The 57,671-nt window shown below is 28.3% G+C and carries 40 protein-coding genes; 30 read left to right on the top strand and 10 right to left on the bottom strand.

All coding sequences use genetic code 11. From position 1 onward, the window contains the following. Nucleotides 1-56 precede the first annotated feature (56 nt). The 3 genes from I4V51_RS04675 to I4V51_RS04665 all read left to right on the top strand — a co-directional run bounded on the left by I4V51_RS04675 (nucleotide 57) and on the right by I4V51_RS04665 (nucleotide 8,774). Nucleotides 57-986: a helix-turn-helix domain-containing protein gene (locus tag I4V51_RS04675; protein WP_195987150.1), complete on the top strand. Its 930-nt coding sequence runs from the start codon at nucleotides 57-59 to the stop codon at nucleotides 984-986. Between the two features lie 35 nt (nucleotides 987-1,021). Beyond that, complete coding sequence (locus I4V51_RS04670; protein WP_195987149.1) at nucleotides 1,022-1,960, top strand: glycoside hydrolase family 43 protein; 939 nt, start codon at nucleotides 1,022-1,024, stop codon at nucleotides 1,958-1,960. Nucleotides 1,961-2,057: 97 nt separating this feature from the next. Further along, nucleotides 2,058-8,774, top strand: coding sequence for a DUF5695 domain-containing protein (locus I4V51_RS04665; RefSeq protein ID WP_243281398.1), 6,717 nt, complete (start codon nucleotides 2,058-2,060; stop codon nucleotides 8,772-8,774). A gap of 68 nt (nucleotides 8,775-8,842) precedes the next feature. Here I4V51_RS04665 and I4V51_RS04660 read toward each other — a convergent pair whose 3' ends face one another. Then, the gene (locus I4V51_RS04660; RefSeq protein WP_195987147.1) at nucleotides 8,843-10,600 is read right to left on the bottom strand and encodes an alkaline phosphatase family protein; all 1,758 of its coding nucleotides are present in this window, start codon (nucleotides 10,598-10,600) and stop codon (nucleotides 8,843-8,845) included. 226 nt (nucleotides 10,601-10,826) lie between these two features. Between I4V51_RS04660 and I4V51_RS04655 the strand changes: the two genes are divergently transcribed. The 5 genes from I4V51_RS04655 to I4V51_RS04635 all read left to right on the top strand — a co-directional run bounded on the left by I4V51_RS04655 (nucleotide 10,827) and on the right by I4V51_RS04635 (nucleotide 15,668). Continuing rightward, a complete protein-coding gene (locus I4V51_RS04655; RefSeq protein ID WP_195987146.1) occupies nucleotides 10,827-11,054 on the top strand; it encodes a YgjV family protein in 228 nt (75 codons plus the stop codon). 114 nt (nucleotides 11,055-11,168) lie between these two features. Next, nucleotides 11,169-12,005: a mechanosensitive ion channel domain-containing protein gene (locus tag I4V51_RS04650; protein WP_195987145.1), complete on the top strand. Its 837-nt coding sequence runs from the start codon at nucleotides 11,169-11,171 to the stop codon at nucleotides 12,003-12,005. Between the two features lie 177 nt (nucleotides 12,006-12,182). Further along, complete coding sequence (locus I4V51_RS04645; RefSeq protein ID WP_195987236.1) at nucleotides 12,183-13,751, top strand: DNA mismatch repair protein MutS; 1,569 nt, start codon at nucleotides 12,183-12,185, stop codon at nucleotides 13,749-13,751. A gap of 227 nt (nucleotides 13,752-13,978) precedes the next feature. Beyond that, complete coding sequence (locus tag I4V51_RS04640) at nucleotides 13,979-15,043, top strand: GDSL-type esterase/lipase family protein (RefSeq protein ID WP_195987144.1); 1,065 nt, start codon at nucleotides 13,979-13,981, stop codon at nucleotides 15,041-15,043. Nucleotides 15,044-15,158: 115 nt separating this feature from the next. Further along, a complete protein-coding gene (locus tag I4V51_RS04635) occupies nucleotides 15,159-15,668 on the top strand; it encodes a hypothetical protein (RefSeq protein WP_195987143.1) in 510 nt (169 codons plus the stop codon). Between the two features lie 62 nt (nucleotides 15,669-15,730). Here I4V51_RS04635 and I4V51_RS04630 read toward each other — a convergent pair whose 3' ends face one another. The 3 genes from I4V51_RS04630 to aspD form a co-directional block, all read right to left on the bottom strand. Beyond that, on the bottom strand, nucleotides 15,731-16,471 hold the full coding sequence (locus I4V51_RS04630; RefSeq protein WP_195987142.1) for an NAD-dependent protein deacylase: 741 nt from the start codon (nucleotides 16,469-16,471) through the stop codon (nucleotides 15,731-15,733). Between the two features lie 211 nt (nucleotides 16,472-16,682). Next, the gene (rbr, locus tag I4V51_RS04625) at nucleotides 16,683-17,273 is read right to left on the bottom strand and encodes a rubrerythrin (RefSeq protein ID WP_195987141.1); all 591 of its coding nucleotides are present in this window, start codon (nucleotides 17,271-17,273) and stop codon (nucleotides 16,683-16,685) included. 85 nt (nucleotides 17,274-17,358) lie between these two features. Further along, nucleotides 17,359-18,993 carry an aspartate 4-decarboxylase gene (gene aspD, locus I4V51_RS04620; protein ID WP_195987235.1) on the bottom strand — a complete coding sequence of 545 codons (1,635 nt, stop codon included), beginning with the start codon at nucleotides 18,991-18,993 and terminating at the stop codon, nucleotides 17,359-17,361. A 281-nt stretch (nucleotides 18,994-19,274) separates the two neighbouring features. Between aspD and I4V51_RS04615 the strand changes: the two genes are divergently transcribed. Then, nucleotides 19,275-20,177, top strand: coding sequence for an SPOR domain-containing protein (locus I4V51_RS04615; protein WP_195987140.1), 903 nt, complete (start codon nucleotides 19,275-19,277; stop codon nucleotides 20,175-20,177). Nucleotides 20,178-20,211: 34 nt separating this feature from the next. On the opposite strand, the gene I4V51_RS04610 is transcribed toward I4V51_RS04615, so the two are convergent. Further along, nucleotides 20,212-21,081 carry a methionyl aminopeptidase gene (locus tag I4V51_RS04610; protein WP_195987139.1) on the bottom strand — a complete coding sequence of 290 codons (870 nt, stop codon included), beginning with the start codon at nucleotides 21,079-21,081 and terminating at the stop codon, nucleotides 20,212-20,214. 148 nt (nucleotides 21,082-21,229) lie between these two features. Here I4V51_RS04610 and I4V51_RS04605 point away from each other — a divergent pair, with 148 nt between their 5' ends. The 10 genes from I4V51_RS04605 to I4V51_RS04560 all read left to right on the top strand — a co-directional run bounded on the left by I4V51_RS04605 (nucleotide 21,230) and on the right by I4V51_RS04560 (nucleotide 28,660). Beyond that, nucleotides 21,230-22,015, top strand: coding sequence for a YdcF family protein (locus I4V51_RS04605; RefSeq protein ID WP_195987138.1), 786 nt, complete (start codon nucleotides 21,230-21,232; stop codon nucleotides 22,013-22,015). Between the two features lie 195 nt (nucleotides 22,016-22,210). Next, complete coding sequence (locus tag I4V51_RS04600; RefSeq protein WP_195987137.1) at nucleotides 22,211-23,098, top strand: ABC transporter ATP-binding protein; 888 nt, start codon at nucleotides 22,211-22,213, stop codon at nucleotides 23,096-23,098. Nucleotide 23,099: 1 nt separating this feature from the next. Beyond that, the gene (locus I4V51_RS04595; RefSeq protein ID WP_195987136.1) at nucleotides 23,100-23,915 is read left to right on the top strand and encodes an ABC transporter permease subunit; all 816 of its coding nucleotides are present in this window, start codon (nucleotides 23,100-23,102) and stop codon (nucleotides 23,913-23,915) included. 151 nt (nucleotides 23,916-24,066) lie between these two features. Continuing rightward, nucleotides 24,067-24,924, top strand: a complete 858-nt coding sequence (locus I4V51_RS04590) for a nitroreductase family protein (protein ID WP_195987135.1) — start codon at nucleotides 24,067-24,069, stop codon at nucleotides 24,922-24,924. An 83-nt stretch (nucleotides 24,925-25,007) separates the two neighbouring features. Beyond that, nucleotides 25,008-25,337: a hypothetical protein gene (locus I4V51_RS04585; protein WP_195987134.1), complete on the top strand. Its 330-nt coding sequence runs from the start codon at nucleotides 25,008-25,010 to the stop codon at nucleotides 25,335-25,337. Between the two features lie 110 nt (nucleotides 25,338-25,447). Beyond that, nucleotides 25,448-25,639 carry a hypothetical protein gene (locus I4V51_RS04580; RefSeq protein WP_195987133.1) on the top strand — a complete coding sequence of 64 codons (192 nt, stop codon included), beginning with the start codon at nucleotides 25,448-25,450 and terminating at the stop codon, nucleotides 25,637-25,639. Between the two features lie 170 nt (nucleotides 25,640-25,809). Beyond that, a complete protein-coding gene (locus I4V51_RS04575) occupies nucleotides 25,810-26,682 on the top strand; it encodes a DUF4097 family beta strand repeat-containing protein (RefSeq protein ID WP_195987132.1) in 873 nt (290 codons plus the stop codon). A 33-nt stretch (nucleotides 26,683-26,715) separates the two neighbouring features. Then, on the top strand, nucleotides 26,716-27,162 hold the full coding sequence (locus I4V51_RS04570; RefSeq protein WP_195987131.1) for a GNAT family N-acetyltransferase: 447 nt from the start codon (nucleotides 26,716-26,718) through the stop codon (nucleotides 27,160-27,162). 29 nt (nucleotides 27,163-27,191) lie between these two features. Next, the gene (locus tag I4V51_RS04565; protein WP_195987130.1) at nucleotides 27,192-27,800 is read left to right on the top strand and encodes a YciC family protein; all 609 of its coding nucleotides are present in this window, start codon (nucleotides 27,192-27,194) and stop codon (nucleotides 27,798-27,800) included. 170 nt (nucleotides 27,801-27,970) lie between these two features. Continuing rightward, a complete protein-coding gene (locus I4V51_RS04560; protein ID WP_195987129.1) occupies nucleotides 27,971-28,660 on the top strand; it encodes a YesL family protein in 690 nt (229 codons plus the stop codon). Between the two features lie 479 nt (nucleotides 28,661-29,139). Here I4V51_RS04560 and I4V51_RS04550 read toward each other — a convergent pair whose 3' ends face one another. After that, on the bottom strand, nucleotides 29,140-29,508 hold the full coding sequence (locus I4V51_RS04550) for a glycoside hydrolase family 3 C-terminal domain-containing protein (protein WP_195987128.1): 369 nt from the start codon (nucleotides 29,506-29,508) through the stop codon (nucleotides 29,140-29,142). A gap of 632 nt (nucleotides 29,509-30,140) precedes the next feature. Here I4V51_RS04550 and I4V51_RS04540 point away from each other — a divergent pair. The 9 genes from I4V51_RS04540 to I4V51_RS04500 all read left to right on the top strand — a co-directional run bounded on the left by I4V51_RS04540 (nucleotide 30,141) and on the right by I4V51_RS04500 (nucleotide 44,925). Beyond that, complete coding sequence (locus tag I4V51_RS04540; RefSeq protein ID WP_195987127.1) at nucleotides 30,141-31,127, top strand: ABC transporter permease subunit; 987 nt, start codon at nucleotides 30,141-30,143, stop codon at nucleotides 31,125-31,127. 50 nt (nucleotides 31,128-31,177) lie between these two features. Further along, nucleotides 31,178-32,062, top strand: a complete 885-nt coding sequence (locus I4V51_RS04535; protein ID WP_195987126.1) for a carbohydrate ABC transporter permease — start codon at nucleotides 31,178-31,180, stop codon at nucleotides 32,060-32,062. Between the two features lie 80 nt (nucleotides 32,063-32,142). Then, complete coding sequence (locus tag I4V51_RS04530; RefSeq protein WP_195987125.1) at nucleotides 32,143-33,816, top strand: ABC transporter substrate-binding protein; 1,674 nt, start codon at nucleotides 32,143-32,145, stop codon at nucleotides 33,814-33,816. A 179-nt stretch (nucleotides 33,817-33,995) separates the two neighbouring features. Further along, on the top strand, nucleotides 33,996-34,166 hold the full coding sequence (locus I4V51_RS04525) for a Spo0E family sporulation regulatory protein-aspartic acid phosphatase (protein ID WP_195987124.1): 171 nt from the start codon (nucleotides 33,996-33,998) through the stop codon (nucleotides 34,164-34,166). Between the two features lie 200 nt (nucleotides 34,167-34,366). Next, on the top strand, nucleotides 34,367-36,709 hold the full coding sequence (gene yicI, locus I4V51_RS04520) for an alpha-xylosidase (protein ID WP_195987123.1): 2,343 nt from the start codon (nucleotides 34,367-34,369) through the stop codon (nucleotides 36,707-36,709). A gap of 145 nt (nucleotides 36,710-36,854) precedes the next feature. Then, nucleotides 36,855-38,984 carry a glycoside hydrolase family 3 C-terminal domain-containing protein gene (locus I4V51_RS04515; protein ID WP_195987122.1) on the top strand — a complete coding sequence of 710 codons (2,130 nt, stop codon included), beginning with the start codon at nucleotides 36,855-36,857 and terminating at the stop codon, nucleotides 38,982-38,984. 11 nt (nucleotides 38,985-38,995) lie between these two features. Then, the gene (locus I4V51_RS04510; RefSeq protein WP_195987121.1) at nucleotides 38,996-41,317 is read left to right on the top strand and encodes a glycoside hydrolase family 95 protein; all 2,322 of its coding nucleotides are present in this window, start codon (nucleotides 38,996-38,998) and stop codon (nucleotides 41,315-41,317) included. Between the two features lie 285 nt (nucleotides 41,318-41,602). Further along, nucleotides 41,603-43,393: a sensor histidine kinase gene (locus tag I4V51_RS04505; RefSeq protein WP_195987120.1), complete on the top strand. Its 1,791-nt coding sequence runs from the start codon at nucleotides 41,603-41,605 to the stop codon at nucleotides 43,391-43,393. Further along, a complete protein-coding gene (locus tag I4V51_RS04500) occupies nucleotides 43,387-44,925 on the top strand; it encodes a response regulator (RefSeq protein WP_195987119.1) in 1,539 nt (512 codons plus the stop codon). The genes I4V51_RS04505 and I4V51_RS04500 overlap by 7 nt, the downstream gene beginning before the upstream one ends. A 49-nt stretch (nucleotides 44,926-44,974) precedes the next feature. On the opposite strand, the gene I4V51_RS04495 is transcribed toward I4V51_RS04500, so the two are convergent. From I4V51_RS04495 to I4V51_RS04480, 4 genes are all read right to left on the bottom strand, one after another. Next, nucleotides 44,975-45,610 carry an ABC-2 transporter permease gene (locus tag I4V51_RS04495; protein WP_195987118.1) on the bottom strand — a complete coding sequence of 212 codons (636 nt, stop codon included), beginning with the start codon at nucleotides 45,608-45,610 and terminating at the stop codon, nucleotides 44,975-44,977. A gap of 3 nt (nucleotides 45,611-45,613) precedes the next feature. Beyond that, nucleotides 45,614-46,465, bottom strand: a complete 852-nt coding sequence (locus I4V51_RS04490; RefSeq protein WP_195987117.1) for an ABC transporter ATP-binding protein — start codon at nucleotides 46,463-46,465, stop codon at nucleotides 45,614-45,616. Between the two features lie 2 nt (nucleotides 46,466-46,467). Further along, complete coding sequence (locus tag I4V51_RS04485; RefSeq protein WP_195987116.1) at nucleotides 46,468-46,842, bottom strand: GntR family transcriptional regulator; 375 nt, start codon at nucleotides 46,840-46,842, stop codon at nucleotides 46,468-46,470. A gap of 121 nt (nucleotides 46,843-46,963) precedes the next feature. Then, entirely contained in the window at nucleotides 46,964-47,824 is an 861-nt protein-coding gene (locus I4V51_RS04480) for a S66 peptidase family protein (protein ID WP_195987115.1), read from the bottom strand. A gap of 314 nt (nucleotides 47,825-48,138) precedes the next feature. Here I4V51_RS04480 and I4V51_RS04475 point away from each other — a divergent pair, with 314 nt between their 5' ends. Both I4V51_RS04475 and I4V51_RS04470 read left to right on the top strand, forming a co-directional pair. Next, entirely contained in the window at nucleotides 48,139-53,172 is a 5,034-nt protein-coding gene (locus tag I4V51_RS04475; protein WP_195987114.1) for a sialidase domain-containing protein, read from the top strand. Between the two features lie 105 nt (nucleotides 53,173-53,277). Then, nucleotides 53,278-57,671 (top strand): alpha-L-fucosidase (locus I4V51_RS04470; RefSeq protein WP_195987113.1); only part of this gene is annotated, 4,394 nt, incomplete at its 3' end.

Raw genomic sequence — 57,671 nt, 5'->3', positions numbered from 1 at the left:
ATAGATTAATATTACTCAAATTAAAAAGTGGTATTTACAAGAAGGAGTGTCGCAGAATGTTAAAGGAAGTTGAACTAAGTTATAGTGATAAAAATGAGATGCTTAGCGTTATAAAAGCATTAGCAAATGAATCAAGAATAAATATTTTACAATTATTAGATAGAGGATGTTTAAATGTAAATGAAATCGCAGAAGCTTTAGATTTACCAGTATCAACAACTGCGTTAAATATAAAAATTTTAGAAGAAGCTGGGTTAGTACTTACAGAACTGCAACCTGGAATAAGAGGATCTATGAAAGTAAGTAGTAAGGCATGTAGTAATATTATTATTAATTTAAATGATAGTATAAATACTTTGCCAGAGAACTGTGTTTATATAGATATGCCTATTGGAAACTATAGTGATTGTAGCATATTGCCATCTTGTGGATTAGTTAGTGAAAAAGGAAGTATAGGGCGTTTTGATAAGCCAAGTAGTTTTTATTATCCGGAGAAAATTAATGCTCAGTTATTATGGTTTTATAATGGGTATATAGAGTATAAATTTCCATATGAGGGATTAAAAAATAAAAAGATAAATATGTTGGAAGTTTCAATAGAAATGTGTTCTGAAGCTCCACATTATAAAAATGATTGGCCATCAGATATAACTATGTGGATAAATGATATAGAAGTTGGAACATGGACTAGCCCTGGGGATTTTGGGGGAAGACGTGGTAGAAATAATCCACAATGGTGGCCTGATACAATTAATCAATATGGTTTGTTGAAATATTGGAGAGTAAATAGTACAGGAACTTATGTTGATGATTTAAAGTTATCAGATAAAACAATTGATGATTTTAATATTGAAACTAATGACTTTATAAGTGTTAAATTTGGTATAAAGGAAAATGCAAAAAACATAGGAGGAATAAGTATATTTGGAAAATCATTTGGAGATTATCCACAAGATATAATAATGAAAATAGAGTATTCGAAATAGCATAAAAGATTTGGGATAGGGTATGGAGGATTATTATGAAAGTTAAAGAATTGGTAAAACCTATTATATTACAAAGAGCAGATCCGTGGATATATAAACATAAAGATGGATATTATTATTTTACGGCTTCAGTACCTGAATACGATAGAATTGAAATAAGAAGATCAAAAACGATAAATGGATTAGCTGAAGAAGCTGGAGTAACTATTTGGAGAAAACATGAAGAAGGTATGTTAAGTGCAAATATATGGGCGCCAGAAATTCATTATATTGATGGAAAATGGTATATATATTTTGCAGCGGCTAGAACCAATGAAACAAATGAAGGTTTATTTGACCATAGAATTTTTGTTTTAGAAAATGAAGCAGAAAATCCGTTAGAAGGTAATTGGATTGAAAAGGGGCAGCTAAAAACTAATTGGGAGTCCTTTGCTTTAGATTCTACTACATTTGAACATAGAGGAATTAGGTATTTAGTTTGGGCACAAAAAGATCCTAATATTTATGGAAATTCTAACCTTTATATAGCAAAGATGAGTAATCCTTGGACAATAGAAGGAAAACAAGTTATGATTGCAGAGCCAGAATATGACTGGGAAAAGATTGGCTTTTTAGTTAATGAAGGACCAGCTGTAATAAATAGAAATGGGAAGATATTTATTTCTTATTCTGCTAGTGCTACAGATCATAATTATTGTATGGGAGTATTAATTGCTGATGAAAATAGTGATTTATTAAATAAGGATTCATGGCATAAATCAGAAAAACCAGTTTTAAAAACTGATAACGAAAAAGAAATATTTGGACCAGGACATAGTTGTTTTACTGTTTCAGAAGATGGAGAAACAGATATGTTAGTATATCATGCAAGAAACTATAAGGAAATAGTAGGAGATCCATTATATGATCCAAATAGGCATACATTTATAAAAAAATTAATGTATGATGAAGAAGGAAATTTAATATTTAGTTAAAAAGTGGATAATATAGGTAATTGTAAAGTTACCTATATTTCTTTAAATCTTTATAAAACGTTTAAGTTGGTTAAAAGGGGGAATTCAATTGAATTTAATGAAAAAATCAAATTCAAGACTAATGAGGTATAGGCGATTAATATCAATGGTAATAATATTTGCTTTGCTGATTAGTCTATTACCAACAGATTTTATAACTAAGAAGGTATCAGCAAAAACTAAAGCTGAAAAAAATGGAGATGTAATAAAACTATCTAATGAATTCTTTAATATTGAAATTGGAGAATATGGTCAAATTACTTCTTTAATGATTGTGGGAGATAAGTACCCAACTAATTATGTTATGAATGCAGAAAATAGTCCTAATCAAAATACTGATGATCATCAATGGATGGGAGAGTTAATGTTTAATACAAAGGTTGGTGATTCTACAGAATGGACAGAGTCTTGGACTAATTCATCTAATTCAGTTAGAGATATAAAGTTAGATGGAAATAAGGTTGTAATAACTTATGAGAATGCAACTGAAGATAAGGGTATAAAAGATTTTAAGTTAGTTGAAACATATTCACTAGTAGATGATAAGCTTCGTTGGGAGATTACAGTTACAAATACTAGAGATGAGAAAATAGAATTTGGCGATTTTGGATTGCCACTTGCTTTTAATGAAATATGGCCAGGCGGAGAAGAAATATATGAAACAAGAGTAGTTGATCACTCTTATGTAAGTAATGAATCATCATATATTTATATAACAAGACCAAGTGGACAAGGTCAATTTTTAGTAATGACTCCAGATGCAGATACAGAAGCAGGCTTTGAATATCAAGATCACTGGAGAATAGAAGAAAGAGGTCAAACTAATTGGGCTCAAGATCAAGCAGGTTGGGCTAATGGATTGAATGTTTTTTATATACATTCCAATGTAATAAAGAAAACTAATAGAGGATACTTAGAAAATACTTCTTTATTCTTAGAGGCAAATGAAAGTAAAACATATGCTTTTAACTTTTCAGTTGCACAAGATGAAGCAGATATGAAAACTACACTTTATGAAGAGGGATTAATTGATGCTGTTGCACTTCCAGGGATGATTTTCTCTACTGATATGCCAGCTAAAGTTGATTTACATTATAAAAATGATGTAGACCAAATAACAAAAATAGAAATAGAATGTCCTCATGAAACAGATTTACATTCAGGAGAAAAAACTTGTGAACATGAAGATATACCATGTACAAAAAATGTAGGAACATCTTTTGAATATTTAGAAAGTAAAACTGTTGACGGAGAACTTCATCATATATATGAAATAAGATTATCTTGTCTTGGACAAAATAATGTTCATATATACTATGAAGATGGAAAAGAGACAGTATTACAGTTCTATGCTATTGAACCTGTTGCAGATGCTTTAGAAACTCATGGAGACTTTATGGTTGAAAAAACTCAATGGGATGCCCCAGGAGAAATATATGATAAAGTATTTGATGATTGGATGATGGATACACAAAGTAAAAGAGGTGTCTTCAATGGATATTGGGGATGGGGAGATGACTGGGGATTAACTCATGGTGAATACTTAGCTGAAAAGAATGTATACCAACCAGTTGTTGAACAAATTATAGCTGTTGATGAGTATTTAGATACTGCAATTTGGAATGGATTAATGGCAGAGCATCAAGATGATTATTTAATACATGACTTCTTAATGCCAGAACCAAATACAACACCAACTTATAGAGGATATGCTTATCCACACATATATAACACTTATTTTTCAATGTATCAAATAGCAAGAAAGTATCCGGAAATGGTTGACTATATAGAATCTCCAGAAACTTATTTATTAAGGGCTTACAATATAATGAAAGCTTTATATGGAGATAGAGTTGCGTATAACTGGGAAACTGGTCTTATGGGAGAATTAACAACTCCAGCTATAATTGAAGCTTTAGAAGTAGAAGGGTTCTATGATGAAGCTAAAACTATAGAAGATATTATGGAAAAGAAATATAACAACTTTAAAAATACTAAGTATCCATATGGATCAGAGTATACTTACGATAATACTGGTGAAGAAGCTGTTTACACTTTAGCTAAGCTTCAAGGAAATACAGAAATGATGGAAAAAATAGATTGGAAGACAAGAGCTTGTCGTGGATTACAATCTGTTTGGTATCATTATGGTGTTCCAACAACAATATGTGGTGAAAATTGGTGGAACTTCCAATACACAGCTTCATTAGCAGGATACTGTATGGATGACTGGCTAAGACTTCAAGATAATGATATGACGCAAGAAGAAAAAGCTTATGCTGAAAGAATAAACTATGCTGGTAAAATTGCGAACTTAACAGCTATAAATTCAGGACAAATGTGCGGTGCTGAAGACAATATAGGTACAGTTTCTTGGACATACCAAGCTGAAAAAGGTAACTTAGGGGGACAAGGTACTGGTGGAGGAACTCTTCATAATGGTTGGAGACAAATGGCTGGTGAGGCTGATTTAGGTCTGTTTGGAGCATTACAAATTTTATCTTCGGATGTAACTGTGGATCCTGTATTTGGTTTATTCGGATATGGATGTGAAGCTACCGATAATGGCGAATATTACACTATAGTTCCTAAAGATGGTTTATTTATGAAATTAAACTTAATAGATGAAGAAATATATATTGAGTTTGATAATGATCAATATACTCAAGCTAAAGTAAATAAAGATGGAACAGGTGCTACTTTCAATATTAAAAACTTAAATAAAACTGCTCATAATTCTGCTATATCATTTACTGGTCTTAAGGCTGGTTCTTATGACTTATTAGTAAATGGAGAAGTAGCAGGACAATTTAATTGTATAGAGGGAAAAGATGCTGTTGTTAATGTACCAATGCCAGAAACTGATGCTGAAGTTACAATTGTTTTAGGAGAAACTCCTGAAAATACAGCTCCAGTTGTAGAAGCAGGTGAAGGAAGTGAAACTTTACGTTCTGAAGGCTTTACTTTAAAGGGAAATGCTACTGATGACGGTTATCCAAACTTAGAATTAACTTATGAATGGAAAATGGTTAGTGGACCAGAAGGTGGAGAAGCTAAATTAGAAAATAGTGATAAGTTAATAACAAAAGGAAAGGTAACTAAGGCTGGAGCTTATGAATTTGAATTAGTAGTAAGTGATGGTGAATTATCAAGTTCAGATAGAGTAACTATTATAGTTAAGGAAGATCCACCACTACCAGAGGTATTATTAGAATATACCTTTGATAGTATTGAAGAAGATACTGTAAAAGATACTTCAGGATCTAATAATGATGGGGATATAGTTGCAAGAAGAGAGATTATTGAAGGTAAGATTGGAAATGCTATAAAGTTTAATGGAAAAACTGGATATGTACAATTACCTAAGAATATTACTAAGAGAGTTGAAGATGTTACAATTTCAGCTTATGTAAATCTTAATGAAGCTCCGATATCAGGATCAAGATTATTTGAACTTGGTAATGTAGATGGTGAATGCTTATATCTATCATTTGTAGAGGGGGGTAAAGCACAATTAACTATTCCAGATTTAGATAATGGCAAAGATATTGTAATTAAATCAGACAAAAAATTTGTTTCAGGATATTGGAAAAATATAACTGTAACTATTAGCAATAGTACTGCATCATTATATGTTGATGGTGTATTAGAAGGTGAAAATACAAATATATCATTTAACTTAGCAGATTTAGAAACAACTCCTAAAAATTATATAGGAAAATCACAATTTGAAGGTGTTTCATTATTAAATGGAGCAATAGATGAATTCTACATTTTAACAAAGGCTCTTTCAGCAGAGGAAATAAAAGATAGATATGAAATAAAAGAAGATATAGTATTAGAAAAAGTTGAAGAAGTTAATGTTATGACTTATAAAACTGTTAAGCCAGAGCTTCCAGAAATGGTTAATGGAATTTTATCAAACGGAACTTATGGAGAGTCTGAAGTTATTTGGGATGAATTAACAAAGGATTTATACGCTACAACTGGTGAATTTAGAGTTTATGGAACTTTAGAAGGAACAGATCTAAAGGCTATAGCAAATATTGAAGTTATTTCAGCAGATGAAAATCCATATTTAGTAGCTAGATATAGCTTTGATGAAATTAATGAAAATAAAATTGAAGATTTATCTGGTAATGTACACACTGCAGTAATTAATGGAACTGATATTGAAAGTACATTAGTTGATGGAAAATCAAACAGTGGAGTGTTAATGAATAGAGACAATGGTAACTTTATTGCAGTTCAAAATGCAGGAACAGATTTTGCTTCACCAAATGTAACAATTTCTTATTGGTTAAATAGACAAACTGCATTAAGAGGAGAAGCTATTATTGCATGGGCAAAAGGAGATTGGAGTACAACAGGATGGTTTATTAATGCAACATCAGGATCACCAGTAGGTATGTGGATAGATGGAGGATCAACAGGATTTAAAGTAAATGCATCAGCTAGCGAATTCTTTGGTGAAGATGAGTGGGTTAATGTGGCTATAACATGGAATTCTAAAACACAAACAGGTAATATTTATAGAAATGGTGTAGCTCAAGAAATTGAAGTTGTGGGAAGTCCTAAAACTATAAGTAAACCAGTTACAGAGCAAGTGTTAATTAGTAAAAACTATTATGGAACTATTATGAATGAATTTGCTTTAGATGATTTTAGAGTTTATAGTACAGCTTTAGATAATAACTTTATAAAGGGTATATACGAACAAAAGTTAGTAGGATATATGACTGAAAGTATATGGACTAAGCCAGGTATCAAACCAGAATTACCAACTACTATTAAAGGTATTTTAGGTGATTATACTGAAATAGAAGTTGAAGTTAACTGGAATGAAATATCATCAGAGCTTTATGAAAATGAAGGTAAGTTTACTGTAGAAGGTATAGTTGAAGGTTCTAATATTAAAGCTATATGTGAAGTAGTAGTATCAGAAACAAAACCAGAAAATCCAGTAGTAGTTAGTTTTGCAGAAGTTATAGTAGAAACTGAAGCAGGTATTAAACCAGTATTACCTAAAAAGGTAACTGCTAAGCTTTCAGATAATACAATAGCTAGATATAATGTAGTTTGGGATGAAATAAGTGAAGATAAGTATGAAAATGATGGTGAGTTTACAGTTAATGGTTCAGTTGAAGGAACTGATGTTAAAGCAATTTGTAAGGTAGTTGTAAATGGTAAGGAAGAAGAAATTCCAGAAGTTGAACGTACAAATATAGCACCAGATGCGACTCCAACAGCAAAATATACAAATTCAGATTTAGGTGGAATAACTACTATAAATGATGGATTTGATCCAGTAAACTCTAGTGATAAGAGTCATGGATTATGGCATAACTGGGGTGAAGAAGGATTAGATGAATGGCTACAATATACTTGGGAAAGCCCAGTAACAATTGATGCTACAGACGTATATTACTTCACTGATGGTGGTGGAATAAATATGCCAGGTTCAGTAGATTTCCAATACCTTGCTGAAAATGGAGAATGGAAGTATGTTGAAGATGCAGTAGGTTTAGGTGGAGAAGCAGATCAATACAATAGAACAACATTTAAAGCTGTAACAACAACAGCATTAAGAATGAATTTATATCCAAGTAAATTAGGTTTAGGTGTTATTGAATGGAAGGTATATGCGGTTCCGGAGATAGAAGTTCCTACAATTATATCAATTTCTGAAGTTGATGTAGAAACAATAGCAGGAATAGAACCAGTATTACCAATTGTAGTGACTATAACTTATTCAGATGGTACAACTAGTGAAGTTAACGTTGTATGGAATAGTATTTCTTCAGATTTATATGAAAAAGTATCTGTATTTACAGTAGAAGGTACAGTTGCAGATTCAGATATAAGAGCTATATGTAATGTTACAGTAAGGGAAAATAAAGTAAGAGATGCAATAAGTTCAATAAATAATAATTATAGCCCAAGTATTGTAGAAAATAAATTAGTATTACCTAATGTTGAAGAGGGGCTTAATGTATCAATAAAAACTACTAATCCAGAAGGTATTATCGATGTTAATGGAAATATAACTACACCAGAAAATGATACTGAAGTATATGTAGTCTTTACTGTTTCAGATGGAAATATAACTATGGATACCGACTCTATAATAGTTAAAGTAAATGGTAAGCAAGGAATTCCAGATGAAAAGCTTCCTTTTGACAAGACAGATACCGAAACTGGAATAAGAGTAGAGGCTAAGGAAGGCGTTATTTCTAATGAAGCTGACCTTAAGGTAGAAAAAGTTGAATCAGGGTCTATTTATGATTATGTTTTAAATATTATTAAGGATATAGGTAATGTATTTATATCATATGATATTTTTGTAGAAGTAAATGGTGAAAAGGTACAACCAACTGGTGGAAAAGCTAAAGTTACAATTCCAATACCAGCAGATTATAATAAAGATAATTTACTTTTATATTTAATAAATTCCAAGGGTGAAAAAATAAGTATTGAATTTGTAGTAAAGGATAATAATATTATTTTTGAGAGTGATTTATTAGGTATATATTCTTTAGTAGATACTTCTAAAGGTGATGGAAAGCCAGATTTAGATGATGATAAAGAGGAAGAAACAGAAGATAAACCACAAGTTAATCCAGATAATAAACCAAATAATAATGGTTATAATTCAGGTAACAATAACCTACCGGTAACTGGTAATGAGATTTCAATTTATATATTAACATTTGCTATTTTAATAGTTGCTATTGGAGATATATTATTAATAAATAAAAAGAAAATTAGAAAATAGCTTACAGTTAACCTTCATTTTAAATAAAAAATGCAACTAAGAAATAATAAATCTTAGTTGCATTTTTTTTATTTAATATTATCATTATTTTTAATATTAGAACTATAATTTTCTCCTATAACTCTATCATAAGTAATTAAATCTAAAGATTCATTTCTAGAATCAGAACTTTGAATACTTGGTGAGTATAGTGGATATTCATTCATTAATTTCTGCATAGTTTCTATAAAATCTGTTTCTTTAGAATTAATTAAATCTAATAAAACAAAAGGTATATAAAATGCAGAAATAGTATTAATATTTGTATTAAAAATACTAGAATCATAATTATTCCATAGTATATATTTTTGATTGTAAATTAAATCAGCATTATTATCAGAAACTCCTAATCTATCATAAACATTATCATCAGGAGTAAAGAATGGGAAGTGATCACCTACAAAAACAAGTATTACATCTTCATTAAAATCTTTTAACCAATTTGTAAATTCTTTTAATTGATCACTAGTCTCTTTAACACCAGCTAAATAATAAGATAGTTGGTCTGCACCTTCAGCAGTTTCAGCATAGTATGGTTGGTGATTTTGCATAGTAGTTGCAAAGATATAACTTGGACTTTTATTTGCCTGTAAAACACTTTTAATTTGATTAAAAACACTTTTATCAGAAATATATCTTCTAAAGTTTTCAGTTTCAACTGTCATACTATCGTCAAAATATAGGTTATCAAATCCATATTCTGTATATAATGTATCCCTATCATAAAATGTTTTACTAAAGGGATGAATATATGCTGTATTATAACCAAGAGTTTTGAAGTAACTTGGAATAGTATCAATAAATTCTTGCTTTTTTAATAAGTTTTGTGGAACTGATGGTGTATTAATTGCATAGGTTGGTAAACCTGTTAACAATTCAAACTCAGTTCTTGTGGTATATCCTCCAAAGGTTGGAACTACACAGTTGCCAACATATCCTTCAGAACCAACTGAATCAAATCCTGAATAAATATCATTATTAATATTTAATGAATCAAAAACTCTAAAATCACTAAAGGATTCAGACATAATGAAAATAACATTAGGAGTATTTTCAGTGTTTTTTTCAGTATTATTATCTACATCATTATTAGATATTAGATTTTTTATAGAGTCATAACTATAATTTTCTGGTGGATTTACAATATCCATTAAGTTTTCAGATGTAGTCTTTGCTAAATAAGGCAGAAAACCTATATCACTAAATTGTTCGTTACTTTCTAGAATATTAGTAGCTGCAGGCGTTTCTATTTCAAAAACAGAAAAAATCTTAGCAGATATAGAAGTTGTTAAGAATATAGTTATTAACATACTTATAAATACGCAACTACAGATACGCTTTTTAAGTGAAAAGTCTAAAGTTAAATTGTTTTTATAAGTTAATAAAATATATACAACTAATATTACAAAGTTAAGAACTAGTGGATAAGTAATTTTTAATGAAGCAAATTTTCCTACATCACTTATATTTTTAGTCATTAGTAAATCACTAATTACTAAATGACTTCCGCTAGTTTTATATTTAAAATATTCAATACATGAGAGGATGTAAAATATACCTCCATGAATGGCCATAGATAAATAAGCTTTTTTAAATATAAGGAAAATTATAGTAAATAATATAGCGCAAATAATAATATTAAATAATAATATATTGGGTTTTTTCATTAAGAACTTTAATGTACCATTAAAATTCTGACATATATTATATTCTAATAAAACTGATAAAAATAATGGATATAATATAATTAATAAGTACTTAGGTATATTTTTAAAATTGAGTTTCATTATAAGATAATAACTCCTTTCTGGTAGATACCTTGAGAAATTACAAGTTTCAAATATATTATATACTTAAAATATTTTTTTTGAAATTAACTTAAGAGAATATTAAGAGAAATTTAATGGAATTAACAATAAAAATCCAATTCATATTACATAAATTTACTTTTTAAATTTAAGATATTTTGTACAAACTAATTTTAGTAAATAAAATTAGAATGGAGTGGTTACAATGTTTGGCATACCAGTAATTGAGTGGGTTGGATATGTAGCATCAATTATGATTGCTATATCCATAATTATGACTGATATAGTAAAGCTTAGAGTAATAAATTCAATAGGGTGCATATTATTTGCTATATATGGGTTTACAGTAAAAGCTTACCCAGTAGGAATAATAAATTCATTTATATTCTTTGTGAATAGTTATTATTTATATAAGTTTTATAAAGATAAATAAAAATAATTAGTAATTCATTACATGTGTCTCAAAGTTTTAACTTAAAGTTTACAAAAAATTAAATATGTATATAATAAAATAATGAATAAAATTAGGGAGGCGCTTTGTATAACTATGAATTTAGAACAAATTATAAACAAAATTATTAATTGGATAACTACAGAAGGAATAAAGTTAGTTATATGGTTATTTTTATTATGGATTGGTTGGAAACTTGCCAAAAAAGTAGTAAATATAATGAATAGAACTTTAGAAAAAAGAAATGTAGATGCTACAGTAAGGTCCTTTTTAGATACTTTTATGGAAGTTGTATTAAAAGGAATAGTAATTTTTATATTTTTAGATCAAGTAGGAATTAAAACTACAGGAATAGCAGCATTACTTGCATCAGCAGGGGTCGCTATAGGACTTGCGTTACAAGGCAGTTTATCTAATTTTGCTGGAGGCGTAATAATATTATTAATAAGACCATTTAATGTTGGAGATTATATTGAAGGGGCTGGACACGCAGGAACTATAGAGAGGATAGGAATGTTTTATACTCATATGGCAACTGTGGATAATAAACTTATACTTGTGCCAAATGGTAACTTAGCAAATGGAAGTATAGTTAACTATTCAGCAAAAGAATTAAGAAGAGTAGATTTAACTTTTGGTGTGGGATATGAGCAAGATGTTCTTAAAGTAAAGAGAGTATTAGCTAATATTGTTGATGATCATGATTTAATTTTGAAAACACCTGAATCATTTATAGCACTTTCTGCTCATGGAGATAGTGCTATTAATTTTGTAGTAAGAGCTTGGGTTAATAATAGTGATTATTGGAAAGTATATTTTGATTTGCTTGAATCAGTTAAAGTTAAATTTGATGAAGAGGAAATAAGTATACCTTATCCACAAATGGATTTACATATAAAAAAAGAAGCTTTAATGGAAAATAAAATAATGTAATTTAACTATATACCTCTAGTAAGTATAGATTATTTTTATACTTATAGGGGTATTTTAATTTTAAAAAAGAATATTATGATGCTTTTTGTGTAATAAGGGAAGATTATAGTGTATAATAATATGTAAATATTTATATTAAACCTAATATATAAAAAGAGGTGTGGCATGAAAAATATAATGGATTCGCTTTTGGGGCTTTATGATATGATGCAAAAGGATTTTGGAGAAGAGCGAAAAAAGAAAAGAAATTTTAAACATATTAGAGCATATTTTGATATGGAAGAGCATGATGGATATACAATAGATGATCAAACTTGGGATGACTTTAATATGGATGAAGTTTTTGCTAAGGTTGATAGGACTTATAGTAGTGCAGGGGAAGCTATTTTATATAAAATGCTTAGAAATCCACTTCATGATAAGAAAAAGTTAAATGAGAGAGATGAATTTGTTGAAACATTAAGAAAATCTACTGATTTAAGAACAAAATTGCAAATGATTTATTTTAAGTTAGGATATGATAGAAAAAATACGTTTTTAGATATGATAATAGAATCGTTAGAAGCAAATAAAACAAAATATTATTTATACCTTTTATTTGGTAGAGTTTTAATGTTTGGAACAATATTATTTTCTATAATATTAAAGGAGCCTATGTTACTTTTAGCTACATTTATATTGTTATGGGTAAATGTATTTATTAATGATAAGGAAAGAAAAAATGTTAAATCACAAGGATTACTTTATTTAAGAAATATTATAATTTCAGCAAAAAAAATACAAGAGGTAAAAGATCCAGTAATTGAAAGTTACAATGTTAAAATTAAAGAACTATTAAAGGAATTAAAGGGTATAGATAGTGCAACTAAGCCAATTCAACTTGCTAATACTGGCGGTGGTGTTTTTGAAATTTTAACTATTCCATTTTTATTAGAAGAAACTGCATTTTACAGAATTGCTAATTTATTAGAAGAAAAAAGAGAATATATTTTAGATTTATATTATTTAATTGGTGAAATAGAAAGTTATATATCAATAGCTTCTTATAAGGAAGAAATAAAAGGAAAGTATACTAAACCTAAGTTTGTAGATAAAGTAGGTATTAATATAGTTGATGGCGTACATCCTTTAATAAAAGATGCAGTACCTAATTCAATTAATTTTGAAAAGAGAGGAATTGTTTTAACAGGTACAAATATGGCAGGAAAATCTACATTCTTAAGAATGATAGGACTTAATATTATATTTGCTCAAACATTCAATTTTACTTTAACTAAAAAATATGAGGCATGTTTCTTTAATATAGTTTCTTCAATTAGTCCTAGTGATGATGTTACTTTAGGAAAGAGTTATTATATGGCAGAAGCTGAAGCATTACTTAGAATAATTAAAGCTTTAGATTTAGATTTACCAGTATTTTGTCCAATAGATGAAATATTTAGAGGTACTAATCCAATAGAAAGAATAGCATCTTCTGCAGAAATATTAAAATATATTAATAGTAAAGAGAGTATATCAATAGTTGCAACACATGATAGAGAACTTACAGATATTCTTAAAGAAAATTATGATTTCTTCTATTTTAGTGAAAAAGTAGATAGTAAGGGATTAAACTTTGATTATAAATTAAAAAGAGGAGTATCTAAAACACGTAATGCAATTAAGCTATTGGATCATATAGGATATCCAAGAGAAATAATTAAAAAGTCTTATAATAGAGCAGAAACTTTAGAAAAATATATGTAAAACTTAAGCTTCCATCAGAAATTATATTTAATTCTGATGGAAGCTTATTTTATTTTTCTATTGTTTAAATGTTTACATAAAAATAAAATGTAGAAATTTAAAGTATTTTTAAAAATATATAAATATTATGTAGATATTTTTATGGAAAAAAATACCTAAAGAAGCTATAAAATTAGTGAAAAAACTCCTATAATAAGTATAGGAGTTTGAATTGTGGAGGGTATATTGTGAAAAAAAAAGGTAAGTTTAAGGTTCTATTTGTTATAATAATAGGAATAATTTTATTGGTAATTCCCATAACTATACAGGCTAAAGGAGAAGTTTCTAAATCGGTTTTAGATAAATATGTTGTAATAGGTGATGAAATATCGTTAGAGTCTAATAATTATTATGAGGTTTCATATGTTTCATTAATTAAAGATTTCTTATATGCTTTAAATGATAATTTGGAATATATTAATTTAAGCAATGATGGAGCAACATCTTCACAATTACTAAATGTAGTAGATAGTAATAAAGAAAAGTTAAAAGATGCAGATTTAATTACAATTTCAATTGGTGGAAATAATATATTAAGTGCTGTATTAAAGAGCTTAAATATTGATGAAGTAAGTTTGCAGAATTATGATGAAAATAAGTTTGACTCTATAATAAGCGAGTACTTAAATAGTGAAGAAGTTAAAGCTAAAATTTTAGATGAGATAAGTATATTTTCAAAAGATTTTCCTAATATAATAAAGAAAATAAAAAAATTAGCTCCTAATGCTGATATATATGTGAATACAGTATATAATCCTATTAATAAAAAATGTGAAATTTATGAATTTTTTAATTCTCAAATAAATTTAATTAATGATGTTATTGTTAAAAATAATAGTAATAATGATTATAAAATTTTAGATTGTTATCAAATATTAAATAATGATGATGTATTGAATTTTAAGATTGAAAATGGTGTAGCTAAAATTTCACCTAATAAAGTTGGACATGCAATGATGGCCAATCAAGTAATTTCAGATTATGAAGAATATGTTAATCTAGAAGTAGACAAGATTACAGCTACTAGTAATAATATTACAGGTAAAACTATTCCTAATACTAATATTATTGTTGTATCTGAAAATGGTACAGTAGGAACAACGCAAGCAAAGGCTAATGGAGAGTTTGAAGTTAAAATATCACCAATGGTTTCTGGAACTAATATAGAAGTTTTGGTTTATGATAAAAAGATTTTTTCTATATTGTACAAATTTGAGAAATTAGTAGTTAAAAAGGATTTATTTACATCGTAGTTTTAACTATATAGAAAGGTATTGAACAATTATAATTTGGCTTAAAAAGGGTAATACTAAACTTGAAATACTTAGGAGTAATAATAAACTAAAGAAAACATTGGAGGAAAAAGTTATGAAGAAAAAAGTTGTATCATTATTAATATGTTCAGCATTAATGATGGTTGAAGGTGTTACTACTTATGCACAAACTTTAAGTACTAGTCCAGCAGAGGGTAATAAAACTACAATAGAAGCACCTTCAGAAAATAAGGAGCAAAAGAAGGAAAAGGAAACTTCACAAGCTCCAGAAGAAAAGAGTACAGAAGATAAGTGTAAAAAGACTTCTAAGGAATCATCAAAAGATGATATAGAAGACACTTCAAGTAATCCTTGCAAGAAAAAAGAAAAGAAAAAGGATAAAGAAGATAAGTGCGAAGATAAATGTAAGGATAAGTGCAAAGACAAATGTAAAGACAAATGTAAAGACAAATGTAAAGACGATGTAAAGAAGGAAGAGAAAAAAGAAGAAACTAAGTGTAAAGAAAGTAAAAAAGAAGAAATTAAAGAAGAAAATAAGTGTAAATGCAGAGATGAAGAAAAATCTGATAAAATAGAAAAATCTTCAGAAAAATCTGCTGAATAATATATTATTAAATTCTCCTAATCTAGGTATTAATAGACTAGGAGAATTTTTTTTTGAATTTCCTAGGGAATTAAGTTTACAGAATTACATAACACCTTTCCTATAGAATCATTAATTACTAAATTAGCTTTGTTATCAGCAGAAGTAGGACTCTTATTAATAAGTATTAGATTTTTACCATTGAAGTAATCTATAAGCCCAGCAGCAGGATATACAACTAAAGAAGTACCACCAATAATTAAAGTATCAGCATTAGCAATAGCATTAACAGCTCCTCTAATAGTAGCATCATCTAATCCTTCTTCATATAAAACTACATCAGGTTTAACAGTCCCACCACATTTAGTACAAGTAGGCACACCTTTTGATTCTAAAATAAATTTTTCATTGTAAAAAGCATGACATTTAACACAATAGTTCCTTAAAACAGAACCATGAAGTTCAAATACATTTTTACTACCAGCAGCTTGATGAAGTCCATCTATATTTTGAGTTATAATAGCTTTTAATTTACCCATTTCTTCAAGTTTAGCAAGAGCAATATGTGCAGCATTAGGTTTTGCTTTAGGATATATTAGTTTAGCTTTATAGAAGTTAAAAAATTCTTCTGGATATCTTATATAAAAACTATGAGATACTAATTGTTCAGGAGTAAATGTTATATTAAGTTTTTCATTAAATAATCCATTAGAGCTTCTAAAGTCAGGAATTCCAGATTCTGTAGAAACTCCTGCCCCACCGAAGAAAACTATATTATTACTATTCTTTATTATATCAGCAAGTTGTTTAATTTTATCATCCATTAAAAATCATCTCCAAATTATATTTATTAATTTTATTATGTCACAAATGATTTAAAAGTAAAATCTAGAATTTGTATTACAGGGATTAATAAAAATATAATTAGAAATCATAGGTAGATTTAATTTGTTTAATATGATATGAACTAAAAAAAATGGAACGTCAATATTGGCGTTCCATCTTGGATTTAAATATATAGTTATTATATTTTTATTATTCAAAAGTTGAATTTTGGAAAGGGATAAAATAACCTTGAGGATGTGCACATACAGGGCAAGCTTGAGGAGCTTCTGTACCCTCATATATAAAGCCACAATTAGTACACATCCACTGAATTTCTTCAGCAGATTTAAAAAGTGTTCCATTTTCAAGTTCTTGAGCATATCTATTAAATCTAGCACTATGAACTCTTTCAATAGAAGCTATTTTGTCAAAAAGCATAGCGATGTCAACAAAGCCCTCTTCTCTTGCAATTTTACTAAACTCTGTATAAATTTCGTTACCTTCAGCAGACTCATGCTTTGAAGCGGCTTGTAAAAGTAATAAAGTAGAAGATTCTACTTCAGCTGGATAAGATGCAGTAATATCTACTTCCTGACCAGTAAATTCTTTTAATCTTTTCATAAATTCCCAAGCATGTGCCTTTTCCTGATCAGCTGTATATGTAAATAATTGCTGTAAAATAGCATATCCTTCCTTTTTAGCAACGGAAGCAGCAAAAGTATATCTGTTTCTAGCTTGACTTTCACCTGCAAAAGCACGCATTAAATTTTCTTTAGTTTTGCTATTGTTTAAATTAACCATAATATCAAACCTCCTAATGATAAAATTATTATTAGGATTAAATACTTAAAATATACATAAGAAAAAAATAGATTTGGTATTTATATTATGATATTATTCCTAAATTAGAAGATGACTTAAAATCATTGATTATATCATTAAATATTTTTCTAAGAGTTTGTCCAATTTCTATATAAGCTTCATCATTTAAGTTAGTAAGAGAAACTCTAAGACCCCATCTTGAAGAAGCAAAACCATCACCATTTAAAAGAACAGTTGAGTAATTATTTGCTAAATCATATAGGATGTCAAAGGGAGTATAATTACTTTCGATAAACTTTGATGCTGCATCACCATGTTCAATTCTTGCCCAATCTAAAAGATTTATTTCTGTATAATATGATGCATAATGAGGATCATTAAATAATTCAACATCTAAGCCTTCGCATAAGAATTTTTTTCTCTTTCTGCATATTGATTTAGTTAAATTTTTATAATTATCTTTAGAATCAATTAATGCAAAGGCACAGAAAAATGCCATTTGTACTTGTTGAGGTGTTGAAAGGCCAGCTGTATGATTTAAAGCAACTTGCCTACTATCAGCAACAATTCTATCAATAAAAGAAACACTTTCAGGGTTACAAGATAGATGACAGTATCTTGTATTTAAGTTTGCCTTATGTATTTCAGGAAGTTCAGAAATAAGTTTATTATAAATATTATTTTCATTAATCATAACTGCACCCAGTCTCCAGCCAGTTACACCAAAATATTTTGATAATGAATACACCCCAATAGTATTAAATGGTAAATAGCTAATTACAGATTTAAAGTTGTCTACAAAGGTACAGTAAACATCATCCGTAATAATCATTAAATTAGGATTATAGTTATCTACTATATCTTTAAGTGATTTTATACAAGTGTCGTTTAATGCAATAGAAGCAGGGTTATTAGGATTAACAATAAATACTGCTTTAATACTTTTATCCTTTAGTTTATTTAATTGTTCTTCAGAATACTGATAAGTTGGTATTCCGTTTTCATCAACTTCATTTGCATGAATATTAATTACATCAAAATTATAATGAGGTAAGTGAGGTATTTCTAAATAAGGAGTAAAAATTGGTGTCATAAGTGCAATTTTATCTCCCTTATTTAAAAGATGATTTTTTTCTAGTGAGTCGAAAATATAACACATTGCAGCTGTGCCACCTTCGACTCCAAAAACATCAAATTTACTTTCAAATTGTGAACAACCACATAATTCTTTAAGTAAATATTTATTAACTATTTTTTCTATATGTATAAGCATTCTATCTGGAACTGGATAATTATCTCCTATTATTCCATCTGCTAATTCAAAAATCCATTCATCTTCATTAAATCCGAGATTATCTATTCCATAATTATAAACTTCTTTTATTAAATTTATTCCTGGTAATGAAGGGTTAGCATTAATATATTCTAATAATCTTTTAGCAATTCCGTCTTTTTGAACCATTCCAGCTAAGTCATCGATGTTTAATGATTTTTGTGTTTCAGATATAGCAAATTGTCCAAATGTAAAGAATGCTTGTCTAGGGGTAGCTGCTGTCCAGTTAGGATTACCTCTACCAGCATCTAATATAGTAGTATTATTTAGTTTAGCTAACTTTAATAGTTTATCCTTAAACTCAAAAGGGCTTACTTTACCATAAATGTTTCTAAGTTTTTCTTTAGTTAATTCTGTATTCAAAATTGAATGTCTCCTTTCAGAGTGTATAAACACTGAAATATTTCTTGCATTTAATAATTTTATAACATATTTATTAAAATTAAAATAGTAAATATCACTTTTAATAATATGATAAAAAATATATAGGAAATTTAATATTATCTATTAGATTATTATAAAATTAAGGTGTTAAAAAATTAAATGTTAAAAAAACATACATATTATTATTATGTTATAACTTAGTAACACTGTATAATTTCATTCATATAATGGATTGAGAATATATAAGTAAAAGGATAAATAGGATGAAAAATAAGTATAGATTGAAAATAATTATTTTTAGCATAGCATTTATTTTATCTATAAGTACTATATATACAGATAAGCCTAAAGCTATAACAATAGGAGAAAATTTAAAATCACAAAATATTTGTTTAGTTAGTAAGGCACAAGAAGAGACATATTATAGAGTAATAGCAGGAAGCTTTAAAAATAAAACAAATGCTAAAAATATGATGAATATTATGAAGAGTATAGGTTATGATTCTTTTATAAGTACTGAATTAATAAATGGAGAAACATTTAATAGAGTAGTAGTAGGTAGTTTCAAAGATAAGGATAATGCAAACAATAGACTAAAGGAGTTAAAGAAATTAGGATATGATACATTTATTGATACATTTATAAAAAATGAAGATAATAGTATAAGATATTATGCTGTTGTAGCTGGTAGTTTTTCTAAGCGAGAAAATGCAAATAATAGGATTGATGAATTAGAAAAAGGAGGATATGACTGCTATATTAGCGTTGAGACAATAGAAGGAAAAATATTTAATAGAATTATAGTTGGAAATTTTATAGATAAAATTAATGCAGAAAATATGGTTGAAAACTTAGTTGAAAAAGGATATGAAGCATTTATAGCTATTTATGATGTTGAAGGATTAGATGTTCCAGAAGAAAATAGTGAAATGAAATATTATGCAGTAATAGTTGGAAGTTTCAAAGATAGTAGTAATGCAAATGATAGGGTAAAAGAATTAAAGGATAAAGGAATAGATTGTTATATTAGTAAAAGTAATATAAATGGAGAAATATTTAATAGAGTTATTATTGGATGTTTTAGAAATAAAGATAATGCAGAAAGTATGCTAGATAATTTAAAATCAGGTGGATATGAAACATTTATAGATGTTTATACTCAATAATAAAAAATGGTGAAGAATAAATCTTCACCATTTTTTAATGAGTTAAAACTTCAACACCAGTTTCTGTTACTAAAACAGTGTATTCCCATTGTGCTGAAGGATAGCCATCTTCAGTTAAAACTGTCCAGCCATCAGCATCATCAATAAATATATCAGGAGTTCCCATATTTATCATAGGTTCTATTGTAAATACCATGCCAGGAACTAATAGCATTCCAGTACCTTTTTTACCAACGTGAGAAACAAAAGGAGTTTCATGGAATTCAAGTCCTATACCATGACCACCAAATTCTCTAACAACAGAATAACCATTAGCCTCAGCATGTTTTTGTACAGTTTCAGCTATATCACCTAAATATCCCCATGGCTTTGCTGCTTCTAAGCCTTTGTCTAAGCACTCTTTTGCAACTCTTACTAGTTTATCTAAGTCAGGATGAACTTCACCTATTTTGAACATTCTAGATGCATCAGAGAAATATCCATTATATATGGTAGAAACATCTACATTAACAATATCCCCTTCTTCTAAAATTACATTTTTACTAGGAATGCCGTGGCACACTTCATCATTTACAGAAGTACAAACACTCTTAGGGTATCCTTGGAAGTTAAGCGGGGCTGGAATTGCACCTTGTGATACTGTGAAGTCATGAACTATAGTATTTATTTCTTCAGTTGACATTCCTGCCTTAATATTTTTACTAACTAAGTCTAGAACAGCTGTGTTAATAGCAGAACTTTCCTTTATTTTTTGGATTTGCTCTGGTGTTTTAATTATATTTCTAGGCGGTACTATGTGACCTTTTAGTCTATATGAGTTTATTTTTTCATCAAATTGAAGATGACAATTTTTATATTTTTTATTACTACCACACCAACAGTGGTCATTTCTATTAAGATTCATCTTTTTATCTCCTTGTATCTATTTATATACTTTTATTATAGTACTTTATTAGTAAAAATGAAAATAATTAATATAACAAATAAAATAATTGTATATTAGTAGATTAGTATTTTATAATATAATTAAAAAGTTTGAAAGGTAAAATGTTATGAAAAATAGAATATCAAAGTCAAAAAAGTGCATATATACTTCTTTTATAATTATAGGTATACTATTAATTTTATATTATGTACTATTAAAAATAATGTTTGGTTTTGTTGCTTTTTCTAATATGTTTTGTATATTAGGAATAATTATACTTATTTACGGATATGTTGAACTAAATTTTAAAATAGATTTTTGGGAAAGGATACCTAAAAGTTTAAGAGGAATAATTAAGATTTTATTTTGTATAGGTTTAGTAATATTTGTAGCAGTTGAGAGTGTTATAATTTATAATGGAAATCATTATGATACTGAAAAGCCAGATTATTTAATTGTTTTAGGTGCAGGACTAAGAGGAGATAAGATAAGTACATCATTATTATATAGATTAGAAACTGCGTTAGATTTTCATGAAATTTATCCAGATTTAAAAATAGTTGTATCTGGTGGACAAGGAGAAGGGGAGAGTATAACGGAAGCAACTGCAATGCGTAATTTCCTAGTTGATAATGGTGTTGATTCAAGTTTGATTATTATGGAAGATAAATCAACAAATACATATGAAAACTTTTTATATAGTAAACAAGTATTAGAAAATGAAACAGGAAAAGAAGATTTTACAGTAACAGTAGTATCTAATGGGTTCCATATGTATAGGTCAAAGTTTTTAGCGAAAGAAGTGGGATTTAATGTTTATGGTTATCCAGCGCCATCACATAAAGCTTCATCATTGGTCTTTTATGTAAGAGAATTCTTTGGAGTAATAAAAGCATATATATTTAGACAGTAATAAAAGTAATTGAGGAGTATAGATAATATTCCTCGATTACTTTTATTTATATAAAAACAAACCAATATAACAAAATATATTATTTATTAAAATAATAAAAAATATACTATAGATATGAAAAATTAGGAGTTTAAATTAGAAAAATAATTAGTTTAGAAATAATATTTTCTATAAAAAATATAAGGGGGAATTAATATGTATATTATAGAAACTAATAATTTATGTAAAGCTTACGGTAAAGATAGGGGTATAATAGATGTTAATTTAAAAGTAAAAGAAGGAGAAATCTTCGGTTTTGTAGGACCTAATGGAGCAGGTAAATCAACTACTATTAGAACGCTTTTAAATTTTATTTTTCCCACATCAGGTTCAGGAAAAATATTGGGAAAAGATATGATAAAGGAAAGTAGGGAAATTAAAAAATATATTGGATATGTACCGAGTGAGGTTAAATTTTACGATGAAGTTAAGGTAAGGGATATAATAAAATATTCAGTAAGTTTTTATGGTGGTGTAAATGAAGAAGAAATAGATAAGCTTTATAAGATATTAGATGTTGATATTAATAAAAAAATGTCAGAGCTTTCTTTAGGAAATAAAAAAAAGGTGGCTATAGTTCAAGCATTAATTCACAAACCAAAGCTATTAATATTAGATGAACCGACAAATGGATTAGATCCATTAATTCAAAAGAAATTATTTGAATTACTAGAGGAAGCAAGGAAAAAGGGAACTACAGTATTTTTATCATCGCATAATTTAGTTGAAGTAGAAAATCTTTGTGATAGAGTTGCTGTTATAAAGGAAGGAAGTATAATTGATACTATAGTTATAGAAAAGTTAGCAAAAAAATCAGGGTTAAAGATAGTTATAAAATCAAAGGAAATAAATGAAAATAATATAAAGGAAATAGGTGGAAAAGTAATATCTAAAGAAAATGATGAAATTATATTTCATTATAACAAGGAAATTGATACTTTGGTTAAACAGATTTCAAAGTATAAAGTAGAAAAATTATTAATTAGTGAACAGACACTTGAAGATACATTTATGAATTATTATGAAAGGAGAGGTGAGAGATAAGATGAATATATTTAAATTTGAATTTAAAAGATTATTAAAGGGTTCTATTATTTGGGCATTAGTATGTAGTGCTATAATTGTAATGTTTATGCTATTCTTTCCAAGTATGAAGGATATGGGGATACAAGAATTAGTAGGATCAAAATTAGAGGCATTACCAGAAGCTTTTTTAGAAGCTTTTAATATAAGTGGAGCTACTGATTTTAGTAATATTACTGATTTCTCTGCTTATGTACTCCAATATATAATAATGGCAGGTGGAATATATGCAGCCATACTTGGAGTATCAGCATTAGTAAAAGAAGAAAGTGAAGGAACTATTGAATTTTTATATTCTAAGCCAATTAGTAGAAGTAGTATAGTTACAACTAAACTTTTATCTTGTGTAGTTATATTTTTTATATTTATAATAATATTAGGTGTTGTAACTATAATTTCATCATTAATAGTTAAGCCTGAAAATGTGGAAATTATTAATGTACTTATGGATATTAAGATATTATATATAGGAATGGCATTTATAGGTTATATATTTATGTCTATAGGTTTTTTAATATCTGTATTTGTTAAATCATCAAAACAAGCAATACCAATAGCTTTAGGAGTGTTTTTTTCAAGTTATGTAATAGGTATTTTTTCAAAGTTGCAAGATAGATTAAATAGCTTAATTTATTTGTCGCCTTTTGATTACGCGGCTCCATCAGAAATAATTAAAAATGGCTTTGAAATAAGATTTATAATAATAGGATTATGTATAATGCTATTTTCAGTAGTAGCAACCTATACTATATATAATAAAAAGGATTTTAATATATAAAATTAAAATTAAATTTAAAATACCATCGCACTTTAGTTAGGGTGGTATTTATTTTCACAAATAGAAATATAAATGAATAAAAACATAATTAAAGATAAATATTAGTATATGTGAGTTTTTTTTATTGAGAAAAATATTGTAGGAGGGTGTTATGGTTAATAATTTTATTTTCAATGAACCTATAAATAATATAGTTAAAAAGAGGAAGTCAATAAGAACTTATAATACTGAAGAAATATCTAGTGAAATAATTGGAAAGCTTAATGATTATATAAGTGAAATTAATGGACCATTTAAAGAAAATATAACCTTTAAAATATTAGATGTTAAGGAAAGAATAAATGGAGCAAAACTTGGAACTTATGGAATAATTAAAGGGGCAAACAAATTTATAGCTGCAAAGGTAAAAGATGGACAATACTCTTTAGAAGAATTAGGATATGAGATGGAATCAATAGTGTTATATGCTACATCAATGGGTTTAGGGACATGTTGGTTAGGGGGAACTTTTAAGAAGGGGCAATTTGCAAAGGCAATGCAAGTAGAAGAGGGTGAAATATTACCTATAGTGTTACCTATAGGGTATGAAAAAGAAAAAAAGAGTATTCTTGATAAAACTATGAGGTTAATAGCAAAGTGTGAAAAAAGAAAGGCTTGGAATGAAATTTTTTATTTTAGGGATTTTTCATGTCCATTAACGCAACACTATACTTTAAATGGATTTAAGGATGCATTTGAAAATGTAAGATTAGCACCATCTGCAATTAATAAACAACCGTGGCGAATAGTAAAGCATGGAAATGAATTTGATTTTTATTTAAATGAAGATAAAGATGAAAAAAAGGAAACTAATTATGATATTAAGAGAATTGATATGGGCATTGCAATGTGTCATTTTGAATTAACTTGTAAGGAGCTTGGAATTAAAGGTAAGTTTAAAGTAGGTTCTCCTAAGATAAGTGATGTGCCTAATAATTGTAAATATTTAATAAGTTGGATTAAAGATTAAAAAATATAAATTTTTATAATACTACAAAATATAAAGTCATATAATATTTAAAAGTATAAAATATGTTTGGAGGCTTGGGTTTTATGGGAGTATGGGGATTAGATATTTATGATGACGATTTAGCAGTTGATATAAGAGATGAGTTTCAAGAGTATTTAGATGAAGGAATGGATGAAAGTGAGGCAATAAATGAATTACTTTTAAATAATGATAATTTATTAGAAGAAGAAGAGGAATGTGGAACAGTTATATTAACTATTGGTTTTTTAGCTAAGGAGAATGAAGTTGATAATTCAAGAGTAAAAAAATTATTAAAGGACTTAAAAAGAAATAAGGATTATTGGAATTATTTAAAAGAAGATTCTATGGAATTGTATGAAGTTAGAATGGATTTGTTTAGAGAGCTAATTTAAAAAATACAAACTTAATGTAAAGGTTAACAAAAGGGTGTGAATGTATTTAAAAAAATAAAATGGATAAAATAATTATACAAAATTTTTTATAAACATTGGAGGTTTTAAATATGGCTTTTGAAAAACTTGAGAAAAAAGTTAATCAAATTAGTAAAAAGATTAAACAAGGAAGACTTTCACAAGAAATAGGAGATGAAATTAGTAGCGTAATTAACGAAATTGAAGATCTTGGTGGAGAGGCAAAGGAAAAATTTAAAGATGCTTTAGAAAATATGAAAAATTCATTAAAGAAAATGAAATAATATATATATAAAGGTATAAAAGAATTTCTTTTATACCTTTTTTATTGAAAATAATAAGTATTTTATAAAGAGAGACTTATCTTAAATAATTATAGAAAATATTAACAATTACATCCTGCTATGTTACTATATAAATATATTTATAATAGTAATTATTTAAGGAGGTATAAATGAATAGAAAGTATGAAATAATTACCCTTATTTTAGTATTAATAGTAATTATAGGAGCATTAATTACAGCTGAGAAAAATGGAACTTTAAGTAAAGAGAAAAATGTATTTAGCATGGAGAACTCTGAAAATGAAAAGATAACTGAAGAATTTATTCCAGAAGATAGTGTAGTTAATTTTGAATTAGATATACCCAATACTTCATTAGAGGTTATAACTACACAGGAAGAAAATATTAAGATAGAGTGTACTTCTTATGGAAAAAGTAAATATATCATAAATCAAAATGGTAATAATGTGAAAATAAAAAAGAAAGAAGATTTCTCTATTTTTAATTGGAATACTAAAAGTGGAATTGTAAAAATATTTATTCCAAGTGGAGTTGTATCTTCATATTATGCTGATATGAGTAATGGGGGAATAAGTATATCTAACATTAATGTAGGAGAGATAGATATTGATACTAGCAATGGAGACATAAGTATTGATAACTTGAATATTAAGAATAAAATTGAAATTGAAACTTCGAATGGCAAAATAAATGTTAGCAACTTATTAGCAAATAATGTAGAGTTTAATTCAAGTAACGGAGATATAAAGTTAGATAATGTTACAGGTAATGATATAAGTATAGATACATCTAATGGGAAAATAAGTATAAATGAATGTCGTGGAAATGAAATAGAATTAGATACATCAAATGCAAAAATTGAAGCATATGAGTGTTATGGAAAAGAAGTAACTTTAAATACTTCTAATGAAAATATAATATTAGAAAATTTAAAGGATAAAGAGTTTATAATAGATGAATTAGAAGTTAATACAAGCAATGGTGAAGAAAGTATTAATGCAAATTATAATCATAAAAAATAAATAAAATAAGCTTTATACTAGGGAGAGATTAAAATGAAAATAAGACGTGCAACAATAGAGGATATAAATATTATAGCAAAGTATAATTATAATCTTGCATTTGAAACTGAAGATAAGAAATTAGATATGAATATTTTAACTAATGGAGTTAAAGCATTAATTGAAGATGAGAATAAGGGTATTTATAATGTTTGTGAGATTAATGGTAAGATTGTTGGACAAATTATGTATACATTTGAATGGAGTGATTGGAGAAATGGTACTTTCTTATGGATACAAAGTGTTTATGTAGATAAGGAGTATAGAGGAAAAGGAGTATTTAAGAGTTTATATAATTATATAAAGAGTATTTGTGATAATGATCATAACATATGTGGAATAAGATTATATGTAGAAAAAGAAAACTATGTAGCTCAAAAAACTTACTCTAATTTGGGCATGAGCCAATGTAATTATTATATGTATGAATATGAAAAATAGGAATGAATATAATATAAGGAGGGAGTATTGTGGATACTGCAGAATTAAAAAGTAGAGCAAGGGAACAAATAAGAGGTAAATGGGCAGTTGCAATAGGAACAGTATTAGTTGCCAACATAATATTAGAAGGTGGTGTTGCATATAAGGTAACTTCTAAATTAGGAATAGAAGGATTGTCATATTCACTTGATTTGATATCGCTTTTATTAGGTGGAGTTATTTCAGTAGGATTATGTAGATTTTTATTGAATATGGCTACAAGAAGAGAAGAGGCAAGATTTGAAAATTTATTTTCAGGATTTAATATTTATCTCAAAACATTAGGTTTAAATATACTAATAACATTAGCAGTTGTTGCAGGAACATTATTATTTATAATACCTGGGATAATAGTTTCACTTATGTTTTCACAAGCATTTTATATATTATCGGAAGATCCAAGTAAATCAATTACACAATGTATAAATGAAAGTGTTAATTTAATGATAGGTCATAAATGGGAGTTGTTTTATTTAGAATTAACTTTTATTGGATGGTGGTTACTTTCAGCTATAACATTAGGTATTGCTGCACTATGGGTAGCTCCATATCAAAAATTGACAGAAGCAAATTTTTATTTGTATTTAAAAAATAGTTAGATTATAAAGGCTAAAGACTATAAATATAGTTTTTAGCTTTTTTATCTTATGACTAATATTTATGGCATTTTATATATAGTATTTAATGTATAAATATAAGATTAAAGTAAGTATAATTAAAAATTAATAGAAGTGTTAGACGGTATAATTATATAAAAGGAAGTGTGGATATGGCAGAGCATAGAGAGGCATGTGACAATAGAATTTATTTATTAACTAGTAAGGTAATATATTTATTTATAACTAATATATGGTTTTTAGTATCTATTTTACCATTTATACTTTATTTCTTTATTTCTGGAGAAAATTTATCAATTCCAATTTTGACTTTTTCAGGAATACTTGTTGGACCTGCTTTATCAACCATGTTTTCTGTAACTGGAAAATTAATTAATGATAAACAAGAAGGAGCAACTAAGGACTATTTTAATTTATATAAAATAAATTTTGCACAAGGTATATTTATAGCGGCTATAATAAATGTAATTTTAATGATTTGTTATATAGATATAGGATATTTTTATGCAAGTAATATGAAAATTATTTCTTATATATTTATAATTTTAGCTATATTTATTGGGGGATTAAGTTTTTATATTTATCCTATAGTAGGAAGGATAAATGCAAGAACTTTAGATATATTTAAAGTATCTATTACTTTAGTATTTAAAAAGCTGTATATAACATTGACTAATATCTCATTAATAATTATAGGTGTGGCTATTGTTAATTTTACTAATATATCATTAATAGCTGTTTTATTTGGGGCTAGTGCATTATGTTATTCTATTTTAAGAATGGAAGATAAAATATTAAATGAAGTAGATGTATACTTTAAAGAAAAATATTCAGATTTATAAAAAGATATAGCTTAAGATAATATTTAACAAAATCTTAAGCTATATCTTTAATTATTTATAATATTATAATTAGAAAAGTAGTAACGAATTAATTAAGAAATCTCCATTAATCTTTAAATATAAATCATTAATAGAGTTTATAGATTTTAATTTACAGTTAAAGTTATTCCAATTATCTTTATTTAAAGAAGATGTAATGTTAAGATTGCCTACTATATCACCATTAATAGTATCAATTCGTATTTCAATATTAGTTTGGGATTTTAATAATGCATCAATAGATAAATAAGAGTAATTTTTAAAATCAACATCAGAACATTTTATCCATGCTATGTTATCTTTGGAAGTTCTTATGCAAGTTCAACCTAAAATACACTCATCTAAAATAATATTACTACAACTATCATAATCTTCTGCTTTAGTTAAATGTGAAAGGTTTCTTGCTTTCAAAGTTTCACCTATAATAGTTATATCTTTCTTTAGTTTGTATAACTTAAGCCATGACCAAATGGATAAAGGGGTTCTCCTTTATAGTACATATAAGTTGAATTACTATTAATAATATCGTAGTTCATAATTGATGGTAACTCATCTGATGATTTATACCATGTCATAGGTAATCTACCAGCAGGATTATATTTACCAAATAAACATTGGGTAATTGCATTTCCAAGTTCTTGACAACCATGTGTACAATGAAGAATTGCAGGAATATTATCATTACACCAATTTATTGCAAATGGGTAACTACTAACAATAATTACAATTGTGTTGGGATTTACAGAATATACGCTTTTTATAAGGTCTTCTTGATGAGAAGGTAAAATTAAAAATAGGATCTTCACCATAGCCTTCTTCAGTTCGTCCCCAACGAGGGTCTCTTTCCATATCTATAGTTGGTGCCCAGAGTGTTAAACCATACTTTCTATTATTTTTATCATAATAAATTCTAGCTTCATCGCCTATTACTGAACCAATTTCTAATAATAATTTATCGTTAAAGGTAGATGCAAGTCCAAGTGGTTGTGGAAATACAGTTGATGGTCCTATACTAGATACAACTCCATGTGAGGCTTCACCGCCAACACTATATTCATTAATATCAAGTCTTTCAATTGCAGCTTGTCTAGTAGGTAAAAGTTTAATTTTTTCATCTAAAGTTAATAAAGAAATTAGTGATTTTACCCTTGTTTCTAGTGATAATGATGAATTCTTATATATATTGTGTCATTAAATAAACCTCCTATTAATGTAGTTTAAACAAATCTTAATATAAATAAATTTAAAATAATACCATGATTTGTGGACTGCTTTATCATTAAAAATTTCATGTAAATGTAGTATATTAAATTTTACATGTATTTTCTGATAAAATACTCTAATTTTTACATGAAAACATATACATTTTTATGGGTATCTAGAAATAGGGGGAGGGACTAAAATAAGAGTATCAACAGAACTTAAGGGAATGGAGGAATAAATGGTGCAAGTAACAGAAGGTGTTAATAGTACAAAAAAATTGAAAAGGGAAATTAAAAAAACTAAAGAAAGAAAAATTACTTGGAATAATATTAAAAAACAAAAGTGTTTAATAGCGATGTCATTACCATTTGTTATATGGGTAATAATATTTAAATATCTTCCTTTAGCAGGGTGGACAATGGCATTCCAAGATTATAAACCACAAAATGGATTTTTAGATCAAACATGGGTTGGTTTCAAGCATTTTATAGCATTATTTAAGGAAGATCAATTTTATCAATCACTTCAAAATACTTTAGGAATGAGTATTATGGGATTAGTATTTGGAACAATTGCATCAATAACATTTGCATTGTTATTAAATGAAATAAGGTCTTCTAAGTTTAAGAGAACAGCTCAAACAATTTCTTATTTACCACACTTTATATCTTGGGTTGTTGCAGCAAGCTTAGTTACAAATATGCTATCATCATCAGGAATAGTAAATGAAATATTAATGAAGTTAAATTTAATAGATAATCCTATACAATTTATGTCTACACCAAGTATGTTCTGGGGGGTAGTTACAGCTTCAGATGTGTGGAAAGAAATGGGGTGGAATGCAATTATTTATTTAGCAGCCATGACAGCTATAGATCCAGAATTATATAATGCGGCTAAAGTTGATGGGGCAGGAAGACTTAGACAAATTTGGAATATTACATTGCCATCTATAAAAAGTACAGTATTAGTTCTTCTTATAATGAGTATTGGTAACTTAATAAATATAGGATTTGAAAAGCAAATGCTACTTGGGAATCCAATAGTTGCAAGTAAGTCTTTAGTTATTGATAAATATGCATTAGATTATGGTATTGGAATGTTTAGATATTCATTCGGTACAGCTATTGGTATATTTAAATCTGTTGTAGGTATAGTATTAATTTTTGGTGCTAATAAAATATCTAAGAAATTTAATGATGGAGAAGGTAGTTTATTAAGCTAAAAATTATAAAAAAGCTAAATATATGATTTGATTTAAGTAAGGAGGAAAATATGAAAAGGAAAAGAAAAAAAATTGAAGTTTTTGATATAGTACTAACAATAGTAATGTGCTTTATAATTGTAATAACTTTATATCCATTCTTAAATGTATTAGCAATTTCATTAAATGATGCGACAGATACAGTAAAAGGTGGAATATATATATGGCCTAGAGAATTTACTTGGGATAACTATAAGCAAGTATTCTCAGGTAGTAGTAAGCTTCCGTTAGCATTCTTTAATTCCATATTAAGAACTGTTATTGGTACAGTAAGTGGAGTTATAGCAACAGCAATGGTTGCCTATACATTAAGTAGAAGAGATTTCATATTCAATAAATTTGTTACATTATTATTTATAATAACAATGTATGTTAGTGGTGGATTAATTCCAGAATTTTTAGTTGTTAAGAATTTAGGATTAATAAATAATTTTGCAGTATATATTTTACCAGGTCTTATAAGTGCATTTAATGTTATCGTTATGAGATCATTTATGGATGGTTTACCAGAAGCCCTTTATGAATCAGCAAAAGTTGATGGAGCTAACGACTGGGTAACATTCTATAAAATAGTAATGCCGTTATGTTTACCAGTTGTAGCAACAATAGCATTATTTATAGCAGTTGGACAATGGAATAGCTGGTTTGATACTTACCTTTATGCAAGAGGAAATGCTAGTATGACAACATTACAATATGAATTAATGAAAATTATTGATAATGCAAGCTCTAATGTAGATGTTAATAATCCATTATTACAAAATGCTAGTAAATCAAATCCACAATCAATTAAAATGGCAATTACAATGGTTGCAACAGTTCCTATACTTTTAGTATATCCGTTTGTACAAAAGTATTTTGTTTCAGGAATGACTTTAGGTGCAGTAAAAAGCTAAAATTAGATAATTTGTTTTGAATTATCTATTAAAAAATAATACAATAAAAAAATATGGTCGAACAATTAAGGGGGATAAAAATGAGAAAGCGTAAATTATTATCATTAGTTATGGCAGTTACATTAACTGCAACTTGTTTCATAGGCTGTGGAAAAAAGTCAGCAGAAGATAGTGATACACCAATATTAGATGGCATGGACAAAACACCAATTACATTAACATTCTTTAACTGTGATTTAAATGAAGATTGGGATTTTAGTGATGATGTTGCTAAGAAAATTACAGAATTAACAGGTGTAACATTAGAAATAACACATCCTGTTGCTGGTGATACACAAGCTATTCCTCTAATGATAGCAAGTGGAGAATATCCAGATTTAATATATGCAAAAGGAGACACTGGTAAGCTTATTGATGCGGGAGCAATTATTAAGCTTGATGATATGATTGAAGAAAGTGGAGATAATCTTAAGGCTTTATATGGAGATCAATTAGATAGGCTTAGAGCTAGTAAGGATGATCCATCTATATATACTGTAGGTACTTATGGAGTAAGTGCTGAGGTATACGAACCAGGGGGAACATTACAAATTCAACATGATGTATTAAAAAATGCGGGATATCCAGAAATAAAAACTATATATGACTATGAAGAAGTAATAAAGAAATATATTGAAGAAAACCCAACAACAGAAGATGGTCAAGCTCGAATAGGATTATCATTAATGGCTAGTGACTGGAGATGGTTAATTACAACTGGTAATATAGCATCTGCTGCATTAGGAATTCCAGATGATGGACAATTCAAGGTGGACGATGAAACTGGAGAAACTACTTATAAATTCACATTGCCAGAAATTAAAGAATATTTCCAATGGTTAAATCACATGAATGATATTGGATTATTAGATCCAGAATCATTTACTCAAAAAGAAGATACTTATAAAGCAAAAATTTCTTCAGGAAGAGTTGTAGGTTTATCTGATGCAGCTTGGGATTATAGTGATGCTGAAAAAACTTTACTTTCTGAAGGAAAAGCAGGTTTAACTTATGCAAGATTACCTGTAACAGTAAGTGATGAGTATAAAGACCAATCTTTAAAGAATTATGGATTTGGTGGAGGTTGGGGAGTTGCAATCTCTGAAAGTTGTGAAAATAAGGAAAGAGCTTTTGAATTCCTTGACTGGATGGCATCTGATGAAGCACAAGTTTTATTAAACTGGGGTATTGAAGGCGAGCATTACACAGTTGAAGATGGTAAGAGAGTAATGAAACCAGAAGTTCAAGAACAAAAGAATACAGACCCTGATTTTGGTAAGAAAACAGGTATAGGTGCTTATGTGTATCCATTCCCACAAAGGGGGGTTGGAGCTGTAGATTCAACAGGTAATTCTTATACTACAACAACTATTGAAAATGTTATTGCAAACTACAATGACGCTCAAAAAGAAACTTTAGCTGGATATGGTGTTAACGACTTTACAGAAATGTTCCCTGATTCAGAAGAATTAGGAATTTCTAAACACGGACAAGTATGGCAATATACTATTCCAAGTGATAGTGATATATCAATAATACAACAAAAATGTGATGACTATATTCAACAGGCAGTTACACAAGCAATCTTAGGAAAACCAGAAAACTTTGATAAGGCATGGGATGAAATTCAAAAGACATTAGAAAGCTATGGTGTTGATAAATTAAATGAGCAAATGACTAACTTAACTAAAGAAAGATTAGAATTATGGAACTAGGATAAAAAAGGGAGCTATTTAGCTCCTTTTTGCTTTTTATTTATAGATTGAAAGAAAAAATAGTAAAGAACTAATTATTGGTGTAAAACAAATAAAAAAATACTATGTAATATTATATATATAAATATTATAATGAAGCTTGAAAATAAATATTAATATAAATATTGAGGGGAGTAGTAATGAATATATTAAAGATATTAATTCATGTCTTTAAGGTGTTATTACATAAAAGCATAGAAGTAAATGGAATTGGTAGTTTAGAAACATTAAACCTTAGCCAAAGGTTAGATAAGCTAATTTCAAGTGTACAAATGAGTAATTATAATAGATATAGAATTAGATATAGTTAATAAGAATATATTTAAGGGGAAAATTAGAGCTATCATGTTAAACTACTGCAGTTACATGATAGCTTTAATTATATAGAAGTATAATAAAGCACTAATTATTACAATAAAATATATGAAATTTTTACGGTATACGATTACAAAGGGTGAACTTATAATTAACCTATAAAATAAATATTATATAAACATAAGGAGTGAAAAAAATGAAATTCAGTAATGGATGTTGGTTAAATAAAGATGGAATAGTTAGATATAGTCCACAAGAAGTTTATAGCAGTAAGATAGAGGAAAACCTTTTAACACTTCATGCTCCATGTAACAGAATAAATCATAGAGGAGATACGCTAGGAGGACCAGTTATTACTTATAAAATATCTTCTCCAATGAAAAATATATTAAGAGTAAGAGCCTATCATTATATGGGAACTAAAAATAATGGTCCAGAATTTGAAATATGTGAGGATAATAATTTAAAACCTGAAATATATGAAAATGATGAAATTATTACAGTAAAATCAGGCGATTTAAAAGTAAATATAAATAAAGATTTCTTTAGTATGGAATTCTTTAATGGAGATAAATTCCTAACTAAGAGTGCAAATAGAAGCTCAGCTTATTATAAAGAAGAAGGTGGAAAGTTCTTAAGTAATGAAGGGATGGAAACTTTCATGAGAGATCAATTATCTTTATCTGTTGGTGAAGCTGTATATGGATTAGGTGAGAGATTCACACCATTTGTTAAGAATGGACAAACTATAGATTGTTGGAATGAAGATGGTGGAACAAGCACTGAACAAAGTTATAAGAATATACCATTCTATATTACTAATAAAGGATATGGAGTATTTGTAAATCATCCAGAAAGAGTATCATTTGAAGTAGGTTCAGAATTAGTTACAAAAGTACAATTTAGTGTTCCAGGAGAGTGCTTAGATTACTTTATTATAACTGGTGATGATATGAAGGAGGTTTTAGAAAACTATACTTCATTAACAGGAAAGCCAGCACTTCCACCTGCATGGTCATTTGGATTATGGCTTACAACATCATTTACAACTAATTATGATGAAAAGACAGTAACTCAGTTTGTTGATGGAATGGCAGAAAGGAATATTCCACTTCATGTATTCCATTTTGATTGCTTCTGGATGAAGGGATTTAATTGGTGTAATTTTGAATGGGATAATGAAGTATTCCCAGATCCAAAAGGCATGCTTGAAAGATTAAAAGCAAAAGGATTAAAGATTTGTGTATGGATCAATCCATATATAGCTCAAGAATCTCCATTATTTGAAGAGGGTAGAGATAATGGTTACTTTATAAAGAGGCCAAATGGAGATGTATGGCAATGGGACATGTGGCAACCAGGAATGGCTATAGTAGATTTTACTAATGCAGATGCTTGCAGATGGTACGCTGATAAGTTAAGAGATTTAATGGAAATGGGAGTAGATTGTTTCAAAACTGACTTTGGCGAAAGAATACCGGTAGATTGCACATACTTTGATGGATCTGATTCAGTTAAGATGCATAATTACTATACACAAATTTATAACAAAGTTGTATTTGATGTAATTAAAGAAGTTAAAGGTGAAAATGAGGCAGTATTATTTGCTAGATCAGCAACGGCAGGTGGGCAACAATTCCCTGTACATTGGGGTGGTGATTGTACATCAGAATATGAATCTATGGCAGAAAGCTTAAGAGGGGGATTATCACTTTGTCTTTCAGGCTTCGGATTCTGGAGTCATGATATTGGTGGATTTGAAAGTACATCAACACCAGATGTTTATAAGAGATGGGCAGCATTTGGATTATTATCATCACATAGTAGATTACATGGAAGTACTTCTTATAGAGTGCCATGGATTTATGATGAAGAGGCTTGTGATGTAGTTAAATTCTTTACTAATTTAAAATGTAGTATAATGCCTTACCTTTTCAAAACTGCAAATGATGCAGCTACAAAGGGTATTCCAACAATGAGAGCTATGATTTTAGAAAATCAAAATGATCCAGCTTGTAGATATTTAGATAGACAATATATGTTAGGTGATTCAATATTAGTAGCACCAATATTTAATGAAGAAGGTATTGCAGAATACTATTTACCACAAGGAACATGGACAAACTTCATAACAGGAGAAAAACATGAAGGTGGAAGATGGATAACTGAGAAGCATGGATATTTAAGTATTCCAATGATGGTTAAGGAAAACAGCATAGTTGCAGTAGGTGCTAATAATACTGTGCCTGATTATGACTTTGGAAAAGATGTTTCTTTAGAAGTATTTGAATTAGTAAACGGAAAAGAAGCTAATGTTACAGTACTAGATAAAGAGTCTAAAGTAGTATTAACTGCTACAGCATTAAAAAATGAAAATACAATTGAATTTAATGTTGAAGCTAAAGATTCTTATTCAATAATACTTAGAGGTATTACAGAAGTTTCAAATGTAGATGGAGCAAAAGTTGAATTAACTCAAAAGGGTATTAAGCTTATATCTATTGGAAATGGAAGTAAAATAGTTTGTAAGTTAAAGTAAAATTTTAACTTAGAATTTTATAAATAGTTAAAAGTGAAGAGTGAAAAGTTAGAGAGTTAAAGGTTGAGAAGAAAAAGAAAGCTGGGCTCAGCTTTCTTTCTTAAGCTTTAGCTCTTAATTTTTTTAAGCTGGAGGGAGATTAGTAATGGAAAAAATAAATTATGAGAAGATAGAAGAAATAGTATCAGAGTTAAAGTTAGAAGAAAAAGTAGCAATGGTTCATGCTGCTGGATTATTTAGAAATGGCAGTGTAGAAAGGTTAGGAATACCTTCATTGTATATGTCAGATGGTCCTATGGGTGTAAGAAATGAATTTCCTAATGAAAGCTGGATGCCAGTAGGAAATACAGATGATTATGTAACTTATTTACCATCAATTTCAGCACTTGCTTGCACATGGAATAGAAAGTTAGCTTATGAGTCAGGAGATATCCTTGGTAAAGAAGCTAGAGGTAGAGGAAAAGATATAATTTTAGCACCAGGAATTAATATAGTAAGAAGTCCATTAGGTGGAAGAAATTTTGAGTATATGTCAGAAGATCCATATTTAACAGCACAATTAGCAGTACCTTATATTAAAGGTGTGCAGGAAAATGATGTTGCAGCTTGTGTAAAACATTTTGCAGTTAATAGTCAAGAAACTGAAAGATTAAATGTAGATGTTGTAATTAATGAAAGAGCAGTAAGAGAAATATACTTACCAGCATTTGAGGCTGCAGTTAAAGAAGGAAACTCTTATTCTATAATGTCTGCATATAACAAGCTTTGGGGATTACATTGTTCTCATAACAAGTGGTTATTAAGGGATGTATTAGAAAAAGAATGGGGATATGATGGTGTATTAGTATCAGACTGGAGTGCTATTAGTGATACAAAATTAGCAGCAGAAGCAGGGATGGATATAGAAATGTCTGTAACTGATAATTTTGATGAGTATTTCTTTGCAAATCCTTTAATTAATGCAGTTAGAGAAGGACAAGTAAAGGAAGAATTAATAGATGAAAAGGTTAGAAAAATATTAAAGTTAATGTACAGATTAAATATGTTCTCTGAAGATAGAAAATCGGGAGAATATAACTCGTTTGAAAGTAGAGAAAAAACTTTAGATATAGCTAGAGAAGCAGTTGTTTTATTAAAAAATGAAGAGAATATTTTACCTTTAAGTAAGAAGGTAAAAAAAGTTGCTGTAATAGGACAAAATGCTAATATAAGACATTCAGAAGGTGGTGGATCAGCTGAAGTTAAGTCATTATATGAAGTAACACCATTAATGGGAATTAAAATGATATTAGGTGGAAATGCAGAAGTATCTTATGCTAAAGGGTATACGAATAATTTAATTGAAAGAGAATCTATAAATTTAGAAGCTATTGAATTAGCTAAAAATAGTGATGTTGTTATTTTTGTTGGTGGATTAAAACATACTAAAGAAGATTTTTCATTATTTCAAAATGCACTTCAGTCATCAAAAGAATCAGATACTGTAGTTAATATAGATAGTGAGGGCAATGATAAAACTGATATGAAGCTTCCATATGAGCAAGATGAAATTATTAATAGCTTATTAGAAGTAAATCCAAATACTGTGATTGTTATAACTACAGGTTCCCCAGTTGATATGAGTGATTGGGCAGAAAAGTCTAAAGCATTAGTCAATGTTTCTTATAATGGAATGGAAGGGGGAAGAGCTTTAGCTGAAGTTTTATTTGGAGATGTGAATCCTTCAGGGAAATTAACAGTTACGATGCCTAAAAAGCTAGAAGATTCACCTGCACATAGCATTGGAGAATTCCCAGGAGGGAAACAAGTAAGATATAATGAGGGAATATTTGTAGGTTATAGGTATTTTACTAGCTATGATATTGAACCTCAATTTGCATTTGGACATGGACTTTCTTATACAGAATTTAAATATGATGATATAAATGTAGAGGTTATTGAAAAAAATGATGAAATAAATGCTAAGGTATCTTTTAAATTAAAAAATACAGGTAAGAGAGAAGGTTCTGAAATAGCTCAGATTTATGTTAATGATATTGAATCTAGTATAAAGAGACCTAGTGTTGAATTAAAGGGCTTTGAAAAAATTTCTTTATTTCCAGGGGAAAGTAAAAAAGTAACTATTAATTTAGATAAAAAATCTTTTGCATTTTATAGTGAAGAAGAAAAATCCTGGGTAGTAGAACCAGGTGGATTTAATATACTTGTTGGTAGTTCTTGTGTTAAAATTAATTTAAAGGAAAGAATTAACATTAAAGCTAAATATAAATTTTAAGGGTAAGAATTATGAGAAACAAATTAAAGTTATGGTATAAAGAACCAGCAAGAGAATGGGTGGAGTATCTTCCACTTGGAAATGGTAAGTTAGGAGCTATGGTATCAGGAGATGTGTATAATGATAGAATTGCATTAAATGAAGATACATTATGGACAGGTATTCCATGTGATAAAAATAATTATGAATCTATTAACTATTTAGATGAAGTAAGAAATTTAATTCTAAATGAAAAATATTATGAGGCACAAGAGCTTATGAATAGTAAGCTTTTGGCAGGATATACAGAATCCTATGTTCCGCTTGGAGATTTATATTTAAACTTTCCAAGTAATGATAAATATGAAGATTATACTAGAGAGTTAGATCTAAATACAGCAATAGTAACTACAAAATATAGAATTAATAGTATTAATTATAAAAGGGAAGCGTTTGTTTCAGGGATAGATAATGCTATTATCGTTAGAATAAGTTCTGATAATCCTAATAGTATAAATTTAACTATAGGATTAAAGAGCTTATTAAAATCAAAGGTTTTATCAGAAGGTGAAGATACATTAGTTCTTAAGGGAGTAACTCCAATAAGGGCATTACCAGTCTATGTAAATGAAGAGAAGCCTATTATTTATTCTGAAAATAGTGATGATGAAATGAGATTTCAATCAACATTAAGAGTAAGAGCTAATGATGGTGATATATATGAAAAAGATGGTGTTATAAATGTAAAAAATGCTAGTGATGTTACTTTAATTTTAGTAGCTAATACTAGTTTTAATGGATTTGATAAATCTCCTGGAATAGAAGGAAAAGATGAAAGTATATTATGTTATGATCAAATAGATAAAATTGAAAGTATACCATATAGAGAGTTACTAAGTAGACATATAGAGGATTATCAAAAGCTTTTTTCAAGAGTTGAATTTTCATTGGGAAATGATGATTTTAGTAATATTCCAACCAATGAAAGATTAGAGAAACTTAGAGAAGGAAAAGAAGATTTAGGATTAATAAGTTTATATTTTCAATACGGAAGATACCTTTTAATAAGTTCATCAAGGAGAGGAAGTCAGCCAGCAAATTTACAAGGGATTTGGAATGAAGACTTAAGACCAGCTTGGAGTAGTAATTATACTGTAAATATTAATACTGAAATGAATTATTGGGCTGCAGAAGTTTGTAATTTATCAGAATGTCATGAGCCTTTATTAAATATGTTAAGTGATTTAAGTATAACTGGCTCAAAAACTGCTAAAGAAATGTTTAATTGTAATGGATGGGTTGCAAATCATAATGTTGATTTATGGAGATATTCAAGTACAGTAGCTGGTAGTAGTGAATGGGGTTTTTGGCCAATGGGTGGAGCATGGCTGTGTCAGCATCTTTGGGAGCATTATGATTTTACTAGAGATAAAAAATTTTTAAAAAATGAAGCATATCCAATTATGAAAGGTGCAGCACAATTTTTATTAGATTATTTAATTCAAGATAAAAGTGGAAGTTTAGTTACTTGTCCATCAACATCTCCAGAAAATAATTTCTTAGATGATAAGGGAAGAAAGTGTTGTGCAAGTATGATGTCTACAATGGATATCTCTATTATTAGAGATTTATTTAACAATTGTATATTAGCTATTGATATATTAAAGTATGATAAAGAGTTTAAGAAAACACTAATGGAAATCATCGGGAAAATGCCAGCGTATAAAATAAATAAATTTGGTGCTATTCAAGAATGGTTTAAGGACTTTGATGAATATGAACCAGGACATAGACATATGTCTCATTTGTTTGCTCTTTATCCTGGAAGGGAAATTACTAAGAAAAAAACTCCTTCATTATATGAGGCTAGTAAAAAGACATTAGAAAGAAGACTAGGTGCAGGGGGAGGACATACTGGCTGGAGTTGTGCATGGATAATTAATTTTTATGCAAGATTAAAAGAAGCAGATTTAGCTAATGAGTATTTACATGTACTATTAAAGAATTTAACATTTATTAATTTATTTTGTGTACATCCACCATTTCAAATTGATGGTAACTTTGGAGGAACTGCTGGAATAGCTGAAATGATTATTCAAAGTCATGAAGAGGCTATAGAAATATTGCCTTCTATTCCAAGTAGTTGGTCAGTTGGAAGCGTTAAAGGACTAAAGGCAAGGGGAGGGTTTATAGTTAATTTTAAATGGGATAAGAATAAAATAATTGAATTTTCTATAGAATCTACCGTTGGGGGTAAGTGTAAAATTAATTTTGGAAAATGGTTAGATAAAAGTTTTAGTAATGATACTATTGAAATAGATACTATAGCTGGTACATCATATAGATTAAAGTAAAATAGAGAGTGTGATTTGTAAGAACATTTCACACTCTCTTTTAAATGTTTGAAGTTATTATTATAAAAATAGCTTTATATTATATTTTATAATATAAATATAATATAAAATACTATAATAATTATATATATATTACCTATAAAATTAGAGGGAAAAATTAAAAAAGTAATAAAAATTTGAAGTATGTATACAATTACAAAATAAATATGATATATTGAAGTTAATATGTAGAATTTACAAATAATGTGGGAAATCTTATAAAAATTATAAGTGGGTATTGGAAAAATGAAGTATATAAAAAGTATAATTAATGGCATGAAAATAAGGACTAAATTAGTAGTTTCTTATTTATCTATAGTAATAATTACTGTACTTATAGTTGGTATATATCTAACGTCAAGAATGAATAGTATAGTAGTGCAAAATGCAATCAAGGAAGGTAGATATAATAATAACTCGGTTAAATCTAGGATGGAAGAAGTATTAAAATTAGCAATAAATACTTCTGACATGATTTATCAAGATGATAATTTACATTCAATGTTAAAAAAAACATATGATAATTATGGGGAGGTTGTCTCAGCATACAATGATTACACTATATTAGGTGATTATTTAAAGTATTATAGTGAATTTACTGGAGTAGAAATGTATGTAGATAATGATAGCTTATTAAATTCAACAGGAATATTTAAAGTTACGGATGAAGTCAGAAATAGTGATTGGTATAAAAAAGCAATAGAAGATAAGGGGATAATAACTTGGTTATATAAAAGAGATGAGACAACTGGAAATTATAATTTATCCCTTGTTAGATCAATTAATTCAACAGCTAGAGGGCATATTGGAGTATTAGTGATAAGAATAAATCAAAGTTATTTAGCTAATATTGTAAATGATGAGAGATATAAGACAAGCATATTAGTAGACGGAAGGGTTATATATTCTAATGAGCTTAAAATTGGAGAAATGGCAGATTTAGATGAAAGTGAAGCAGAGGCAAGTTATTATTATGAGATAAAGGAAGAATTTAATGAGGATGGAGATCATTTAATTTTAAATACCTTTAAATTAGATAAATCATTTAATAATACATTTCAAGTTTTAGTAAATGTACCTGTAGATATGATTACATTAGAATCAAATAAAATTGTTAATAAAAGTGTACTTATAATTGGGTTTTCAATTATATTTTCATTAATTGTAATATTATATTTTTCTAAAAATTTTTCAAATAGAATAAATATACTTAGAAATGAAATGCATAAAGTAGTTAAGGGTAATTTTAATATTAAAAAGAATATAGATGGAAATGATGAGATATCAGAAGTTTATGATGACTTATATATAATGATGGAAAGTATAAATAAACTAATTAATGAGGTATATGTAAAAGAGTTAAAAGAAGAAAAGTTAATAGTTAAGCAAAAAGAGGCAGAGTTTAAAATGTTGGCAAGTCAAATTAATCCACATTTTTTATATAATACTTTAGAAACAATTAGGATGAGAGCATTCTGTAATGGAGATAGAGAACTTGCCGGAATTGTTAAAAAGTTAGGGAGAATAATGAGGAGAAATTTAGAGGTTAGTAATGAAAATGTTTCTTTTGAATCAGAATTGGAATTAGTAAAAAATTATTTGGAGATACAACAGTTAAGATTTAAAGGGAAGGTTGATTATGAATTTAATATTGATGTAGATGAAAAAAAATATAATATATTACCTTTATTATTACAACCAATCGTTGAAAATGCTTTTGTTCATGGTTTAGAAGGAACTAAAGAAAAGGGTAAAATAACAGTAAGTGCGTTTGAGGATTTAGGGTACCTTATTGTTGAAATATCAGATAATGGTTGTGGAATATCAAAAGAACGATTAGAGTTTATTAATGAAAATTTAGAGAATAAAACTGTAAAAGAAAATGGACATCAAAGTATTGGAATGGGAAATATAAATGAAAGAATAAAAATATATTATGGTGATAAATATGGTATGTATGTGTTTAGTGAGTTAGGTATTGGAACAAAAGTAGTTTTAATATTACCAGCTATTGAGGGGGAGAAAAGTTTATGCTAAAAGTTTTAATTGCAGATGATGAACCATATGTAAGAGAAGGAATAAAAAATATAGTACCATGGGAGGAAATTGGATTTAAGGTTTCTGGAGAAGGTACTGATGGAGATGATACATATAATAAAATATGTGAATTAAATCCAGATTTGGTACTTATAGATATAAAGATGCCAGGAAAAATTGGGCTAGATGTAATTAAGGAAAGTGTTGAGAATGGGTTTAAAGGGAAATTTGTTATTATTAGTGGATATTCAGATTTTCAATATGCTAAAGTAGCTATAAAATATGGTGTTAAATCTTATTTATTAAAGCCGATTGATGAAGATGAATTATATGATATAGCAATTGAGTTAAAAAATGAAATTGAAGAAGAAAAAAATGAATTAAGAAATATAGCGGTTCAGAAAAGTTATGCTAAGGAATACTCATTGGTTCAGCTTATGTTAGGAAAACCAGTTGATGACTATGAAGAAATAGTTAATTATTTTAATTACTCTAATTATTCAGTAGCTTTAATTTTAAATTATGATTACAAAACTAAAAATGAAAATTTAATAGAATTAGAGAATTGTGTTAAAAAGAAGATAAATAATATTGAGGGCATTGAGGTATGTAAGGTTAAAAATAAAGTTGCAATATTATTTTGTGATATTAATAGCAATCACTCAATGAATATATTAAATAATATAAATAAAGAAGTTAATAAGTATTTAAAGGGGAGAATGTTTTTAACAGTTGGTAAGAGTGTTAAAAATGTTGATGAAATAATTTTATCTTATAATAGTGCTAACGATTTAATGAAAGCACGATTTTTATTTTTAGATGAAGAAATTCTTACTACCCAAAAAGTCAGTGAGGTTATGAAAAGGGGATTTTTACTTGAGGAGATGGATATAATAAATAGAATTTGTACTTATGTTGAAATAGGAGAATGTAGTAAAATTAGAGAATTATTAAGCAATTTTAAAAAATTAATTCAATCTAAGCTTTATACTGAAGAGCAAATAAAAGTTTTAATAACAAAAAATTGTTTGGATTTTTATGAAAAGATTAAAATTGATTATCAAATAGAAAAAAGTTTAACTTTAGATAGTGAAGTGATAATAAAGGAAATTTATAATACTGAAAGTTTAAGTGAAATAATATTATTATTAGAAAAGAGATTACTTCGTCTTTCACAAATTATTTCAGTTAACACCTCTGATAAATCTATAAAAAGAGTAGTTAAGTATATTGAGAAAAATTATTATACTGATTTAAAATTAGAACTTTTAGCAGAGGTATTTAATTATAATAGTGCATATTTAGGAAAGGTTTTTAAAAGTCACACAGGTATGAGTTTTAATACTTATTTAGATACAATAAGAATAGAAAATGCTAAAAATCTTCTTATGGAGGATAAGCTTAAAGTATATCAAGTTTGTGAAAAGGTAGGCTATAAAAATATTGATTACTTCCATAGTAAATTTAAGAAATATGTTGGGGTTAGTCCTTTAAATTATAAAAAACAAGTTGAATGTGGGAAAATAAGTTAATAGATTAAAACACAAGCTCTAAGTACAAATAACTTAGAGCTTGTGTTTTTTATTGTACTTCTTTTTTAGCAAATCTATTGCTAGTAATAAAGTAAGATGCTAATAATACTGTTATAGCAATAAGTACACCTAAAATTGATAAAGCTGAAGTGCTTAAATTTATATTGATTTCTGGGATTATTTCAACTAATGCAGTAGAAAAACAAATTGGAAATACTGCAATAAATACAAGAACATATCTTCCTTTTTCAAAGCCTAATAAAAGAGTTGCTGGCATTAATACAGCTGTGAAGAATACTCCAATTATAGCTGTAACCAAAGAAACTCCATAAAGAGGTATAGTATTTTCTAAATTAGTAAAACCAACTAATTTTATAATTACTGATAAGACAACTGATATAATTATTGCAATTAGAGTATTTATTAAGCAATATATATATCTTGAGAAAATATATTCTTTAGTAGTAACAGGAAGTGAATATATTAAATAATTCATTTTACTTCTCTCTTCATAAAAAATAACCGAATATGAAGCTAGCATTAAATACATTGCACCTGCAAAAGTAATCATAGTAGGTTGAATAAAACCAAATATGGCACCAAAAATTAGTATGAAAATTAAGTTTTTCTTTATTGCAAATAGTGAATTAAATTCTAATTTTAATAAATTAACTAAATTATTCATAAATTAATCCCTCCTAGTGTAATACAATAAAAGATCTTCAAGCGTACATTTTTCATAAATTGCTTCGTCTCCAAAAAGTTCATAAGCTTTTTTCTTATTAGCTATTAACCCTTCAAAGCCAAAGGCATATTCTTTTAGAGAAATGAATTCTTTCTTAAGTGTATCATCAATTAAATTCTTTTTACTTTTAACAAGTACATGATTATCTAATATATCATCTTTTTCACCTTGAAGAAGAATTTTACCATTGTATAGCATAACTATAAAATCAGCAGATTTATCTAAATCTGTAGTTATATGAGTTGAGTAAAAAACAGTCATATTATCCATTTCCATATGCTCTTGCATAAGCTCTAAAAATTCATTTCTTATTATTGGATCTAAGCTTGAAGTTGGTTCATCCATTATTAAAAGCTTTGGATGATGACATAAAGCTATTACAAGTTCAAATTGCTTTTTCTGGCCTTTAGATAAATCTTTGTAAAACTTATTTTCATTAATATTAAATTTAGTTAAATACTTTTGATATAAGGTTTCATCCCAATTATGATAAAATTTAGAGATTATTTTATGAAGATTAGAAAGCTTACTTTCTCCTAAAAAACCTGCGTCATCTCCAACATAAGCAATATTTTCTTTTACTTTAACATTTTTAATAATATTAGTATTAAAAATATTAATTTCTCCAGACTTAGGTTTTACCATTCCAAGTAAAGCTTTGATAGTAGTTGTTTTACCAGAGCCATTTGGGCCAATAAAGCCTGTAATATATCCTTCAGGAATATCAAGCTTGTCTATAGTTAAAGAAAAATTATTATAGTTTTTTTCTAAATTACGAATTTCAATTGCATTCATAGTTATACCTCCTCATATAAACTTTTAAATATCTCAATACATTCATCTAAAGTTAAACCAAGTGATTTAGCTGAAATAATAACTTCTTCAAGTCTACTTTCCATTTCAGCCATTGCAGCTTCTTTCAATCTTTCAGAATTAGCTCCAGAAACAAAAGTTCCTTTTCCAACAACTGTTTCAATAAAGCCTTCGTTTTCTAGTTCTTCATAAGCTCTTTTAGTAGTGATTATACTAACTTTAAGCTCTTTTGCTAGTGATCTTATTGAAGGAAGTGGATCTCCAGACTTTATGTTACCATTTAAAATTTGATTTTTAATTTGTGTTTCTATTTGTTCATAAAGTGCAACTGGTGAGGAATTACTAATTAATATATCCAAGTGTTCACCTCCGTATCTAAGTGTATATAATTTATATATACACATATTATCAATTTGGTGGTTAATAGTCAATAGAATTTGTAAAAAATACAAAAAAAGAAGCTGATATACAGCTTCAAATTTATTTAAGAATAATATTTTTACCAATTATAATACATTTAGAATTAACTCCATGACCAATTTCTTCTGTTTTGGCAATAGGTAAATTAGGATTATTTATTATTTTTACTGCTAATTCTTCAATAGTAGGAGATATATTATTTTCCTGCATTTTACTGAAAGTGCCTAGTATTAAGCCTTTAATTTTATTAAAAGCTCCCATTTGTTTAAGTTGATTTAAAAAGGTTGACATAAGTCCAGCCTCTCCACCCATGCTTTCTAGAAATAAAACCTTATCTGTAAGATCAGGCATATATTTAGTTCCAGCTAATTTTAATAGGCAACGAATATTTCCACCAACAACGATGCCTTCTATTTTTCTACCTTGAATAAATTTATAAGAAAAATTAAATAAATCATTTTTATCATTAAATAAACTGTTTATAAAATTAGCTTTTTGACTTTCGCTATCAGAATAAATAAGGTTTCTTATTTGATAAAGATAAACTTGATTATTTGTTTGGGAATAAATAGCATTTAGTACTGTAGTTAAATCACTATAACCAAAGAATGGTTTGGGGTTTTCAGCTATATATTTATAATCTAAATAATCTAAAACTTCGTTTGCTAAATCCCCACCGGAAATATCAAAAATAGCTTTTATTTTATTATTTTTATATAAATCCATAAAGATTTTACCCTTAGCTTCAGCAGAACCATTAAAAGGTGAGTTAATTTCATAAATGTATTTACTGCAAATAGGAGTTAAATTTAAACTTTTTAACTGCAATAATAAGTTTGCAATTTTAGCATTATTAGATAGTGGTTGACCATTAGAACAGGCTACAATACCTATATAATCATCTTTTTTTAAAAGACTCATGTAAGTACCTCCAATATATAATTTTATTTTTAATAAATATAGAATATATTATATACTTTTCAATACTTAATAGTCATCTTATTTATTAAGTTAAATATACTTTGAGGGAAGAAGTTTGAGGGAGAGTTTGTTGTTATTTAATGAATTTAAAATGTTTGAGTCTATATTTATATAAATGTTAATGTATTAAATTCACAATATTCTTATAGAAAATAACAATATAATTCAAAATGTGTAAAATATATACAAAAATATAATAAAATAGAATATAATTAAATTGGGTATAGAATATGGTATAAAGGGAGGTACTATTTATGAAAAGAAAGAAAATTGCTGTATTACTTATAGCTTCAGCTGTAGTTTTCAATACAGTTAATTCTATGTCTTATGTAAACGTATTAGCATATGAGCTAAACGAAGGTAGAAATTTAATAATGGAAGAGGAAATTCCTCAAAGTCAAATGACAGCAGTAGCTACATCAGCACAGTCAGGGGAAGATGGTAGTAAGGCTATAGACGGTAATCTTAATACAATGTGGCATACTCCATGGTCAATAACTGATAATTCAAGGCTTCCACAAAGTTTAACAATAGACTTAGGAGGCAGTAATAATGTAACGACTATAAAGGTTTCACCAAGAACATCTCAAACAAATGGAATAATAACTAAATATGAGATTTATGCTATCAATGGTGATACCGAGACTTTAGTATCAAGTGGAAATTGGAAGCTAGATAATTTAGCTAAATCTGTTAGTTTTAATGAGCCAATTAAGGCAGAAAAAATTAAGATAACAGCTTTAGAGGCAGGAGCAGGTTTTGCTTCAATAGCTGAAGTTAATGTATATAGAATTAAGGAAGGTGTTGAAAAAGTAGCTAGCTATCAAAATAAAAAAATAAGTGATAATAATGGAATAGATATATCTAGTGATATTGAAGGTCTTAAAAATTTAGAGAGTGGTACAATAATTTCTAGATTTGATACTAGCAAGGGTGATATTCAATCGTTAGTTAGTATTGGAAATAATACTGTTGCTAATGGACATTTTCATCTTTATGTAGCTGATAATACAGTTGGATTTGAAGTAAGAAATCAAAGTGGAAATATAGCTACGGGAAAGACATCTGCAGTTTTAAATAAAGGTATAAATACTGTAGCTTTAAAAGTTACAAGCGGAGATGGCTATAAAATTTTCATTAATGGCAAATTAGCTGGAGAAGTTAAAAGTACTAATGCAACATTAAGTGCAGGAGTAGTAGGCGCTAATAATGCCTTCATAGGTAAAACAGATAGATCATCAGGTAATGAATATCCTTTTAGTGGATATATTGATTTTGTAGATATTTATGGAGAAGCTCTTCCAGATAAGTATTTAACAGATATAACAGGGCAAACAGTATTACCGTCAGAAGAAGAAATATTACCAGAGGGTATGAAGACAGAGCCAATAGATTTATTTAAGCCAGGTGATTTAGGATCACAAAATTTTAGAATACCAGCATTATTTACAACCAAGGATGGAACTGTTATAGCATCTATTGATGTTAGAAATCAAGGAGGTGCAGATGCTCCATGGAATGATATAGATTCTGGTGTAAGGAGAAAAACAGTAGGAGGAGAGTGGGAAGATGCTCAAAAGGTAATAGATTATCCTAGTAGAGCATCAGTTATTGATACATCATTAACACAAGATGAAGAAACAGGAAGAATATTCTTATTAGTTACAACATTCCCTGAAAATTATGGATTCTGGCAAGCACAAGCAGGAAGTGGATATACAGATATTGATGGTGTTAAATACAGATCTTTATATGATGCTTCAGGAAATCTTTATACAATAAGAGAATCAGGAAATGTCTATGATAGTGAAGGAAACATAACAAATTACAATGTAAATGTTCACAGTATGGAATTGACTAAAGATAATGTTGCAGCAGGAAATGTTATGACTGCAAGTTGTGAATTAAAGGTTTATGGTACAAGCTATTTAAGTTTAATATATAGTGATGATGATGGTGAAACATGGAGTGAACCAATAGATATAAATTCAGATATTAAGGCTGATTGGATGAAATTTTTAGGAACAGGTCCAGGTGCAGGTATTCAAGTTAAAAATGGTAAGTATGCAGGAAGAATAGTATTCCCAGTATACTATACAAATGGAGCAGGAAAGCAATCAAGTGCGGTTATTTATAGCGATGATCATGGACAAACGTGGAATATGGGTGAATCACCTAATGATGGTAGAGATTTAGGAAATGGTTCTTTTGGTAATTCAGAAACTATGACAGATGGACTTGAATTAACAGAATGTCAAGTAGTTGAAATGCCTAATGGGCAATTAAAGTTGTTTATGAGAAACACTGGATCATATGTAAGAATTGCTACAAGCTTTGATGGCGGAGCAACTTGGGATTCAGAGGTTTATGAAGATAGAAACTTACCAGAGCCATATTGTCAATTAAGTGTTATGAAGTATAGTCAACAGATAGATGGACAAGACGCCATTGTATTTGCTAATCCTAAAGGATCAGGAAGAACAAATGGAACAGTGAGATTTGGCCTTATAAATCAAAATGGAACTCATTCTAATGGAGAACCAAGATATGAGTTTGAATGGAGATACAATAAATTAGTTAAGGCTGGAACTTATGCATATTCATGCTTAACAGAATTACCAAATGGGGATATTGGATTATTTTATGAAGGTACAGATAATCAAGAAATGTCTTATATGGAAATGTCACCAGAATATATTAAATTTGATTATGAATCATCATTAGAAGGTCTTGTTAATCCAGGTGAAATAGAATCAATAGAATTGTTAGATGGCAAGAATAGTTATATGCCTGGAGACAAAATAAATGTTAAGTTATCTTTTAATCAAGCTGTAAGTTTAATTGGTAATAAGAATTTAACATTAAAAATAGGAGAAAGCAAAGTAACTTTAAGTCCAATAACAGAAAGCAATGCAAGAGAATTTACTTTTGAAGGTGTATTGCCAACAACATTAAGTGAAGGAACATTTGGTTTAATATTAGAAGCGAGCAATAATACTGAAATATTAAATACAGTTGGTAAAAATACTACTTTAAGTAGTGATTTAGATTTATCTGATAAAGGTGGTCAAATAATAATTAATAAAAATGAAGAAGAAAGGCCAGATGAAAATATTAAACCTCTAGAAAGGTATTCTAATGTTAGAATATCAAATAATAATGCAGTAGATATATCATCAGATTTAGATAGTTTTAAGAGTTTAACTGAAGGAACTATTATAGCTAGATTTGATAATACAAATAAAAGTGGAATTCAATCAATAATTGGTATAGGAAATGAGAGTTCGGCAAATTCACATTTTCACTTATATACTAATGGAGATAGAGTTGGATTTGAACTTAGAAATGGAAGTAATATAGCAACACCAGCTGCCAATGTTACTTTAAATAATGGTATAAATACTATTGCTTTTAAAGTTACAAATGGAGAAGGGTATAAGGTTTTTGTAAATGGAACTATGATAATTGATTTAAAAGATAGTAATGCTAGGTTCCTAGATGCGATAGATAATATAAATAAAGCTTATATAGGTAAGACTCCAAGACCATCAGGAAGTAATACTTATAATTTTAGTGGTGATGTAGATTATGTTGAAATTTATGGAACTAATTTAGAAGATAAAGTTCTTTTAAGTAAGACAGCAGAAACTATTTTAGTATCTGATTTAGCAACAGCAATAGGCTCTATTGAGATTTTAGATGAAAAAGAAGAGTATGCTGCAGGTGATACAATAAAATTTAAGGCTATATTTAATCAATCTATAAGCTTAGTTGGAGATAAAAATTTAGTTTTAAAAATTGGAGAAGTTGAGTTGCCAGCTACTTTAACTAATGGAGAAAATGCTAAGGAGTTCATAGTTGAAGCTATAGTACCAACAGGAATTAAAGGTGGAATTTATAACCTAGGTATTAAAGCTAATGAAAATACAGCGATATTAAATACAGCGGGTAATAATATAACATTATCTCAAAATTTGGAATTAGATAAGAGTATTACAATAAAAGAAGATGTAAATAAATCTGAGTTAGAAAAGATTATAGAAAATGCTAAGAATATAATCGAAAATGAATCAGATAAGTATACTGAAGCATCAATAAATTCATTAAAAGAAGCTGTAATATTAGCAGAAGAAACTTTTGCTAATGAAGTGGCAACACAAGAACAAGTAGATGTAGCTAAGATGGCAGTAGAAACTGCAATTGATAGATTAGAGGAAAAGGTTGAAAAGCCAGAAAACGTAAATAAAGTAGCTTTAAAAATAAGTATAGATTATGCAAATGAACTTAAAGAGGGTGGAGCACTTGAAGGAGTTGTACCAGCTGTAGTTGAGGAGTTTAACAAAGCCTTAGAGGAAGCTATAGCTATGTATAATAATGAATTAGCAACACAATCTGAAGTAGATACTATATTTAATAAATTAGTGGAAGCAGTTCATATGCTTGAATTTAAACAAGGAGATAAATCAGAATTAGAAAACTTAATTAATTCTGTTAATGCATTAAATAAAGATGATTATACTGAAGAAAGTTGGACAAAGTTAGAAGCTGTACTTCAAGATGCAAATAAAGTATTTGTAGATGAAAATGCAATGCAAGATGAAGTGAATGAAGTAGTAAATAAATTACAACAAGCTATTAAAGATTTAGAAGAAGCAAAGAAGGTAGATAAAACAATACTTCAAGGTTTAGTAGATAAAGTAAAAGAGACGGATTCTTCAAAATATATTCCATCAACATGGACTCAATTTGAAAATGCACTTAAAGCTGCAAATTCTATATTATCAAGTGAAAGTACTACACAAGAGGAAGTAGATTCTTCATATAGTGAATTATTAAGAGCTTACTTAGGATTAAGATTAACTCCAGACAAGTCTTTACTTGAAGATTTAATTAAAGAAGTTGAAAGTATTGATTTGAGTAAGTATACAGTTAAAAGTGCAAATGGAGTGAGAATGGCTTTAAATGATGCTAATAAAGTATTAGCAAATAAAGAATCTAATGAAGAAGATGTAAATAAAGCTTTGATGAACTTAAAAAATGCTAAGAATTCTTTAGTTGCATCCTCAGACTCAAGCTCAGATTCAAATTCAAATTTAAGTTCAGGTTCAAATTCAAGTTCAGGTTCAAATTCCAATAATAATGGAAGTACAACTACTGGAAATTCAAATAGTGGAAATACAACTACAGGTAAGTTACCAAAAACAGGAACAGCAGGTGTTGCAGGAACATTAATTAGTGGGGTTGTTGCTTTAATTGGAGGATTAGGATTAAGTAGAAAAAAGAAATAGATATTTAAAATTAAATAAAAAGTTGACTTCTTTTTAAATAAGAGTCAGCTTTTTATATAAAAATTAATAAGTTTTTTATTTATAGTAAAATGGGGGAATAAATTTATGAAAAATGTAAGAAAATTGGTAGCAACTGCTGTTATTAGTAGTATAGTTTGTCAGATGATGCCTGTAAAGGTTATTGCTGAAACTATGAATCCTGTAATGCCACCTGAAGCATTTGGTGCTTTGCCAAATCAATCACAAATTAATTATCACGAGGAGGAGTTAGCAGCTTTTATTCACTTTGGTATGAATACATTTACAAATAGTGAGTGGGGAAATGGAAATGAAAATCCAAATAGTTTTAATCCAACAGATTTAGATGCTGATGAATGGGTAAGAACATTAAAAGAGGCCGGATTTAAGCGCCTTATTATGGTAGGAAAGCATCATGATGGCTTTGTAATATGGAAAAGTGAAGTAACTGAGCATGATGTAGAAAAGAGTACTGATTGGCAAGCAACTAAAGGTGGAGAAGGGGATGTTTTAGCGGAAGTTTCTGCAGCTTGTACAAAATATGATATGGATATGGGACTTTATCTTTCACCATGGGATGTAAATGCCCCTTCGTATGGATATGGCGGAGGAACAAATGCTGAAACTGATACTAATGGAGATTATAATGAATTTTATATGAGTCAGTTAAGAGAAGTACTAGGAAACCCTAAGTATGGTAACAATGGTAAGTTTGTTGAAGTATGGATGGATGGAGCAAAAGGTAGTGGAGCGGCAGCTCAAAATTATGAGTTTGATAAATGGTTTGATTTAATAGAAGAATTACAACCAGGAGCAGTAGTATTTAGTCCTTATGCAACAGATGTAAGATGGATTGGGAATGAATCAGGAAAAGCAGGAGACCCTGCTTGGTCGAAAGTTAATAAGAAACGTATACGAGACAGATATGATCAAGGCTTAGGTGATGATAATAAATATTTAAATAATGGGGATCCACAGGGTGATATATGGAGTGTTGGTGAGTGTGATGTATCTTTAACAAGTGGATGGTTTTGGCACCAAGGAAATGGACCAAAGACTATGGAACAATTAACAGAAATATACTTTAAGTCAGTTGGTAGAGGACAACCATTATTATTAAATGTAGCACCAGATAGAACGGGACATTTTACAACAGAAGATATTGCAAGAATTAAAGAGTTTTCAAGTGCAATTAATAATACTTTTGATGAAAATTTAGCTACTCCAGATACAACAACTGCTGAAGCATCTTCAGTTAGAGGAAATAGTTCGGACTTTAGTGCAAATAATGTATTAGATGACAATCATGATACTTATTGGACAATGAATGATGGAGAAACTACAGGAAGTTTAACAATTGAGTTAGGAGAGGAAAAGACATTTGATGTTGTATCAATTGAAGAATATATAAAGTTAGGACAAAGAGTATCAGCGTTTTCAGTTGAAGTGTTTACAAATGGAAGTTGGCGAAATTTTGGTAATGGGAAGACTATAGGAGCTAAGAGGTTAGTTAGAAACTCTCCAGTATCTGCATCTAAGATTAGAATTAATATAGAAGATTCTTTGGCGGTTCCATTAATAGAAAATGTTGAAGTTTATAAAGCTGATGATGCTTTTGAAGTAGAAGCAGTAGCACCATCAGGGACAGAATTTATAGATAATGTTGATTTTATTAATAAAGATAGCTGGAATCAAGAAGAGATTGGAATTGGAAACACAGGAATGTGGTCATCTAATACAGGTACTAATGCAAGTTTTACATTTACAGGAACTAAAGCTTGGATTGTAGGGACTAATGATCCAAGTCATGGAATAATGGAGGTTTGGATAGATAACGAAAAGGTTAGTGAAGTTGATACTTATAGCCCAACAAGAGCAGTATCTCAAATAATATATTCAACAGATGATTTATCTTATGGAGAGCATACAGTTAAACTTGTTGTAAAGGGAGAAAGAAATTCTGCATCAAGAGGAAATGCAATAGGTTTAGATTGTGCTTATTATTTAAATAATAATGGTGCGGGTATGTTTGAAATAGAAGAAGATAATTATACAGTTAATGAAGGTGATACTAAAGAGATAACTATAAAGAGAGTAGGTGGAACTAAAGGACCAGCAACAGTACATTTTTCTACATCTCCAGATAGTGCTGTTCATGGTAGACATTATAATGATGTAAATGAAATAATAGAATTTGCAGATGGACAAGAAGTAGCAACAGTTTCTGTTTCAACAGTAGATAATACTGAAAAGGCTGGTGATGTAAAGTTCTTCTGTAACATAGATACTCCAACTAGTGGTTCTATAATAGGATTTAATAAAAAATCTGAAGTAACTATTATAGATAATGATATAGATCAACCTTATACTGAAGAAAATCCATTTGTTCTTCCAATTACTTTAGGTGAAGGGAAGTTATTAGAAGCAGAATTATTCACGCTTGATCCTATAGAAGGAAATAAGCATGTTAGAATATCAGAGGATTCTAATGCTAGTAATGGTAAAAAGATTGGATGGTTCGAAGAAGGAAATAAGATAAAGGTTCCATTTAATGCTTCTGCTCCTGGGATATATACATTTAAAATGAAATATCAATCAGGACGTAGTGAAGGAAACTTAAATAAGATGAATTGGAGTGGAACTAACGTTACTGCTGGAAGTAAATCAGTTGAGGGAACAGGAGCACAAGAGCCAATTCCATTTATTGAAACTAGCTTTGATATAGAAATAACAAAAGCTGGTGCAGGGGAATTAATATTTACTGCTGATTCACAAGCATCACCTAATATAGACTTTTTTGAGGTTATGGCAAAAGAGTTAGGAGAAGCACCTCATGGACAAAATAATCCTATTATATTATCAAATGAAGAAATAAATATAGAAGCAGAAAACTTACAGTTAGATGGTGTTGGTGGAGAAATAGAAAGTAAAAATGGAGCTAGTGATGGTAAAGTTGTAGGATGGTTAGGTAATACAAGTAGAGGAAATGCATGGTTAAATATGTGGATAACTTCTGAAGAAGCAGCAACTTATGATATAGAAATAAGATATTTATCAGGAGCAAATGATATTTTACATTATACAAATAATGATGGTTCAATATTAGGACAAATAGAGTGTGAAAACACAAATCCTAATTTCGGGACAAAAACAATTAGAGTTGATTTGAATAAGGGATTAGATAAAATAAAATTCTTTAATGATGATGCATCAACAGTAAATATAGATAGTATAAAGATAACTAAGGTAGGTACAGATAAGTCAGAATTATCAAGAGTTATTGAAGAGGCTAAGAATATAATCGAAAATGAATCAGATAAGTATACTGAGGCATCAATAAATTCATTAAAAGAAGCTGTAACATTAGCAGAAGAAACTTTTGCTAATGAAGTGGCAACACAAGAACAAGTAGATGTAGCTAAGATGGCAGTAGAAACTGCAATTGATAGATTAGAGGAAAAGGTTGAAAAGCCAGAAAACGTAAATAAAGTAGCTTTAAAAATAAGTATAGATTATGCAAATGAACTTAAAGAGGGTGGAGCACTTGAAGGAGTTGTACCAGCTGTAGTTGAGGAGTTTAACAAAGCCTTAGAGGAAGCTATAGCTATGTATAATAATGAATTAGCAACACAATCTGAAGTAGATACTATATTTAATAAATTAGTGGAAGCAGTTCATATGCTTGAATTTAAACAAGGAGATAAATCAGAATTAGAAAACTTAATTAATTCTGTTAATGCATTAAATAAAGATGATTATACTGAAGAAAGTTGGACAAAGTTAGAAGCTGTACTTCAAGATGCAAATAAAGTATTTGTAGATGAAAATGCAATGCAAGATGAAGTGAATGAAGTAGTAAATAAATTACAACAAGCTATTAAAGATTTAGAAGAAGCAAAGAAGGTAGATAAAACAATACTTCAAGGTTTAGTAGATAAAGTAAAAGAGACGGATTCTTCAAAATATATTCCATCAACATGGACTCAATTTGAAAATGCACTTAAAGCTGCAAATTCTATATTATCAAGTGAAAGTACTACACAAGAGGAAGTAGATTCTTCATATAGTGAATTATTAAGAGCTTACTTAGGATTAAGATTAACTCCAGACAAGTCTTTACTTGAAGATTTAATTAAAGAAGTTGAAAGTATTGATTTGAGTAAGTATACAGTTAAAAGTGCAAATGGAGTGAGAATGGCTTTAAATGATGCTAATAAAGTATTAGCAAATAAAGAATCTAATGAAGAAGATGTAAATAAAGCTTTGATGAACTTAAAAAATGCTAAGAATTCTTTAGTTGCATCCTCAGACTCAAGCTCAGATTCAAATTCAAATTTAAGTTCAGGTTCAAATTCAAGTTCAGGTTCAAATTCCAATAATAATGGAAGTACAACTACTGGAAATTCAAATAGTGGAAATACAACTACAGGTAAGTTACCAAAAACAGGAACAGCAGGTGTTGCAGGAACATTAATTAGTGG

The organism is Clostridium sp. D53t1_180928_C8 (assembly GCF_015667795.1).
GTDB lineage: Bacteria > Bacillota > Clostridia > Clostridiales > Clostridiaceae > Clostridium.
Note: the sequence above shows the minus strand (reverse complement) of the source record. Positions and strands in the feature narration are given on the sequence as shown.

Bases quoted from the DNA above. Each gene is read 5' to 3' on its own strand.
- I4V51_RS04675 (WP_195987150.1), top strand. From the start codon at position 57: ATGTTAAAGGAAGTTGAACTAAGTTATAGTGATAAAAATGAGATGCTT.
- I4V51_RS04670 (WP_195987149.1), top strand. From the start codon at position 1,022: ATGAAAGTTAAAGAATTGGTAAAACCTATTATATTACAAAGAGCAGAT.
- I4V51_RS04665 (WP_243281398.1), top strand. From the start codon at position 2,058: ATGAAAAAATCAAATTCAAGACTAATGAGGTATAGGCGATTAATATCA.
- I4V51_RS04660 (WP_195987147.1), bottom strand. From the start codon at position 10,600: ATGAAACTCAATTTTAAAAATATACCTAAGTACTTATTAATTATATTA.
- I4V51_RS04655 (WP_195987146.1), top strand. From the start codon at position 10,827: ATGTTTGGCATACCAGTAATTGAGTGGGTTGGATATGTAGCATCAATT.
- I4V51_RS04650 (WP_195987145.1), top strand. From the start codon at position 11,169: ATGAATTTAGAACAAATTATAAACAAAATTATTAATTGGATAACTACA.
- I4V51_RS04645 (WP_195987236.1), top strand. From the start codon at position 12,183: ATGGATTCGCTTTTGGGGCTTTATGATATGATGCAAAAGGATTTTGGA.
- I4V51_RS04635 (WP_195987143.1), top strand. From the start codon at position 15,159: ATGAAGAAAAAAGTTGTATCATTATTAATATGTTCAGCATTAATGATG.
- I4V51_RS04630 (WP_195987142.1), bottom strand. From the start codon at position 16,471: ATGGATGATAAAATTAAACAACTTGCTGATATAATAAAGAATAGTAAT.
- rbr (WP_195987141.1), bottom strand. From the start codon at position 17,273: ATGGTTAATTTAAACAATAGCAAAACTAAAGAAAATTTAATGCGTGCT.
- I4V51_RS04615 (WP_195987140.1), top strand. From the start codon at position 19,275: ATGAAAAATAAGTATAGATTGAAAATAATTATTTTTAGCATAGCATTT.
- I4V51_RS04610 (WP_195987139.1), bottom strand. From the start codon at position 21,081: ATGAATCTTAATAGAAATGACCACTGTTGGTGTGGTAGTAATAAAAAA.
- I4V51_RS04605 (WP_195987138.1), top strand. From the start codon at position 21,230: ATGAAAAATAGAATATCAAAGTCAAAAAAGTGCATATATACTTCTTTT.
- I4V51_RS04600 (WP_195987137.1), top strand. From the start codon at position 22,211: ATGTATATTATAGAAACTAATAATTTATGTAAAGCTTACGGTAAAGAT.
- I4V51_RS04595 (WP_195987136.1), top strand. From the start codon at position 23,100: ATGAATATATTTAAATTTGAATTTAAAAGATTATTAAAGGGTTCTATT.
- I4V51_RS04590 (WP_195987135.1), top strand. From the start codon at position 24,067: ATGGTTAATAATTTTATTTTCAATGAACCTATAAATAATATAGTTAAA.
- I4V51_RS04585 (WP_195987134.1), top strand. From the start codon at position 25,008: ATGGGAGTATGGGGATTAGATATTTATGATGACGATTTAGCAGTTGAT.
- I4V51_RS04580 (WP_195987133.1), top strand. From the start codon at position 25,448: ATGGCTTTTGAAAAACTTGAGAAAAAAGTTAATCAAATTAGTAAAAAG.
- I4V51_RS04575 (WP_195987132.1), top strand. From the start codon at position 25,810: ATGAATAGAAAGTATGAAATAATTACCCTTATTTTAGTATTAATAGTA.
- I4V51_RS04570 (WP_195987131.1), top strand. From the start codon at position 26,716: ATGAAAATAAGACGTGCAACAATAGAGGATATAAATATTATAGCAAAG.
- I4V51_RS04560 (WP_195987129.1), top strand. From the start codon at position 27,971: ATGGCAGAGCATAGAGAGGCATGTGACAATAGAATTTATTTATTAACT.
- I4V51_RS04550 (WP_195987128.1), bottom strand. From the start codon at position 29,508: ATGGTGAAGATCCTATTTTTAATTTTACCTTCTCATCAAGAAGACCTT.
- I4V51_RS04540 (WP_195987127.1), top strand. From the start codon at position 30,141: ATGGTGCAAGTAACAGAAGGTGTTAATAGTACAAAAAAATTGAAAAGG.
- I4V51_RS04535 (WP_195987126.1), top strand. From the start codon at position 31,178: ATGAAAAGGAAAAGAAAAAAAATTGAAGTTTTTGATATAGTACTAACA.
- I4V51_RS04530 (WP_195987125.1), top strand. From the start codon at position 32,143: ATGAGAAAGCGTAAATTATTATCATTAGTTATGGCAGTTACATTAACT.
- I4V51_RS04525 (WP_195987124.1), top strand. From the start codon at position 33,996: ATGAATATATTAAAGATATTAATTCATGTCTTTAAGGTGTTATTACAT.
- yicI (WP_195987123.1), top strand. From the start codon at position 34,367: ATGAAATTCAGTAATGGATGTTGGTTAAATAAAGATGGAATAGTTAGA.
- I4V51_RS04515 (WP_195987122.1), top strand. From the start codon at position 36,855: ATGGAAAAAATAAATTATGAGAAGATAGAAGAAATAGTATCAGAGTTA.
- I4V51_RS04510 (WP_195987121.1), top strand. From the start codon at position 38,996: ATGAGAAACAAATTAAAGTTATGGTATAAAGAACCAGCAAGAGAATGG.
- I4V51_RS04505 (WP_195987120.1), top strand. From the start codon at position 41,603: ATGAAGTATATAAAAAGTATAATTAATGGCATGAAAATAAGGACTAAA.
- I4V51_RS04500 (WP_195987119.1), top strand. From the start codon at position 43,387: ATGCTAAAAGTTTTAATTGCAGATGATGAACCATATGTAAGAGAAGGA.
- I4V51_RS04495 (WP_195987118.1), bottom strand. From the start codon at position 45,610: ATGAATAATTTAGTTAATTTATTAAAATTAGAATTTAATTCACTATTT.
- I4V51_RS04490 (WP_195987117.1), bottom strand. From the start codon at position 46,465: ATGAATGCAATTGAAATTCGTAATTTAGAAAAAAACTATAATAATTTT.
- I4V51_RS04480 (WP_195987115.1), bottom strand. From the start codon at position 47,824: ATGAGTCTTTTAAAAAAAGATGATTATATAGGTATTGTAGCCTGTTCT.
- I4V51_RS04475 (WP_195987114.1), top strand. From the start codon at position 48,139: ATGAAAAGAAAGAAAATTGCTGTATTACTTATAGCTTCAGCTGTAGTT.